Genomic DNA, 57,671 nt, shown 5'->3' with positions numbered 1-57,671 from the left:
TGCCCGCCCCTGCCTTCCCGGCATGAGGGCAGCGATGGATATCCCGACATCGGCTAAGAGCCTGTCGAAATTCGGCGTGGCAATCGTCTCCTGCCCAGACAATGCGCTCCGTCACCGGACTATCCGAAAGAGGTAGGCGTTCCACCATTGGCGGATAGGTCCTCCCATTTTGGCACGCGCCTGACGCATTGACAGAAAAACCGCGGCCGTTGCTTCATGCCCGAAGGTTGGCGCCGGGACGGAGCCGTGCGACGACGCGAAATCTAGGCGACATTCCATTGACCGACGCGCCCTTCACCTACAGGCATTTTTTGCGTAGCCTGGGATCATCCCCCGTCCAACGCGTCCACACCCGTGACAGCGGTCGAGACCATGCAGGCTATCGGGCGGAGATCGATGGCGTTCGCGCTTTGGCCGTCCTCGCCGTGGTTTTCTACCACTTCTCGATTCCCGGATTCGAGGGCGGGTTCGTCGGCGTCGATATCTTCTTCGTCATATCGGGATATCTGATCGGCGGCATTCTGTGGCGGGAGATGACGCAGACCGGCACACTGGCGCTCGGTGCGTTCTACACACGCCGCATCCGGCGCCTCGCGCCGGCCTTCGTGGTCGTCATGGCGACGACGATGGCTGTCGGCTACGTCGTGCTGCTGCCGTTCGAATTCCGCGACCTCGGCAAGTCGCTCGTGTCGTCGGTCCTCTATCTCTCCAACGTGAATTTCTTCCGCGCGGCAGGCTATTTCGACGGCGCGGCGGACCAGAAGATCCTGCTTCACACCTGGTCGCTTTCGCTGGAAGAGCAGTTCTATCTGCTGATCCCCGTCTTGATGTTCCTCATGCGTCGTCATCTCCACGCGCTGAAATGGGCGCTGGTCGCGATCTTTGCCGCGTCGCTGATCGCCTGCATCCTCGTCACGCCGATCTCCAGCACGGCAGCCTTCTACCTGTTTCCGTTCCGTGCCTGGCAGATGCTTGCCGGGGTGCTGCTGGCCATTGCGCTCTGCCAACGCCAGGCTCGGGGATTGCACGCAAGAGGGCCGAACACTTGGGGGCCGAAGACGTGGGGGTGGGGCACGGCGCGCGCCCTGCCGGCCGTTTCCTGGCTCGGCCTTGCGATGCTTGTCGCCTCCATCGTGTTCCTGCGGCCGGGTCCGGCCTTTCCGGGTGCCCTGGCGCTGATTCCCACGATCGGAACGCTGCTCGTCCTGGCCAATGGCACGCGCGACAACGCGGTCAACCGCTGCCTCTCCGCGCCGGTCTGCGTTTTCCTCGGTGCCATTTCCTATCCGCTTTATCTCTGGCATTGGCCTGTCCTCACGCTGGCGCGCTACGCCAATGGTGGACGCGCCGAGACGCTCACGGAGACGATCGTCTATCTCGCCGCGTCCCTTCTGCTTGCCACCGCGACCTATCTCTGGATCGAGCGACCCTTCCGGCGCCGGGGCGCACCATCGGGCGGACGCATGCTGACCGGGGCCGCCTTTGCGTCCGTCATGCTGCTTGTCGCAGGCGGCACCGCCTATCGTCTCGACGGTATGCCCGGCCGCTTCGATGCCTCGGCGCGCATCCATATCGACGCCTCGGCCGATTTCATCCAGGACTGGAGCCGTTGCAACGTTCCGGCGGATGGCCCCTTGCAGGGCGTCTCCGTCTGCCCGATCGGCCCGGATGGGCCGCCGACATTCCTGGTCTGGGGGGATTCCCATGCCCGTGCGCTCAGCCAAGGCCTGTCTCTTCTGGCGGACGAGAGAGGCAAGTCGGGCCTGTTGATCTGGCGCGCAGGCTGCCCGCCTCTGTTCGGCATCGAGAAGGTGGAAAGCGCGACCACGCGGCAGCAGGACCGCGACTGCACCGACGCCAACATCCGCATCCGCCAAGCGATGAGCCAGATGAAGGGGATGACCAGCCTGCTGTTGATCGGTCGGTGGTCCTACTACACCGAGGGCGGCGGCACGGGCATCGACGCGCAGAACACGATCACGTTGAAGCCGGGTGAAACGGCGGCCGCGACCGGATCTCCCGACCAGCGGCAGCTCTTTTCGAATGCGCTCGATGCCACGATCGACGAGAGCCGAAAATGGTTCCGGCAGGTCCTGGTTCTTCGCCAGATCCCTGAGATCGCGCGGTACGATTCCCGCGACGTGGCGCGCCGGATGGTTCTTGGCGGTGCGGATGCCGCGGCGCAGGCCGAGGCCCGCATGACGATATCGAGAACCGAGGTCGCAGAGCGTGTCAGCGTATCCGAGAGACCGTTCGAGGCGCTCGCCCGCGAGGGCAAGATCGTGTGGCTCGATCCCGTCGATCGCTTCTGCTCGGTCGCCATCTGCTCGGCGCTTCACGACGGCCGATCGTTCTATTTCGATAACAATCACATCACGAACGAGGCGGCCCGCAGCATCCGCCATCTGTTCGATCCGCTTCTGGAGGAAACCGTGGCGTCTGTCGCGAGGGGGAAGGGGCAATGACGTCTGATGTCGCCGGCAAGATCTGGGATGTGATCGTCATCGGGACGGGAATTGGCGGCGGGACGATCGGCCGCCGGCTTGCGGAAAAGGGATTGTCCGTCCTGTTTCTGGAAAAAGGGCCGATGGGCCCGAGGGCGGAGCAGCAATCGCTGCGCAGCGACGTCGAGGATGCCGCGGCCCGCAATATTCGCGGTTACTGGCCGACGCAGATCAGCGCGCGGATCGATGACCGGGAATCGCTGTTCTTCGGACCGGTCGGCTCCGGTGCCGGCGGCTCCTCCGCCTTCTATGCCGCGACCCTGGAGCGGCCGGAACGGCACGACCTGGAGACGACCGACGGCCGGGCACATCCGACGGGCGGCTGGCCGGTCGGTTTCGACAGTTTCGTGCCGTACTTCTCCGACGCCGAACGCCTCTATCATGTCTGCGGAACGGACGATCCGCTGTCGCGCGAGGCGGCCTCCGATCTGCGCCAGCCCCCGGCTCTGACCGCGGGCGACCGGACGATGATGGAGAACTTCGAACGGTCGGGCTTGCATCCCTACCAGATCCACATGGCGGTGCGGTTTCTGCCCGGCTGCCAGATGTGCTTCGGTCGCAAATGCCCGCGGCCCTGCAAGATGGACGGCCGCTCGGCCGGCGTCGAACCGGCGCTCGAAACAGGAAATGCCGCGATCCTCGACAATTGCGAGGTCAACGCTCTTCGCGGCAGCGCGTCCGAAATCCAGTATGTCGATGCGGTACGCAACGGTGAGGCGCTTCGTCTGCGGGCCCGACGATACGTTCTCGCGGCGGGCGGCCTCGGCTCTCCGCGCGTCCTGTTGAACTCGAAATCGGCCGACTGGCCGGAGGGATGTGCGAACAGTTCGGGCCTCGTCGGCCGCAACCTGATGTTCCACCTCACGGAGATGATCGCGATCTGGCCCGGCCGGCACGTGTCCTTCGCGGGGCCGAGCCGCGCGCTTGCCATGCGGGATTTCTATTTCGACAAAGGCCGGCGGTTCGGGTCTCTGCAGGCCATGGGCGTGGATGCCGCCTATGGCGAAATCGTCCATTACCTCAAGAATATCTTCGATCGCTCTCCCTTGCGCAATATCAGGCCGCTGCGCGGGATGCTGCGCATTCCGGCATTTCTGGCGGCGCGAGTGTTCGGCAAGGCCAAGGTTTTCGCGGGGATCGTGGAAGACCTGCCCTACACATTCAACCGGGTCCTTCTCGATCCCGTCGATCCCGCGCGCATCCGGTTCACCTACACCGTTACTCCGGAGCTTCAGGAGCGCCGCCGCGCCTTTCGCAAGCTGATCAAACGGAAGCTTCGCGGCAACAGATCGGTTTTCCTCACCTTCCGCCCGGAGCTGAACTTCGCCCATTCCTGCGGAACCCTGCGTTTCGGCGACGACCCGTCGACCAGCATTCTCGACCGCAATTGCCGTGCCCACGACGTGGGGAACCTCTATGTCGTCGATGCCTCGTTCATGCCGACCTCGCTCGGCATCAATCCCAGCCTCACCATCGCCGCCAATGCGTTGCGGGTCGCGGACCGCCTGGCGGAAGACATCGCCGCCACAGAAGCTCTCGTTACGGCATGAGCCTGCGGGAAGGGGAGGGTGGAGTGGATATGAAGCAGAATGAAGGGTGCCGGATGAGGCCGTCTTGTGTCGAGGCAGGAGGCCGGGGCGACCCGAGAGACAGGTCTCGTCGATGCTGAACCTCTATTCCGAACAGACGATCCGGGCTGAAGAGAGGCTCCCGACCGAGATCGCCGTCGTGACCGGCGCAGGGTCGGGCCTCGGCCGCGCCTTGAGCATCGAGCTTGCACGGCGTGGGGTGCTCGTGATCGGCATGGGACGGCGCGACCAGGCCCTGGAGGAAACCGGGCGATTCGTGGTTGCGGGACGGTTCGTGCCCGAGATCGTCGATATCCGCGACGATGCGGCCGTCACGCGGGCGTTCGCCGATATCGCCCGCCGGTTCGGCGACGTGACGATCCTGATCAACAATGCCGCCGTCCATGTGCGCCGGGATGTCCTTCAGGAGACCTATGAGAGCTTCATGGATTCCGTTCTGGTCAATCTGGGCGGCGTCGTCTCCTGCACCAATGCGGCGCTCGCCTCGATGATCCGGACGGGCACCGGGCGGATCGTGAATGTCGGAAGCTTTGCCGATCTCAGTCCGCAGCCAGCAAGTGCGGCCTACAGCGTGTCGAAGGGGGCTGCCCGGATCTTTTCGCAGGCGCTGGTGGCCGATCTCTCGGATCGCTTTCCCGATATCGTCATCTCGACATGGATGCCCGGCATTCTCGCAACCGACATGGGCCTGAAAGATGGCCTCGATCCGGCAGCGGCAGCGGCGTGGGGGGCGGAACTGGCCTTGTGGCGCGATCGCTCGCTGAATGGCGCGATCTTCGAGCAGGATCGCGAAGTGCTCGTCTGGCCATCGCTGAAGCGCCGCCTCCTCAACAAACTGCTGATGCGGCCGGCACCGCGCCCTCGCGTGCTCTCCCGTACTGCCTGACGCCACCCTCCCTTGAGAGTGGACAAAGGGGCGATGGCGTCATTCAAACGCGTTGAAGCCTGCTTCACTCGGCCGTCTACACGGCCTGTTCGGTGTACCCCCGGACATGCTCCCGGGTCCATTGCTGCCGGCGCGCAAGCCAGATGGGCTGCGTGTTCGCCCGCGCGAACGCAACCGCATTCGATGTCATCTCCGCCAGTCGCTCGCGGTCCTCCGCAAGCGCCGCGATTTCGCCGGCAAGGCTCTGCGCATCCGGCCACGTCGCCAGCGCGACCGCGCCGCTCTGTTCGGCGAGACCCGTAAAATAGGCGATGTCGAAAGCGACGATGGGCAGGCCGCGCGCCATGGAATCGAAGGCCGAGCGCGGCGTGTCTTCCCGCAAGGGCGTCGCGAGCGATGCGTGGCAATCGGCCAGCGCAGCAAACAGCGGTTCGCCATAGGCAACCGATGGCAGCATCGTCACGACCGTCTGCAGGCCGGCGTCCTCGATCTGCCGGCAGAGCGCTTCGCGGCACGGGCCGTCTCCGATGATCGAAAGGCGTATGTCGAGGCCCCGCGCGCGCAGGATGCCGACCGCTTCGATGGCCTTGTCGACACCTTTATAGGGCACAAGCCTGCCGAAATAGGCAAGCTTCAGCGGCGTTCCGGGCTGACGCAGGCTTTTCAGGCGGCTTTGCAACGCGGTATCGGACAGGATGTGCTCGCTGGCGTGAACCGTATCCAGAAAGTTCTTCACATGCGCGCGGCCCTTGCCGAAATCCCTGACCAGTTCGGGGCTTTTCAGAAGAACCAGATCGCACAGCCGGGGTGCCAGCCACAATTGGGTCCAGCGCATCGGATCGTGAAAGAGGCGATTGGTCAGGTAATTTTTCCGGCTCCACACGCCGAGCCGCCGCAGGCGCCAGGTGTTCATGCGAAAATCGATATCGACGATGAAGAGAACGGGCTTTCCCATGCTCCACGCCGTGACGTTGACCATGGCCATGAACGGCCGCCAGATGTCGGAGGACATACCCGAATGGACGATGCCGGCATGCCGCAGCGTGGACTTGATTTCCCGCAGCAATCGTGCTGCGTGCCGCGTCCAGAACACGCGCGGCGAGACATTTTCCGGATATGCGGTAATGAAGGAAACCCCTGATGTTCTCTTCATTTCAGAAAGAGACAGTCTATTCCGGGCATAGGCCTCGTCGCTCATGGCCGGACAGATAACAACGATCTCCGAAAAGCTCTTGTCTATACTCGATATGAGTTCGATCAGATGATGGGAATAGGCGCTTTCGACTGCCCATGTATCTGTATCGATCCGGTAGACCGAACCCTGAAGCGCGATGACATAGGATTTCATCTTGGAATGTACCTGTTCAGGGTGACCGGGCATGGATGTGTCAAGGGCATGTGCCGTCTGCTCGTTCATGGTCTGCCCTTGCTCTTCCGTGCGTTCCGTCTACGCCATTATGCGTTATTTTCAGATGTCGCAGAAGTTCCTACCATGATCCCGGTCCTACACCCTTGGGTGAGGTTTCCAAGGTTCTGATCCGGAGCGCGGCATGCGTTGGCTTTCGACATTCATCGGTCTTCTCTCCCTCTTCGTCGCGACGTCGGTCGTCGCGCAGGAGCCCTATCGCCTTCAGCCCGGCGACACTGTCGAGATCTGGGTGGCCGAAGAGGAAGATCTGCGGCGTACCGCGGTGATCGGCCCTGACGGATCGTTCTCATTCCCGCTTGCCGGGCACGTGAAGGCCCAGGGCATGACCGTCGAGGAGCTGGAAACCGCCCTGCGCCAAAGGCTGGCCGGCTACTACAAGGATGCCCTCAGCCTCACGGCGATGCTGCAGGCCAACACGGCGGCGCAGCCCACGGTGTTCATCGCGGGAGAGGTCTCCACCCCGGGCGAATATCGTTTCCGCGACGGCATGACGGTTCTTCATGCGGTCAGCCTGGCCGGCGGCCTCTATCGTCAGGCCATCCCGCCTGCGGATCAGGACCGGGCCATTCTGGTCGAACGGGACATCAAGCTTGCCGAAAACCGTCTCGACGAGCTCGGCGTTCTCACGGCGCGCCTGCAGGCCGAGCTCGACGGGAAGACCGTGGTCGTGACCGATCAGGTATCCCTCGACAGCCCGCTGCTGGCGCAGGAGCAGAAAGTTCTCGACGATCGCCATTCCCTGCAGTCCGACCAGGAGGCACGGCAGCAGGAGGCCGTCGCCATGCAGGGACGCATCGCCGCCTCGGCGCGCAGCGAACTCGAAACGGTCCAGCAGCGTGTCGTGCTTGCCCAGAAGCGGCTCGACAGCACGACCGAGCTCGTGGCCAAGGGTGCCGCGCAGGCGGTGCGCCAGTTCGAGCAGGAGAGCGAAGTCGCGACGCTGCGTGGCCTCGTCAGCGAGCTGACCACGGGTCTGTTGACGGCGGAGCAACTGGCGACGACCGAGGTCGCGACATTCGAACGGGAGCAGAAGGAACGCCGCACGCAGCTGCATGCGGAGATCGTCGCCGCCCAGCGGGAACAGTCGGCAACGCGGGCGCGGCTCGCCGACAGCCGCTCGATCCTGTCGATCTATGCCGAGCGGCAGGTCCGCGACGGGCCGGTCGTGCCGCAGCTGGCGCTTTACAGCATCGTCAGGGCAACGGGCGGCGAGATGCGCGAAATCGCCGCGACCGAGATGACGCCGATCCTGGCCAACGACCTTGTCCGCGTCGTCTACAGGCCGGCCTTGAGCGGTCCGCCGGCAGATCCGTCCGTCGCGGAGGCTGACAGGGTGGGGCTTCTCACGCTCGGCGGCAACGAGATCTCGCAATAAGCCGGCATTTCTTCAGACGACAAAAACACTTCATTCATAGGACGGTTCGGGGGCGATAGACGGGTGATGTCGAAACTCATAGTGCGCAATATCCAGTATTATCTCGATCTTCTGCTGTTGAAGCCGATTTACGCGATCGTCCCCGCCGTGATCGCGGCGTTCCTCGGCATCGTCATCGTCTTCACGATGGATCGGGCCTATTACGCCGAGGGCCTGATCGTCATGGAGGTCCAGCAGACGCCCACGGCCCTGTTGTCGCCCACGGTCTCCAACGAGCGGCTGCAATTCATCGAACAACGGGTGCTCGCGCGCGAAAATCTCCTTTCGCTGGCCAAACGCTTCGATCTCTTTCCCCAGGTCCGAGACACCATTACCGATACCGAACTTGCCGACCTGATCCGCAAGCAGATCACCTTCGCCAGCACCATGTCGGATCCTTCGACGCAATTCGCCAGCAATACGTCGGCGAGGATCGGCTTCAAGTACAGCGATCCGGACGTCGCGGCGGCCGTTGCCGAGGCACTCGTGCGCATGGTCATCGACGACGGCAAGCGCATCCGCGTCGGGCGTGCGTCCGATACGGTCCGCTTCCTCGTCCGGGAAGTCGGCGGCCTGACGGAGCAGTTTCAGGCGCGTGAACGGGCCTGGGCCCAGTTCGTGTCCGACAATAGCGACGCAATGCCCGGCAGGATGCCGACACTGCTCGGTGAGATCCAGGACAAGAAGCGCGAACTGACCGAGCTGGACACGACGATCTCGCGGTCGCGCGACGATCTCAGCCTTCTGGAGGCCCAATTCCGCCTCGGCGTCCGGCAGGCCGATGTGACGACGCGTCAGCGCACACAGATCGCGGCGCTCCGGACGGAGCTGACCGAGCGCCTGCTGACCTATTCGGACAGCCACCCTGTGGTGCGGGGCCTGCGCCAGCGTCTCGACGCGCTGGAGCGGCAGGCCTTGCAGCCGGTGGCACCGGATGGCGACATCCGGTCGATCGACCGGTCGGGCCTGACGCCCGAACTGGCTTTGACCGCAGATCAGATCGATCTTGCCCGGCCGCGACTGGACGCTCTGCAGGCGCAGCGCCGCACGCTGTCGGATCGTCTTGCCGCATTGGAGGCGACGGCCGCACGCGGTTCCGATGTCGAAACGCGCCTCGGTGCCATACAGGTGGAGCGCGAGGGCCTGCAGCGCAACCTCGACGAGATGAACGCCAAGGTGGATGCCGCGCGGCGCGGCGAACGTATCGAACAGGACGATTCCGCCGTCAACATCCAGATCATCGAGACACCCGAGGTTCCCCGATACCCGACGGAACCGCGGCGGCTGAAGATGCTTCTGGGCGTTGCCTTTGCGGCGCTCCTCGCCGGCGCAGCCGGTGTCTATGTCGCCGACCTTTTCAGCCCGACCATCCGCGGTGCCTTCGACCTGACCACTGTGCTGGAGGGGCAGACCCTACTGATGATACCTCGCTGGCCCGACCAGTCCGGACGCCCGGCGGCGGGCGAGGGATACGCCTGACGACCACGCAGAATGGCCCGGAAAGAACAGCGCCGGGCTCGCATGAAAATTTAACAGACAACGCGAGGCGGGACTCATGGACACCATCACCAAGGCGCTGGCACGGACGAAGAGAGCGTCCGATGCGATCGATCTCAACCTGTTCAAGTCGCCGACGTCCGTCGACGGACGACTGCCCGAGATGCGCGCGCCGATGCCGGACGCGGAGTCCGACTTGCTCTCCCTCCATCGTCTCCGGTCGCAGCATCTCGTCGCCTTCGACAGTGGCGATCCCGTCACGCGTCTCTACGACATGCTGCGCAATCAGCTCGTGAGCCTGGGGATCGGACCGAAAAAACCGGTGGTGGCCGTGGCCGCGCCGACCAGGGGTTGCGGCACCACGATCACGGCCGTCAACCTTGCTCTGAGCTTCGCCCGGATGCCGGGCGCCAATGTGCTTCTGATCGATGCGAACGTCGGATCGAACGCGATCGGCCGGCTTATGGGCCTGCGGGCCATTCACGCTCCGGACGGCACCATGGGAGCGCCGGCGGCCGGACTGCGCAGGGTCGGCGTCGGCAGCAGCCATCTCCATATTCTCTCGATACCGGCAGCAGAGCGTCCGAGCGGCGGCGTTGCAACCGAGGAGACGTTTCGCGTCGAGGAAATGATCGACCAGGCGCGGGAGAGACTGCGCCCGAGCGTCGTCATCGTCGATCTGCCGGCGATGCTGACGAACGACGGCAGCGCGGCGCTCGTGCAGCACGCGGATGCCGTCACGCTCGTCCTTGCCACCCGGGAAACGAAACTCTCCGATATCGAGGTCTGCAAGACCTATATCGGTGCCGGCAAGGCGACCATGTTCGTTCTGAACAAATGCGGGAAACACGGCTTCTGACCAGCCGCCCCTAACGGCGCATCGGCGCCGGAGACACGATCTTCGAAACGCCTCATGCTGCGGAGCGGTTGAATGTATGAAAGCTACTATGGGCTGAACGAGAAGCCGTTTTCGATCATTCCCGATCCGAAATTTCTCTATTTCAGTCCTTCGCATCTTATGGCTTTTTCGATGCTGGAATACGGGATCATCAATCAGGCCGGGTTCACCGTCATCACCGGTGCCATCGGATCGGGCAAGACGACGCTCGTCAATCATCTCCTGGCAAGCATGCAGGGGGAAGCCCGGATCGGGTTGATATCCCATACGCCCGCCAATTTCGGCAATCTGCTGGAATGGATCCTCATGGCATTCGGACAGCCGTTCGAAGGGGCATCCTATCCGGCACTCTACAAGCGCTTCTGCGACTTCGTGGCGTCGGGCGACAGGCCCGGCAGCCGCGTCGTCCTCGTGATAGACGAGGCGCAGAACCTTCAGATCGACCGGCTGGAGGAACTGCGGATGCTGTCCAACATCAACCGTGACAGGATGATGATGCAGCTCGTCCTCGTCGGACAGCCCGAGTTGCGCGACATGCTGCAGTCCTCGGGCATGGTGCAGTTTGCCCAACGTGTCTCCTCGGACTTCCATTTGCCGGAACTGGAGGCGAGGGAGGCCAGCAAATACATCAATCACCGGATACGGGTTGCCGGCGGCCGTCCCGAGCTCTTCTCCAATCCGGCCAAGATGATGCTGCATGAGGAAGCGCGCGGTGTTCCCCGCATCATCAATGTTCTGGCCGATCGCTGCTTGGTCTATGCCTATGCCAAATCGGCGAAGGTGGTCAGCTCCAGCATCGTCCGCAAGGTTCTGATCGACCGGCAACGGCACGGGATTGCCGCGCGTATTCCGCGCCTTCCCCTCGCTCCCGCCGCTTACAACCCGATGGAAACGTGAGGAGGCACCGCCGATGCAGGTCGAGCCCACATTGGCGGTCGTGATCGTGAACTTCCGGACGGCCGATCTTGCGATCGACTGCCTCGCCTCCCTGGCCGTGCCGGGAACCGTTCCCGAAAAGACCCGGATCGTGATCGTCGACGCCGTTTCGGGCGACGGTTCGGCGGAGAAAATCGCCGCTGCGATCGCGGAGCGGGGCTGGGCCGGAAACGTCGATTTCCGCGCGCTCGACGTCAATGGCGGTTTCTCCTACGGCAACAATCGCGCCATCGACCATGCGCTCGAGGCGGGGCGGCCGGACTATGTGCTGCTCCTCAATCCAGATACCGTGGCCCGGCCCGGGTCCATCCGCAGCCTTGTCAGCTTCATGGAACGGCATCCGGCTGCAGGCATCGCCGGAAGCCGGCTGGAGGATCCCGACGGGACGCCCCAGGCCTGCGCCTTCCGGTTTCCGTCTTTGGCAGCGGACTTCGAAAGCGAAGTCCGGTTCGGTCCGGTCACCCGTCTCCTGCGCCGCTGGCAGGTCGCCCCGCCGATGCCCGATACGCCCGCGCGGATCGACTGGGTTTCCGGCGCCTCGATGCTCGTGCGCTACGATGTTTTCGAAGAGATCGGCGGGCTCGACGAGGATTACTTCCTCTACTACGAAGAGGTCGATTTCTGCCGGCGCGCGGCAAAGGCCGGTTGGGAATGCTGGCATGTCCCCGCAAGCCGTGTCGTTCACCTGGTCGGGCAGGCAACCGGGGTCACACTGCGCGATCGTCGTCCGGCCCGTCGCCCGTCTTACTGGTTCAACTCCCGCAGACGCTACTATCTGAAGCATCACGGTGCGGCCTATCGGTTGATGGCCGACACGGCCTGGGTCGTCGGCCATGTTCTGTGCCGGATGCGGATGTTTCTGGAGGGGAAACGCTCGGGCGGACCACCGAAACTGCTGGGCGACTTCATCCGTCACGCCAGCCCGGTGACGACGATCGATGGTGGCAAGCCCCGGCGTTGATGATGTGCCGGGCGGTGCGGATCTGTCAGACCGCCTGCGCGGTCGCGCCGGCGGGAAGGGGGCGTTTCGCGGGCGATCGTGTCTTCTGTGATACCGCAAACAGGCCCTCGAGCCGTTCGGCCGACACGGCGATGTCGTGGCGTTCCAGCACTCTGAGGCGACCGGCCATGCCCATGCGGGCCAGCTCCTGCTCGCTCGCCGTCAGGGCTGTGCGCATGGCATCCGCGAGGCTCTCGACGTCCCCGGCCGGCACGAGCCACCCGGTCTCCGGAGTCACAAGCTCGGGAATGCCCGCGACATAGGTCGAGATCGCAGGCCGCATCAGCGCCATGGTCTCCATCAGCACGACGGGGAGGCCTTCGGCAAAACTCGGCAGCACCATCGCCCTCGCCCGCGTGATTTCGCGGCGGACCTCGTCCTGGGAAAGCCAGCCGGCGAGGATCACGGTCTTTTCGAGCGACAGACGGGTGATCGTGCGTTCCAGCTCATCCTTCAACGGCCCGCCGCCAACGAGGACGAGCTGGAAGGCAACGCCCGCATCGCGCAGGCGCGCGGCCGCCTCGACCAGCAGCATCTGCCCCTTCTGTTCGCAGAGCCGGCCGATATTGACGAGTCGAAGCTCGGTGGACGGTTCGCTTGCCGGTTCGCGGCGATAATCTTCGTCGATGCCGCAGGGAACGATGTGGATCTTCTGCCAGTCCTTTGCCGGAATCCAGCGCATGAGCTGGCTGCGGCCGAACGAGCTGATGGCCACGACGAAGGCGGCCTTTTCAGCCTTTCGCGACAGGCCGAGTTCCTCCGGCCTGTCGAATTCCTCCGGCCCGTGGACCGTGAAACTGAAGGGCGTACCGCTGATCTCGTGGGCGATGGCCGCAACCGCGGCCGGGTTCGTGCCGAAATGGACGTGAAGATGGGCGATCCCGTCGTCCCGGCACCAGCGCGCGAGAAGGATGGCCTCGCCCAGACAGATCAGGTGCTTCACATAGCCGTTTCGCGCGCTTCGGGCGAGGCGAAGCGCCGATGCGAACGCTGCGACCAGACCTCTGGGATGATAGAACAGTGCCTGAAGGCTGGCGGTCAGGAACGCGACGATGCCCGCCCGGAGAAGATGGCGCGTCAGCCGCGCCTCCGAAAGATCGTCCGCGTCCTTCAACGCAACGGCCGACGGGCGGATCGCATACCGGTCGACCTCATGTCCGCGCGCCTCAAGGGCTGCGATCTCCCGGCGGATGAAGGTATGGCTCGGTGCGGGATACTGGTTGGTGAAATATCCGATGCGCATGGAGACCACGATCCTTGAGACCCGGGACGGGGAGAGCCGGAGAGGGAAGAGACACGTTAAGCGCCCAGTATAGGATCAGCGGCGGTTATCCGACGAACTAGACAAAAGGGGAGGTTGACGGCCGCAGGCTCCATCGAAAGGCGCCGTTTACAAGGCGCGCGGTGCTGCCATAGGAGAATAATGGACCCCGTCCCTGCAAGAGGGCTGCGGAGACGCGATCCTGCAAGCGAACGTTCCCGGAGCTGATAGATGCATCGCCGAACCGCCCTGAAAATCCTGTCCGGCCTTGCCTTGCTGCCATCCGTGCGCGGTGTCGAGGCCTTTGCCAAAAGCGCGCCGTCGGCTGGCCGGCAGATCGGGATCAATCTGGCGGGGCTCTCCTACTGGGGCAACGAGCAGCCGTTCTCGAACCTGTCCATGGCGGCTTCCCCCTGGCGGATGCAACCGGAGACGGCGCCCTTCAGCTGGACCTATCCGCTGCCGCCGATGACGGCGGAAAAATATCCCCTCTCGGTGCCGCGCGGCAGCTATCTGGAAACGTTTCTCATCCACACGCCGCATCGCGATCACCTGCCTGTCGATCTCGTCGTGCAGTATGACGGAGACGGTCGCCTCGACTATACCGGTGCGGCCGTGACGAAGCGGCGCCGGGGCGAGGACGTGATCCGGGACCTGCGTCAGGGCGGCGCGATCTGCGCCCGCCTGGTTGCCACCGATGCGCGCGACCCGTTGCGCAATCTGCGGCTCTATCCGGAAAATGCGGTGCCGCAGGCATCCGAGACGTTTCGACAGCCGTTTCTCGACCGCTGGAAGCCAATGTCGGCCCTGCGCTTCATGGACTGGATGGACACCAACAATTCCAAGATCGTCAGCTGGTCGGACAGGCCCGCTTTTGCCCGCTTCGGCCAGTCGGAAGGCGGCGTCGCGCTGGAATACATGGTGGAGCTTGCCAACACGCTGCGGATTGCGCCCTGGTTCACCCTGCCGCACAGGGCGGATGACGATCACGTCCGCCGATTTGCCGAGCAGGTGCGACGCGATCTCGACCCGGCGCTGCCGGTCTATGTCGAATATTCCAACGAGGTCTGGAACGGAATGTTCGAACAAGCCGCCTATGCGCGGCAGGAGGGGCTGCGCCGAAACCTGTCGGTCCACGACTTCGAAGCCCAATTGCGCTTCTATGCGCAACGGTCGAGCGAGGTCATCGACATCTGGGAAAAGGCGTTCGGCAGCGACAAGGACAGGGTGCTCGGCGTCTACGCCTCCCAGGCGGGGATCGGATGGGCAAGCGAGACGATCCTGTCCTGGGGCAACGCCCGGAAACATGCCGACGTGCTGGCGGTTGCCCCCTATTTCGGCGGCTCCATCGGCTCGCCCGAGCAGGCTGCCACCGTCTCGCGCTGGACGCTGGACGAACTCTTCGAGGCGCTGGATGCCGATATCGACGGCGCGAACAAGGTGATGATCGAGACGCAGGCAAGCATTGCCAAAACCTTCGGCGTCGGCCTCGTCGCCTATGAGGGCGGGCAGCATCTGGCGGGTCATTCGGGCGTCGAAAACAACGAGAAGATCGACCAGCTGTTTCGCAGCGCCAACCGGGATCGACGGATGGCCGGACTCTACCGGAAGCATCTGAACAACTGGTGGGCGGCCGGGGGGCAAACCTATGTCCTCTACAATTCCATGGGCAGCTACAGCAAATGGGGTAGCTGGGGTCTGCTCGAAACCGAATCCTCCGCCGCGGACTCTCCCAAATGGGAAACGGTCAGGACCTTTCTCGAGGGGTAGGAGATCGACGCCATGACCACAGCCGGCTTTGTCGCCGATTGGCCTAGCGAGCAAACGGGTTTGCAGGACGGACCCGGACCGGATGCCGCAACCGCCCCGACCGATGTCGCCGTGGTCGTGATCGGGCGAAACGAGGGCGCGCGCCTTATCGCTTGCCTTCGCTCGCTCGGGGCCTGCATCACGCGGACGGTCTATGTCGATTCCGGCTCGTCCGACGGGAGCGTGGCTGCGGCGCGCGATCTCGGCGCCACCGTCGTGCAGCTCGACATCACCACACCCTTCACGGCCGCGCGCGCGCGCAATGCGGGCTTTCAAGCCGCGATGGCGCGCTGGCCGGACACCGCCGTCGTCCAGTTCATCGATGGCGATTGCACGCTCGACGCGGGCTGGATCGGGACAGCGCGAAACTTTCTGCGCGATCGCCCGTCGGTCGCGCTCGTCTTCGGACGCCGCCGGGAGCGTTTTCCAGAAGCATCCGTCTTCAACGCCCTCTGCGACCGCGAGTGGAGCGGTCCGCCGGGCAAGGCCCTGGAATGCGGCGGCGACATCCTCATCCGGGCCGATCTCTTCCGCCAGATGGGCGGCTATCGCTCCGACCTGATTGCCGGGGAGGAGCCGGAGCTTTGCGTGCGCCTGCGTGCCGCGGGCTGGAGCGTCTGGCGGCTCGACTGCGAGATGACGCAGCATGACGCCGATATCCACCGGTTCGGCCAGTGGTGGCGCCGGGCCGTGCGCAGCGGCCATGCCTTTGCCGAAGTCGCCGGCCTTCACCGGCATGCCGAAAGCCGTATCTGGGGCCGCAGTCTCGGCCGCGCGATCCTGTGGGGCGGCGTCCTCCCGGGTTCGGCGCTGATCGGCGCGTTCGTCTTTCCGCCGGCGATCCTGCTGCTCGCGCTCTACCCGGCCCAGATCGCGCGCATGGCCTTGCGTCAGGGAGCGGTGAGGCGCGCTTCGGGGGGAACGCCAAGGGGCCCCTGGGCACGGGTGTCCTGGCGCAATGCCCTGTTCGATATGCTCGGCAAGTTTCCCGAGTTCCAGGGCGCGATGACCTTCTACATCAACACGGCGCGCCGTCGCCGGCAGGCGATCATCGAATATAAATAGCGCCCGGCCACGTGGGCCGGTTCAGCGCCCCGCCTCGCGCATGGCGTCGCCGCTATCGGGCGATACCCGTCCGAGGCATGGCCGAGACGACCTCCCACACGATCTCCTGCATCCGCCGCGCGGCCTCGGGCGGCAGCGCTTCCGCAGGCGTGCCGTCATGCCGGTTCAGCTGGTATGCCAACCCGGTCGGGTCGCGCTGGTAGAGCACGGCATAGTGTGTGAGCGCGACGAGGTAGGCTCCGGCATCGTTGACGTGGATATCGTCGGAAAACAGTTGCTTGCGGCTCGTCAGGCCGGAAATGCGCCCCGCCTCGATCTCGCGCACGACCTTCGCCATGACCTGGCCGGCCGGGATGATGTAGATGGCGGCGTCGGTGTCCGCTGCAACAAGCGCACGCCGCAGGATCTCGCCCTCCCACTGGCGGTGGAGATCCGTATCGAGGCGCATCAGCCAGCCGTCCGGATCGCTCAGCGCGTGCCATGTCTCGTAGAGGTAGACGCGGATCCGCTCGTTCCCGGCACGCGCCGCCATCGCCCAGCGGCGCGCATAGTCCGGGCTATCGAAGTAGCGGATGGCATCGCGGATCTCGACCATCTCGGTCATGACGAAGGCATCGTATTCGCCGCTCGCGAGAGCCTCGTGCGGTGCGCGGTGGCGATTCGGGTCGTTCTCCTGGAAGCCGGCGATCGTGCCCTGCGGGTCCCAATGCGCCTTCAGGGTGGTTCCCCAGCCGATCTGGCTCTCGTAGCGATGTCCTTCCGGCGCGAGCTGCGCCAGCATGGCGGGCATATCGCGGCCGACGAGACTGTGACCGAGGTGGAAGACGCGCAGCGGCGTCTGCGGTGGTGCGAGCGGCTCGGCGTAGAGCGCCTCGAACTCCCCGAGGCTCAGGCGCGACGCCGCGTCGCTGCGCCCGAGAAGGCCCGTTGCCATGAACACGACGAGAGCGATCCGCCGCGGAAAGTCGCTTAATCTCATGGAACCCTCTTGGACATGTGTGGGGAAACGCCGCGACGGGACTGTGCTGCGGCCGAGGGTCGATCGAGATCGCTCTCAATAGGCTTTCGTCAGGTCGGGAACGACGATCACCGTCTTGAGGATGACCCACAGATCCAGCCAAATCGACCAGTTGTTGATGTACCAGAGATCGTGCAGGACACGCTCCCGCATCTTTTCGACCGTCGGTGTCTCGCCCCGGCAGCCGCTGACCTGCGCCCAGCCGGTGACGCCTGGCTTCACATGCTGCCGCATCGCATATTCGCTGATCAGGGCGTCGTAGAGATCGTCATGCGCGATGGCATGCGGACGGGGCCCGACGATCGACATCTCGCCCCGGAGCACGTTCCAGAACTGGGGAAGTTCGTCGAGGCTCGCCGCCCGGAGAAAGGCGCCGATCCGGGTGATGCGGGGATCGTTGCGGGTCGCCTGGCGGATGCCGGCGCCGTCTTCCATGACCCGCATGCTGCGGAACTTGAGAATCCGGAAGGCGTCGCCGCCGTAGCCTTTTCTCGACTGCACGAACAGCACGGGGCCCTTGCTTTCCATCTTGATGGCGATCGCGATGAGGATCAGCACGGGCAGAAGCAGGATCAGCGCGCTGAAAGAGAAGACGACGTCGAAGCACCGCTTCAGCCCGCGCTCCCATGCCGCAAGCGGTGGGCGCTGCGTCTGGAAGGCATGCACGCCGCCGATCTTCTGCGATTCCCCGGAAACGATGCCGCCGACGAAACTGTCGAAGATGACGTTGACCGCAAGCGGAAAGCGCCGCAACGCCGAGAGGTTGGATTCCATGTCGGCAACGGTGGCGCGTTTCCAGACCACCAGCACCTCGTCGACATTGCCGATACCATTGCGCCGGAGAACGTCGCCGGTCAGGCCGCCGATCGAGTCTTCCTCGCAGACGGGCAGAACATGGGTGATCTCCATGCCCGACAGGCCGGCATGCCCGCGAAGCTGATCGACCTGGTAGGACTTCGGGCAGATCAGCAGAACGCGTCTGCGGCGGAACATCCCATGGGCGATCGAGCGAGCGGCATGCGCATACCAGAGATAGCGCGTGCCGAGCAGGCCAACCGTGGAAATGAAGGCGATGGTGATGATGGCGCCGCGCGAAATGGTGTCGCCGAGTTTCAGGAAGAAGATCACGGTCAGAAGGAAGCAGAGCACCGTCGTGATCAAAAGCACGACCAGCATGACCTGTCGTCGCAACTGCAGGATCTGCTGCGCGCTGTAGGCATGCACGCCGCTCATCGCGAGCACAAACATGGTGGAGGCCACCAATCCGATCCCGACATAGGGAGAGGGATCGTTGTAGGCACCGAACACGACATGCTCGTACAGCATGAACCCGAGCGTGCTCGAGATGAGCACGATGGCGAAATCGACGGCCGCGGCCATATATTCGATGGCCCCGAAGCCGAGGCTCCGCCGTCTCCGCGATGTCGAATGATACGGGATCATATGCTCGTGCGGTAAGGTCATGACGGACTCCATTCCCATTTTGTTTTTCGCAGCAGGATCGGGACGAAGGACCAGACGTCGCGCTGATGCCCGGGTTCTGCTGCGTCTTGGTGTCGGGCGATGTGATCGACACGGATGCGAAGGCGTTCTTTTTCGAGCGGCGTAACCCTGCGTGAGACCGCGCCGCCCGATATGTCTCAGGACTTGCGGTCCGTTCGCACCCAGTCCGTGGGGCGTCTTCCCAGAAGCGCGCCGGGATAGCTGGCCATCTTGCGGACGACATAGACGGGAAGCCTGCCGAGGGCGCGCGCCGGCAGGGCCCGTTGCCCGTGCGCCTGCCAGGCTGCCAGGGTCGCCGCGCACAGCAAGGCGACGTTCACTGTGGCCAGCGTCAACGGCAACAGGCCGCTTCCGGAAAGCGCCACGACGGCACACGCGGCCCACACCATCGCCAGCACCAGCACCAGGAGTGTCAGCGGCGGAACCAACACGTCGAGCACCATGGCGACATAGGCCCGCTGCAAGACAAGGCGGACGTTCCGGAACGAACCGACGGCCGTCCCGATGATGGCGAGATGCCCGCCCTCCCAGCGCCGTCGCTGGCTGTCGAGGCCGCGTCGCGTCTGGGGAAACTGGCTGAGAATGACGGCATCGCGGCAGAAGCGCGGCGCAGAGCCCTGCCTTGCCAGATCCAGACCCAGCTTCATGTCTTCGACCAGATGCCCGTTCGCAAGGTCGGCTTTCGCGAGCACCGCCCAGGGAAATGCCATGCCGCTTCCCGTCAGCTGGCAGGGCAGGCCCAGTCTCGCCAGGCCGAGAGGCCTGACGTGGTTCTTGACGGTGAAGGCGAATTCGGAGACGGCCAGATCGAGTTTGCCGAGGACGGGTGCCTGCATGAGGTAGCGGCCCTGTATCGGTCCTCCGGACGTCGCGGCCGCCTCTGCAAGCCGATCGAGAGCATGCGGGGCAAGCGTGCAATCCGCATCGACGATGATGACGACCGGCGGCGGTGCGGCAGAGAGGTGGGCGATGCCCGCACTGAGCGCATAGCCCTTTCCACGCCGCGCCGGATCGTCTCGCTCGACCACCTCGGCGCCGGCCTGCTGCGCAATGGCTGCGGTCCTGTCGGTGCAATTGTCCGCGACGACCACGAGCCGGTCGCCGGCCTGAAGCTGCCGGCCGATGCTGGCAAGCGTAGCGGCAAGGCCGTCTTCCTCGTCATGCGCGGGAACGAGCACCGCGAGGGCGACCTCTCTCTCGCCGGCCTCCTGTTCATCCGGTGCGCGTTTGCGCGCCGGGCGAAGGCTGCCCGTGATGCATTCCACCGCGAAGATCACGGCCGGCACGCAGGCGAGCGCCGCCATGAACATGGCCGCCGACCAGAACGGATAGTGCAGCATGGACGGTCCTCCCCGTAGAATCACCCCGGCCCGTGGGTTAACCCCGGCCTCCGATGACGTCTGCAAGACTAGGGTCGGATCTCGAAAATGCTCAATGTCGCCGTCTACCGCCTTCGGATAGGCGCCCGTTAATCCTTTCGTAACCATAAGACCACCCGGAGGGCCGGCCGTACACCCTAGGGATGCCGAGCGATCAATTGCTATGCCTGTAATTTTCCGCGCACATTCAAAAGCTAACGATAACAGGGTTTTATCGGTGACATCCTCTAAAGGGAGCGTCGAGCCCTCGATCTCTGGGAGGAGTAAGGCATGGCAATCGTGGAGCATACGGAGCTAAGACCCTTGCGCGGCCCTCTGGGACGACGATGCCGGTTTCTTGGCGCGCCGTTCGACCTCGTGCCCCGCGACAGGATCCTGGAGCTCATCCGCAGCGCAGATCCCACCTCCAGATTTCGCTATGTGGTTACGCCCAATGTCGATCATGTCGTGCGATTGAACCGCGAAAGGGCACTCGGGTCGTTTTACGATCAGGCATGGTTGTCTCTGTGCGATAGCAGGCCGATCCAGGCCATGGCGCACGCAACCTTTCTGAAGCTGCCCCTGATGACCGGATCGGATCTGACGGTGCACCTGTTCAAGTCCGTCATCGAGCCAGGCGATCTCATCTCGGTCATTGCCGCCAATGAGGCCATCATGGTCGATCTCGCGGCGGCCTATCCGAACGTGCGTTTCCGTTCGCTCGTGCCGCCGCCGGACGTCTGGACGGATACGGCCGCGCTCGATGCCTGCGTCGATTTCGTCGCTGCCGGAGATGCGCGCTTCGTGTTCATCGCCATCGGCTCACCCCAGTCCGAGAAGATCGCGCATGCTTTGGCCAGCCGGAGCGAGGCAATGGGAATCGGGTTCTGTGTCGGCGCGGCACTGGAATTTCTCGTCGGGCGGAAAAGGCGCGCTCCCCTCTGGATGCAGCGGGCGGGCCTGGAATGGCTCCACCGCATGGCCTCCGATCCGAAGCGTCTGTGGCGCCGCTACGTCTATGCCGTCGTGCCGCTGGCCGGGCTGTTCTGGGGCGAAGTCTCAGGCCGACTGCCGACGCGGAACTGACGCGCCATCGGCACGCCGTTGACGCCATCGACGCAACTGCCCGATATCGGCCATCGCAGTTCCAGCTTCAGCGGAGCGTGATGGCCGTGGCGATGTGATCGCGCGCGATCAGGAAGCGTCCAGCCAGTCTGTAACCGTCTGGAAACGGCCCGACAGCGGCCGTCGTTTCCGCCACGAAGCTTCCGCTGTCACAATCCAGATCGATACGAAATGCCTCGAACCCGAGAAACGTCCGGGTGAGGGGATACTGGCATTTGTAGGCGCATTCCTTGGCGCTGAAGATCACCTTGAGCAACAGGCCCCGGCGCTCCCCCGGCATGCGCGCGAGCCAGTCGCGCTCGCTCGCGATGCAGATCTCCTCAGCATAGGATTCATCGAGCGGGGTCGCCTCCTCGATGTCGAGGCCGATCGAGCGAAAGCCGTCGGCCTTTGAGGCGAGCGCGACGCCGGCAAGGGTCTGCGAATGGCTGAGGCTTCCGACGATCCCGTCCGGCCAGACCGGTGCCCGGTCCGCGTCTGAGGGGATGGCGACCGGGCGAAGTCCGAGCTGCCCGAGAGCATGTCGCGCACAGGCTCGGCCTGCAAAGAACTCCGCCCGGCGTTTCGGCGCGGCGTTGCGCATGAGAGCGGCCTCCTCGGGAAAATCCCCGAAAGAGTATTCGCCGATCAGACCCTCGGACGTCGCGATCCGGGGGTCGAAGAGACTGCGGAAGAACGGTTCAGACAAGATCCCTCACGTGGCTCCGGCCCGCCGCGCCGCCGAAGGCCATCCGCCGGCGGGCCGCTCGGCTGGCGGCCTCCCCAAGGCGCTCGTTGGTCTTCTCGCCCCGGTCGCCGATATGTTCGGCAAGGGCCGCGACGGTCGGAAACCGGAAGAGATCGGTGATCGTCAGATCCGGCGCGACGCCGGCCTTGAGCTCGCGGTGAACCTTGATCGCCAGCAGCGAATGCCCTCCGAGCTTGAAGAAGCTGTCCGTGGTCCCGACCCGCTCGATATTGAGCGCCCGGCGGAAAATCTCCGCGATCGCCTGCTGCAACCCGTCAGCCGGGGCAACGAACCGGTCGGCGATGGCCGGGGTCTGCGCCATATCGGGCTTCGGCAGGCGCTTGCGGTCGATCTTGGCGTTGGGCGTCAGCGGAAAGGTGTCCAGGGTCACGAAATGCGCGGGGATCATGTAGTCCGGCTGCGTCCGGGCCAGATGCGCGCGTAGCGCGGCATCGGCAATCGGCACCGAGGTCCGCATGTAGGCGACGATGCGCACATCGTCGGCGGTATCCTCCCGCGTGACGACCACCGTTTCCAGAACGCCGGGGAAAAGCCCGATCTGGGCCTCGATCTCGCCAAGCTCGATGCGGTAGCCCCGAACCTTGACCTGATGATCGACGCGGCCGATGAAATGCAGCACGCCGTCCTCTGCGAAGCGGACGAGATCGCCCGTCCGGTAGATGCGTCCCTTCTCGAACGGGTTCGGCAGGAAGCGCTCGCTTGTGAGCGCCTCGCGGTTGAGATAGCCGCGTGTGACGCCATCGCCGCCGATATAGAGTTCGCCGGCGGTTCCTGCCGGCACGGGCTGGCGGGCGGCATCGAGAACGTAGAGCTGGGTGTTTGCGATCGGATGGCCGAGCGGAACGGTTTCCTGCGTCGCGGCGGCGGGGAAGGTGGAGGACCAGATCGTCGTTTCCGTCGGTCCGTACATATTGATCACCGGCGCGTCGGTCTCGGCCGCCAGGTCTCTGAGCAGCGATCCCTTCAGCGCCTCGCCGCCGATGAAGAGATGGCGGAGGCTGGCGAAGGCCGTGCGATCCTCCTCGCTCATCAGGAACATCCGCGCCATCGACGGGGTGCACTGCATGTGGGTTACCGCATGCGCCGCGATCTCCGCGGCAAATCCCTCGCCGATGTCGTCTTCCTGTGCCGCGCCGCGAACGATCGAGACCAGCGCCGCCAAGGGCTGCAGCCGGTCGAGCACGACCTGCTGCTCGACGCCGAAATCCACAAGGCATGCAATATCGTCCACGCCGATGGCAAGCAATTGATCGATGCGCAGCAGGGCATCGTCTACGGTGCCGAAGAGGCCGCTGTCCTCGAAATATCGGAGGAAGGCAAATTCGAGAATGGCGTCCAGTTCGTCCGGCGACACCGATTGCAGGTCGATATCGGCCGGTTGCGAAACGCCCTGCGGCTTCTTGAAGGCCGGGAACGCCCAAGCATATTGCTTGATCAGCGCCGCGGCACTTCGCAGATAGTCCTTCATCGGTTGGCGCGCCTGCGCCCGGACCTCTTCCCGGTCTTCGCCGAGAAGCGTGTGAAGCATGAGGGTGACCTTGTAATCGTCGGGATTGCGGCCGAATTTGACCAGCTCCTCGCGATAGATGACGATCTTGTCCGCCAGTTCTTCCACCGTCTGGCCGAGAAGATGGGTCAGGACATTCGCGCCGACACGCGCTGCCTCGCGGTAGCTTTCCGGATTGCCGGCAGTCGTCAGCCACACCGGCAGCTCCTTCTGCAACGGTCTCGGATGCGTCGTGACGGCGACCTTCGTGTCACCAAGGGGAAACTCGACGCTCTCTCCGCGCCAGAGCCGGCGGACCTCGTCGATGCTGCGCAGCAGCGCGGCCTTGTTGTGAGGCGGCGCGTTCTCGGGGCGCAGAACGAAATCCTCCGGCATCCATCCCGAAGCCGCGGCGAGTGCAACCCGTCCCCGGCTGAGATTGTCCACGACGGCCCAATCCTCGGCGATGCGGGCGGGGTGATGCAGCGGAAAGACGCAGCTTCCCGCCCGGATGGACAGGTTTTCCGTCACGGCGGCCACGGCCGCGCCCGTCACGGCCGGGTTCGGATAGGAGCCGCCGAAGGCATGAAAATGCCGCTCCGGCGTCCAGACCGACTGAAAGCCGTTTCGGTCGGCAAATTTGGAGCCCTCCAGGAGCAGCCGGTAGCGCTCTCCGTCCACGCCGGCATCGTGGCCCCAGTAGAACAGGCCGAAATCCAGCGGCCGGCCGGCGCGCGAACGCCGCGTCTTCGCGGCCGTGCCCTTTTGTCTACGGTTCGCATGCACGACCACCTTGAAGCCGGTCGCCAGCGTCCAGAAGAGTTCCAGCACGGAAATGTCGAAGGACAGGCTCGTGACGGCGAGCCAGACGTCGCGGTCGCGTCCCGACCGCGGGATGACATCGTCCATGCCGGCAAAGAAGTTGACGACGTTGCGATGCTCGACCATGACCCCCTTGGGCTTGCCTGTCGAACCGGAGGTGTAGATCACATAGGCGAGGTCGCCTGCCGTGACCCCGGACTCGAGCCGTGCGTCATCGCCTGTCTCCTGCCGTTCGGCCAGGCAATCCTCGATGAACAGCGTCTTGTGGCGCTCCGGGGTGAGGGCGTCCGAGAAGGTGCCGGCAAGGCTTCGCTCCGTCAGAATGACCTTCGCCTTGCTGTCTTCCACCATATCGGCCAGGCGCTCGGTCGGGAAATCCGGGTCGAGCGGGACGTAGGCGCCGCCGGCCTTGAGCACGGCGAGGGCCGCGACCACGAGATCGGGCGAGCGTGAAACATGGAGGCCGACCAGAACGTCCGGCCCGACGCCACAGGCGGCGAGCGCATGCGCGATGCGGTTTGCGCGTTGATCCATCTGGCGGAACGTGAGCGACCGGCCGCGAAATGCGATCGCTTCCGCGTCCGGCTGCGCATCGACCTGCCGTTCGATCAGGTGGTGAACGCAGACATCCCGGTCGTAATCGCGCTCTGTCCGGTTCCAGCGCGTCACGATCTCGTGCTGTTCCTCTTTCGACATCAGCGGCAAGGCGCTTACGGGGCCGGTGCCGCTCTCAAAGGCTTCGGCGAAGATCGCAAACCGCGTGGCGAGCTGCGCCGCGGTGGCATCGTTCACGCGGTTGCGGTCGTACAGCAGCCGCAGCGTGCCTCCGGAGACGACGAAGGTGACCGCGCAGGGCTCGATGGGTGTCACGGCCGCTGCCGGCTCGATCTCCGCAAGGCCGAAGGACAGGATCGGGTGCCGGAGACCGGGAACCCGCTGCACGAGATCGGTCGCAAAAGCGCCGGCCGTCGCCAGTCGATCCCTCGAACTGCTGATCTGGCGCGCGAGATCCGTTACCGGAACGTTCTCGGGCGCGGAGATGCGCAAGGGAACGGCTGCCGTGAAATATCCGGGATGGCTGTCCTGGAGCGTCTGCAGCGCCGGACCGCGATAGGCGATATCGAACGCCGTCTGTCCGGACAGCCGCGCCAAAAAGGCACCGATGACGGAGGCCGCATCGCCCGACATCACGGCTGCGGGCAGATCGAGCGTCAGCACCTGAATGTCGGCAGACCGGCCGTGTTCGGCCATGCCGATACCGTCGGTTTCGATATCGATGATGTCTCGCAACTGCCGGCGCCAACCCGGCTCATGACGGGCAATGGCCTCGACCGCCTCCGACAGGGATTGCGCCTCCTCCTCGCTCATCAGCGGCAAAACCATGCCGGGCCGCAGGACATCCGAAAGCTTGTCATCCCGGCTGGCCGCAAGAGTCGCGCCTTCAACTAGGACCGGGCGATCGCCAGTGCCGATCGTCACCCCCTGAGGGCCGACGGTCATCACCATGCCTGCCGGCTCTGAGGGAAGATGCGACAGGATCTCGAAGCGGGTGACGGCAAACAGGCCGCTGCCTGTGCGGATCTTGGGAAGCGCAAGCGGATTGACGTAGCCGGCGCCGAAATCGAGAGCGCGCACGATGCGCGACAGCGCGTCGGCACTCTGGTCGAACCGGAGGGTCGCGGCCGCGTTGGGACGGCGGTTCCGGCCGTAATAGCGTCTCTGCGAAATGTCCTGCGGCTGCGGGCGCAGCATATCCTGTTCGATCTGCTGCAGGACCGTCGCGAAGCTCTTTATGCCGGCCTCGAAACATTTGCTGTTCAAGGTCAGGGCCGTCTCGTCGGCGCTGATCTCAAACGTTTCTGCGGCATAGACGTCACCTTCGTCGATGCCGCTCGTGATCGCATGCCATGTCACGCCGTGGCGGGGTTCGTCCTCGAGAATGGCCCAGGACGGCGTGTTCAGCCCTGCGCGCGCGGGGAGTGGCGCGTCGTGGAAGTTGATCGCGCCAGACCGGGCCTTCCGCCAGACCGCCTCGGGGATCACCCGGAGATTGGCGATGCTGAACAGCCAGCCGTAATCGAGGCCGGCAAGCGCTTCCGCGAAACCATCGGTCGGGTCGATCGTCCGGATCGCATGCCGCTCGGCCCAGTCGCGCACGCGCGGGTTCGCGGTGGTGATGACGGCAATGGCATGACCGCGTCCGAGCAGAATTTCGGCGCACTGCACCAGCAGCAATTCGTCGCCGATCAATGCACAATCAACACGCGTCATGAGGTCACCTCGCAGTTAAGAACAGGATTATTCCAACCGTTGCGCGCCCAATTATCAAGTTCTGGCAAAGCACCCGTTCGGGTGTGTTTCCCCCTTCGATCACCCAACGGACATCCCCTTGCAGATGACGCCACATCCCTTTGGATGAGGGTGTCTTCAGAAGGTGTACTTGAGATCGCAGACGGTAAGGGGAAAATCACGAGGTGAACGCGGGTCGTGTCCGCGCGCTGCACGTGCCGTCATGGCCGCGCTCGGTCATTCTTCCCCTCGGTGTTGATAGTAGGGTCCAGATGCTGGAAAATTCGTCTCAAATCGGTCCTTGTGACATCGCGATCGTCGGCATGGCGCTGAGGGTGCCCGGCGCCCGGACGACAGGGGAATTCTGGCAGAACCTGCGCAACGGCGTGGAAAGCGTGCGCACGCTTTCGGCGGACGATCTGGCCGAGGCGGGCGAGGACCCGGAGCGGATCCACCATCCGAACTATGTCAAGCGGACGGCGGATCTCGCCGACATGGAGATGTTCGACGCCGAGTTCTTCGGCATGAGCCCCAAGGACGCTGCCATCATGGACCCGCAGCATCGCCAGTTTCTGGAATGCGCGTGGGAGGCGATGGAGGATGCGGGCAGGACGCCGGACCGCGAAACCGGGCCGGTCGGCGTCTTCGCCGGATGCGGCATGGGCAGCTATTTCTACTTCAACATCTGCAGCAACCGCCAGCTGGTCGATCAGGTCGGCATGTTCCTCCTGCGCCATACCGGCAACGACAAGGACTTCCTCGCGACGCGCGCATCCTATCTCTTCGATCTGCACGGGCCGAGCATCAACATCCAGACGGCATGCTCGACGTCGCTCGTCGCCGTTCACTACGCCTGCCAGAGCCTGATCAACGGCGAAAGCGACATGGCGCTCGCGGGCGGCGTGACGATCGAGATGCCGCATCGCCGCGGCTACATGTTTAACGAAGGCGAAATCCTGTCGCCCGACGGACATTGCCGGCCGTTCGACCATCGCGCCGCCGGAACCGTGTTCGGCAGCGGCGCCGGCGTCGTCGTACTCCGCCGGCTCTCGGACGCGATCCGCGACGGCGACATCATTCATGCGGTCATCAAGAGCACGGCGGTCAACAATGACGGCGCCGGCAAGTCGGGCTATCTCGCCCCCAGCGTCGAAGGGCAGGCCGAAGCCATCATCGAGGCGCAGGGCCTCGCCGGCATCGACGCGGCGTCCATCCAGTATGTCGAATGCCATGGCACCGGGACCTACCTCGGAGATCCCATCGAGATCGCGGCCCTGACGCAGGCGTTCCGGCAGAGCACCGACCGCTCCGGCTTCTGCCGCGTGGGATCGGTCAAATCCAATATCGGACATCTCGACACCGCGGCCGGCGTGGTAGGTCTCATCAAGGTTGCGCTGTCTCTGAAACATGGCGAGATGCCGCCGACCCTTGGCTTCGAGAAGCCCAATCCGTCGATCGATTTCGCGGGAAGCCCCTTCCTCGTCAACGACAAACTGTCGAAATGGCCGCAGGTCCAGGGTCCGAGACGCGGCGCCGTCAACTCGCTGGGTGTCGGCGGCACGAATGCGCACGCCATCCTGGAGCAGGCCCCCATTCCCGTCGCAGCACCCGGCACGCAGGCAGGCGACCATCCGCTGGTCCTGATGCTGTCGTCGCGCCATCGCAAGGGCTTGGACCGCGCGCGGGCGCAACTGGCGGCCCATCTCTCCGGCCAGCCGGCGCAGGCTCTCGCGGATGTCGCCTACACGCTGTTCCACGGACGCCGTCATTTCGAGCACCGGCTGGTCGTGGCCGTCGAGGGCCGGGACGATGCAATCGCGACGCTGTCCGATCCGGCGCCGAGCCGAACCTTCGTTCATACGCCGGTCGAGGCTGTGTCCGGCGCGGTGTTCCTTTTTCCGGGCGGCGGCGCGCAGCATCCGGGCATGGCGCGGGCGCTCTACCGCGCGAATGCCGATTTCCGCGCCCATGTCGATGAAGGTCTGTCCTATCTGACCGCGGCGGCGGCGTCAGAAGTGCACCACGCTTGGCTGGCGGAGGAGGCCGATCCCGTCTCGTTCCTGCGTCCCTCCGTGCAATTGCCGGCGATTCTGATCGTCGAAGTCGCCATTTCCCGCCTCTGGATGTCGTGGGGCGTGATGCCAAAGGCCCTGATCGGCCACTCCATGGGCGAGAACGCCGCGGCTTGCTTAGCTGGCGTTCTGTCCTATCGCGATGCCGTCAATCTCGTGCGGTTGCGCGGCGAACTGTTCGACACGGTGGAAGCCGGCGGCATGCTGAGCGTTTCGCTCGATGCGGAGGACCTCGTCAAGCTGCTCCCGCCGACGCTCGACATGGCGTCGGTCAACGCGCCGGGTCTCTGCGTCGTGTCAGGACGAGATGCCGATCTGGAGGCTTTCGGTGCGGTCCTTGCGCAACGCGGCGTGGATACATCGCGCATTCCCATCAACATCGCGGCGCATTCCCGCATGCTCGCCCCGATCCTCGGGCGGTTCGAAGCGTTCCTCAGAACGCTCGTCTTGCGTCCGCCGGCCATTCCGGTGATGTCCAACAGAAGCGGGACCTGGCTAACCGCGCGCGAAGCGACGGATCCCCTCTATTGGGTCGGACATCTCCGTTCGACCGTCGAGTTCGCGACGGGCATGGCGGCACTGGCGCAGGATCCGGGCCGGATCTACATCGAGGTTGGCCCGGGACGCACCCTCTCGTCGCTTGCCAAGGCGCAGGGCGGGATCGATGCCAACCGGGTCATCAACACGCTGCCGCATGCGAGCGACCTCACCGACGACCGGCTGCATTTTCACGCAGCTCTCGGTCGCGCCTGGGCGACCGGGCTGCCGGTGACGATCGATGCCCTGTGGCAGGACAGCGCGCCGCGACGCGTATCGCTGCCCACCTATGCGTTCGAACACAAACGTTACTTCATCGAGCCGGCAACGCAGAGCGCCGGCCGCAAGGATGTGGCGCTCGTCAAGAATGCCGATATCGCAGACTGGGGCTATCGTCCTGCCTGGAAGAAGTCGGTGTCCAACTTCATCGACGGGGCGCCAACCCCGTCGGGCCCGTGGCTCGTCTTTCTCGATGAGGCCGGTCTCGGCCGCAGCCTCGTGGATAGGTTGCGGACGGGCGGCGCACGCGTCGTCACCGTCACGCTGGCGGACACCTTCGCCCGCCGGAGCGCCGACGATTATGTTCTCTGCGCCGAAATGGGGCGTCCGGGCTACGACGCTCTCATTGCAGGCCTTGCCGGCGACGGCTGCCTTCCCTCGAACATCGTGCATCTGTGGCTCGTGACCCGTGAGGACCGCTTCCGGCCCGGCTCGAACGTCTTCCATCGCAATCAGGAATGTGGGTTCGACAGTCTCCTGTTCCTGGCGCAGGCCCTCAGCGAGGGCGGCAGCACGTCCGACACCCACATGACGGTCGTCACCAACGGCATGCAGCGTGTGGGCCCCGAACCCGTGCCCTATCCGGAAAAGGCGACCGTCCTCGGACCGGGCCTTGTCATTCCCAAGGAGCTGGACGGCGTCACGGTCAAGCTCGTGGATGTTCAACTGCCCTTCGCGGAAACATCCGCGCCCAAGACGTTCTTCGGGAAGCCGCGCAAACCCGAGGCTGACGACGCGCCGCCCGCCTTTCTTGTCGAGCAGCTGTGGGAAGACATTCTGGCGGCGCCGGCCTGCGAGACTGTCGCGTACCGGCAGCATCATCGCTGGTCGCGCGTCTACGAGAAGATGTCGCTTGCGGCCGGCGAAGGGCTCGGCTCGGACTTCCGTCGCCGGGGCGTCTATTTCTTTACCGGAGGTCTCGGGGATATCGCCCTCGTTCTGGCCGGCGATCTCGCCGACCGCTATCAGGCCCGTATCGTTCTGACCGGACGGCTGGAGCTTCCGCCCCGGGAGGCCTGGACCGCGTACGACCGTCTTCACGGGCACGACGCCATCCGGCGCGCGACCTCGGCGATCCGAAAGCTCGAGCAACGCGGTGCCGAGGTTCTCTATATCAAGGCCGACGTCACCAATCCGGAGGAGATGAAGCAGGCAGTAAGCCTCGCGCTCGCCCGGTTCGGCGAGATCAACGGTGTCTTCCACGCGGCCGGCCTCGTGGACGATGCCCCGCTCCAGGTGAAATCCGAGGACAGCATCAAGCGCGTCCTGGCACCGAAACTGCTGGGAACCACCGTTCTCGACGACGTTTTCCGGGACGTGTCGCTCGATCTCGTCATTCTCTTCTCCTCGACCAGTACGGACACCGCTCCGGCCGGCCAGGTGGATTACGTCGCGGCGAACGCCTATCTCAACGCCTATGCCGAGAGCATGTCGGACATTTCGGGTCGCAAGACCCGCGCGATCCACTGGGGCATCTGGAACGATGTCGGGCTCGCCGCGCGCGCGGTGGGATCCGAGATGCGCGATCTCGATCTTATTCCGGTCGCCGGCCCGGCTGAGGGCCCGTGCTTCGAGGGGTGGACCGAGGACGAGCAGGGCCGGCCGTGGCTGACGCTCGTTCTCAGCCCGCAAAGCCACTGGATGCTGGACGAGCACCGCCTGACGAACGGCCAGGCCGTTCTTCCGGGAACGGGCTATATCGAGCTCATCCTTCAGGCGGCGCGCGAATACGGGCTTGCGCTGCAGCTTGACATTCGCGACCTCATGTTCCTGAAAGCGCTTCTGGTGGACGATCGCGCGCCGACTGAGCTTCGCGTGCGGCTCGCGCCGCGCACGGGCGGATACCGGGCGGTGGTGACGGCGAGGTCCTCCGCGGATCAGCCGTTCGAAACCTACGCAGAGGCTGTTCTGTTGACGCGATCGGGCGCTGTATCGCCCGTGCTGGACATTCCCGACCCGGCGATGGACGGCATGGTGCGCCAGGTGGCGCAACCCGGCGCCACGCTCGTCTCCGCACAGGCTGAAAACATTCGCTTCGGCCGGCGCTGGGACGTGCTGAAATCGCTGATGCTCGGAAGCCGGGAGGCCATCGCGGAACTCGAACTGGACCTCGCCTATCGGTTGAGCGACGCGCAGACGTTGATGCATCCCGCCCTGCTCGACATCGCCACCGGCTATGGGATGGCGCTGGTCGGAACGCAGGATCGCGCCGCCCGCCTCTGGGTGCCGATGACCTACGGCTCCATCACCGTTCATAAACCTTTGCCGGCATCCATCGTCAGCCGGGTGCGCCTGTCCGACGTGAGCGAATTCGGCGCGGGATATGCCGTCTTCGACGTCCTGGTCACCGAGCCTGACGGAGACCCTGTGCTGGAGATACGCCGCTTCGTCATGAAGCAGCTCGAGGATCGGACCATGCCGGCACCGGTGCGTCACGAGAGCGCGGTCGAAAACCCGGCCGCATCGCAAGGCCATCTGTCGCCCGCCTTGCTGCGGCTCAAGGTGCAGACGAGCCTCGGGATCATGAAGACGGAGGGTTTCGACGCTCTTTTGCGGGCGCTCGCGACGAATGAGATCCAGCCGGTCATCAGCTCGATCGACCTTCAACGCCTGCGCGAGAATGCGGCTGTTGCCGCGCGGAAGGACGCTCCCGCCGAGAGCGGCTTCCAGAGGCCCGATGTCGACACCGGTTATGTCGCACCGCGCGATCCCGTGGAGGAAACCATTGCAGGATACTGGCGCGAGCTTCTGGGGGTCGCCCAGATCGGCGTCGACGACAACTTCTTCGAACTCGGCGGGCATTCGCTCATCGCGGTTCGCCTGTTCCGGATGATCAAGAAGGGCTTCAGCGTCGATCTCCCCATTTCCGTTTTGTTCGAGGCGCCGACGATCGCCCGCTGCGCGGACATCGTGCGCGCGCAGATGACGCCTGGAGAGACCGACGCTCCGGCATCCGAAAGCGTCGATGCGCTTCCGGCCGCAAGGCCGCAATATGTGGTGGGGATGCATTCGGGTCCCGGCCGGAATGCGGGCCCGGGTCAGGCCGCACATCCCCTTTTCATCTGTGCGGGCATGTTCGGCAACGTGCTCAATCTTCGTCACCTCGCCGCCATCCTCGGTGCAACGCGGCCGGTCTACGGGCTGCAGGCGAAGGGGCTATTTGGCGATCAGGCGCCGCATGAATGCTTCAAGGAGGCGGCGCGCGATGCGATCGCCGAGATCCGCGCCGTCCAGCCGGCCGGTCCCTATCTTCTCGCCGGTTATTCCGGCGGCGGACTGGCAGCGCTGGAAATTGCCCGGCAGTTGCAGGCGGCCGGTGAAACGGTGTCGCATGTGGTGATGCTGGACACGCCGCTGCCGACGCAACCCGGTCTTTCGGTTCGCGACAAGCTGCATATGAAGCTGCAGGATATCCGGCGACACAAGGGAAGGTTCCTCACGACATGGCTCGGCGACCACGCCGCCTGGAAGCTGGAACAGCAGCGCAAGAAAGATGCGGAAGGGCAGGGGCTGTCGGCCGAGGCGTTCAACAACGAGCGGATCGAAAGCGCCTTCCGTCGCGCCTTGCTGCGCTATGAGCTGAACCGATATGACGGCTCGGTGACGCTGCTGCGCCCGAAGCCTGCCGTCCACTATGTGCTTCCCGGCCGCCGGCGTCTGAACGCGACGCGCGACACCATTCTCGACGACAATGGCTGGACACCCCATATTGACCGCCTGAGCGTCATAGAGGTGCCTGGGGATCACGACAGCATGGTGCTCGAGCCCTATGTTCGCGTCCTTGCCGGACGGATGCGCGCCGCGATTTCAGAAGCCGAAGCGGGGACTGTCGGTGCGCAGGCAGGCGTCGCCGTTGCAGCTGAGCCTGTCGGCCCGGATGTGCGGCAGGCCGAACCCTTTGTCTCGCAGCTCGCATGAGGTTCAGGAACGCGTCTTGCGCAAGGGTCCGTTACAGCAGCTTGATTGAGGACAGCATGGAGGCTTCCGCGTCTTGACCGTTCCTCAAGCCATGGATGGAGCGGGCCCTTTCAGGCCGGCGAAACCACCCGCAGATCCAGCGACGACATCGCACCGCACCGGCTTCCGGGCCGTGGTCCTGCGCGCGAGCGGGTGGTCTATGGGCGGATACGTGCTCGGGCAGATCCTGCGGATTCTCTCGAACCTGGTCTTGACCCGGTTGCTCGTGCCCGAAGTCTTCGGCGTCATGGCCGTTGCGACGATGGTTCTCGTCGTCATCACGCTCCTGTCGGATGTCGGCCTTCGGCAGGCGGTGATCCAGAGCCCCAACGGCAATGTCCAGCCCTTCCTCGACACCGCCTGGACGCTTCAGATGGTCCGTGGCGTCCTGATCTGGCTGATCTGTATCGGTGTCGGAATCGCCATTGATCAGGCCAATGTCTACGGGCTGACGACGGGCGGGGTGTACCAGTATCCGGATCTCTCCCTCATCATCGGCGCTGTCGGCTTTGCCGCCGTCATCATGGGCTTCCAATCCACCAAGGCGATCACGCGCGCCCGCAACCTGGATCTGTCCCGACTGACGATCATCGAGTTCATCGCGCTTGTCATCAGCCTCGTCGTCGCCATCCTGCTCTGCTGGGCGACGGGATCGATCTGGTCCTTCGTCATTTCCAGCTGGGTGAATGCCCTGGTGCTCACCGTCCTCAGCCACACCAGCCTGCCGGGCACCAACAATCGCGTCCATATAGACCGGAAGGCGCTGGGCGAGATGATGAGCTTCGGTCGGTGGATCATGCTGGCATCGACCTTCAGCGTGCTGGCGGCCAATGGCGACCGCCTTCTGCTGGCAGGCTGGGTGACGCCCACGGTGCTGGGCTTCTATGTCCTGGCGTTCAACCTCGTCGCGATGATCGAGGGCGCAGGCGGGCGGCTGTTCTCAGCCGTCGCAACACCGGCCCTCAGCCGGGTGGCGCGGGAAACCCCGGAGCAGATCCGCAAGGTCTACTATAACTTCCGCCTGCCCTTCGATCTCTTCTTCGTCGGCAGCGCCGGCGCCCTTTACGGCGGGGGCAGGGCGATCATCGATCTGCTCTACGATCATCGCTATGCCGAGGCGGGGCTGATTATCGAAATCCTGTCCTTCAGCCTGCTCGTCACCCGGTTCGGCGTCGCGTCATCGGTCTATCTGGCAGCCGGCCGGCCACAGAACCTAACGATCCTGAGCTTCGTCAAGACGACGGCGCTCTTTACCCTCGTGCCGCTTGCCAATTGGTTGTTCGGCTTCGAAGGTGCATTGTGGGCGATTGCCCTGCACGGCGTTCTCACCCTGCCGATCCTTCTGTATTTCAACATTCGCTACCGGCTGAACAGCGTGAAGTTCGAGTGCGTGATCCTTCTGGCATGGCCGGTTGGCTATCTTGTCGGACACGCGTTCGAAATGATGGTCAGGCACGTCTCCTTCGTGCTGTGAGCCCGGAACGCGCCCCTCGATCGTTCAGGCTTACGCCTTATGGCGGAGGGGTAACCCCGAGTCATCTACCTGAACGGTTAAGTTGTAGTATGCCGGCATACCCAATAACCTCTTAACGGACGAGGGCGGGGGCTTAAAGCTGCCCACTCCGGGACAATGGCCGCGCATGTCGGCCGACATGGGGCCAATATGCCGGAATATATCAAGGCGCTGATCTTTGTCGTCGTCGTCGCGATACCCGCCTTCATGGTCGGGCGGCGCGCGGTCAACGGGATGATCCCCGAGGCTGAATTTTCTCTCTGGCGCAATGTCTGGATGGCGACCGTGGTCGTCGTCTTCACGTCGGGAAACTTCGTTCTCTTCTCGCTGTTCCTCGCCCTGCTCGCCATCGTCCTCCATCGCGATCCGACGAAGCCTGTCTACTTCTACGTGATGCTGCTGTTTGCGGCGCCGGCCATCGACATCACCGTCAGCCTGCCCGGCTTGATGAACAAGATTCTCGATTTCAACCCGGCCCGGATACTGGCGTTGGTCTTCCTGCTGCCGACGGCCATCGCGCTGATGCGCAAGGATCGTCCGGGCCCGATCAGCACGACGGACAAGCTGGTCATCCTCTTTGTCGGCCTCATCTGCGTGCTGGCGTTTCGCAGCGGCGACGTCACCGTCGGTATCCGCACCTGCGTGATCCATGTCCTCGATATCGTGCTGCCCTATTACGTTTTCAGCCGGGCGCTGACGAGCTTGGACGATGTCCGCAAAGCCATGCTGGCGCTGGTGGTGGCGTCACTGCCTCTGGCCTTGGCCGCGGTGGTCGAGATGGGCAAGACCTGGCGCCTCTATAACAGCGTCATCGACCAGTGGGGCGTCCACCTGATCGCGCCCTACCTGTTCCGTGACGGCCAACTGCGCGCCGCCGTCACCGCAATCGAGCCCATCGGTCTCGGTGTCGTCTTCGTTGCCGCGGGCGGATGCCTCCTCGCAACGATGCGCCATAGATTGTCCAGCGTCGTCGTGCTCGCGGCCCTCTGCATCATTCTCGCAGGCCTCTATGCCAGCGTATCCCGTGGACCATGGCTCGGCTTTGCCATGGTGGTGCTGATTTCGATCACCATATCGAGACGTGGGCTCGTCAATCTGTCGGTGGCCTCCGTCGCGGGGCTGGTCGTGATTTCCGCACTGATGCTGACGCCGGCCGGGGAGCGGGTCTACCGGCTCTTGCCTTTCGTCGGTTCCGTCGACGTGGAGACCTCCGATTATCGCGTCATGCTGATGGAAAACTCCCTGATCGTCATCGAGCGATACCCGCTTTTCGGTTCGGACGACTATCTCGCGGAACCGGAGATGCAGAAGATGATCCAGGGGCAAGGCATCATCGACATCGTCAACTCCTATATCGCACTGGCCCTGGGCTATGGCCTTGTCGGCCTGTTCCTGTTTGCCATGATCTTCGGCACGATCGTCTTTAATCTTCTGCGCGCGTGTTTTTCCGAAGAAACGCCTACCCTCAATATCAACGCATTACTCGGCACGATGGTGGCGTTGCTGATCACCATCGGAACGACCAGCGGCGTATCCGTCATTCCCTATATATATTGGACGCTCGCAGGCATCAGCGTGGCCGTGTTCAGAATCCTTCGGTCGGAGAAGCGCGAGGACTGGACGGCAGCGGCCCCCTCTCGCATGCATATTCTCGGACAGTCGGTTTAGCGTGCGGGGACATGCTGCGGAATGACTCTTCGCTGCATGAAGGTTAGATGACTTCCAATCAAAATTCCGTGAAATCAAAAAAAGATTCTGCAAATGACAATACGATTCTGGCAAATTAAGAGGAAAAGCTGATGCCGCGTTGATTAAAATTGCTTTTATTCTGTAGGTTATGTGTTAAAGTCGGGATACTTGATTAAGAGGGGCAATAGACTCTCGGGTTTCCGGATCTATACGTAAAAGCTCAGACTGCATACATATATTAATTCAGTAAAATCTAATTTATAGGTCGATGAGGCCATAATTGCTCGACGGTAATCACATTGCCGCGAAGAGCAGGTAGCCAAGACTTATCCTCAGGGGGTTGCGTTAAGATGAGTGATTTTGCGTCGGAGTACGTGAACAAAAGCGATGCCTCTGCCCGTTCCAGCATGCGGGCCGACGGCCTGAGAAAGTCGCAGTCGAAAGATTCCTGCCTGTTGATTATCGACAGCCGGGCGCTCGATCGCGAATGCCTGGCGAGAGCATTGATCAGCAATGGTCTCGGTTCCGATTTCTGCGCGGTCGCGACGGTGGACCAGTGGCGCAAGGTGAAGGATCTTCATCCCCCGGTCAGCGCCATCCTGCTGAATGTCGGCGGTCGCAAGATGAGCGACGTGGCGACGATGAACGAGATTTCGCGGCTGACCGGCGAGTTCAAGTCGGTTCCCGTCGTCGTCCTCGCCGATTCCGATGACCTGACGCAGATCCTCAAGGCGCTCGAATACGGCGCAAGCGGCTATATTCCGACCTCGGTCGGGATCGACGTGTGCATTGTCGCGATCGAACTCGCGATTGCCGGAGGTATCTTCGTGCCGGCGAGCAGCGTGATCTCCATCCGCCACCTCATCGACTCCGACGCGCAGGAGGCGCCGCGGGTCTCCGAAATGTTTACGCTTCGTCAGGCCGAGGTCGTGCAAGCCCTTCGTAAGGGCAAGGCGAACAAGATCATCGCCTATGAGCTCAATCTGCGGGAAAGCACCGTGAAGGTTCACATCCGCAACATCATGAAGAAGCTCAAGGCGACCAATCGCACGGAAGTCGCCTACAAGCTCAACGATCTCTTCCCCCGCGACGCCCCGCGCACGGTGATGTGAGACGACAGCACGGACGACCGATAGCTTGGGCCGACCTGATTGCGTCATCATTGGCGCCATAAGGTCGGCCTCAATCCATCTGCCGGCACGTGCCCGGCACGTTTGACCGAGATAGGATCGAGACCGGTTGTCGGGAAACAGGACGGAAGCTGCGTGGTGGAGCATTCACCGAAAGTCCGCTTTTCCTTCATCGACGGTCTTCGCGGGCTTGCCTCGCTCGCGGTCGTTTTCTTCCACGCCGGTGCCGGCGGGCATATCGACAGGCTTCCCGACATCGTCCTCAAGATCCTGACGTTCGGGGAACTGGGCGTTCCCGTGTTCTTCGTCATCAGCGGTTTCGTCATCACCCATTCTCTCCGGAACATCGACATGTCCGCGGCCGGGCTTGGACAGTTCATGCTGAAGAGATCGATCCGGCTCGATCCGCCTTACTGGGCCGTTCTGATCGGCACAGCGGCTCTGTCCTGGTTCGCGGCGGCCTTTTTCCCGAGCTTGACGGCCGATCTCCACACGATCGACCAGCTCCTCGCGCACATGGTCTATGCGCAGGATATCCTCGGCTACCCCCTTGTAAACGCTGCCTTCTGGACGCTGGCCTATGAAATCCAGTTCTATATCGTCTTTGCCCTGCTCCTGGCGACACGGTCTCCGGACGTTCTTATTGCGGCCTTTGTGCTCAGCCTTTTGTGGCCTGTCGGCATTGGCCCGGACATTCCGGGCCTGTTCGTCAATCTCTTCTATGCGTTTCTGCTGGGTGTCGGAGCCTATCTCTCCTGGCAGCGGCAGGGCTGCCGCCTTTGGTTTGCCGGCTATGCCGGCGTGATCCTGGTGGCCTCCGTCATCAACGGCAATCTCTTCGGTCTCGCCTGCGTGATCACAGCTCTCGGTCTCGTCGCCATAGCCATGGCCGGCAAGCTCGGCAGCTTCTCAAGCGTCTGGCCACTACAGTTCCTGGGGCTGATTTCCTATTCGCTGTACCTGACCCACAATCCGGTCTCGGGCATCGGCTTTCGTTTGTGGTATGCGCTCGTCGGCCGCTCGCCACACACCGAGGCTCTGGGCCTCCTTGTGGTCGTATCCCTCTGCATCGCCGTCGCGACGGCGTTCTACTACCTCGTCGAGCGCCCCTTCATTGCCCTCTCCAATAGTCGTCCAAAGCCCCGCATCGGGACCGCCTGAACCGCTCCGAAAAGATTGGGAAGACGGGGCGGACACTGGTTGCGATGGCGCGATCATCCGCAGACCCGCAGGAACTCTGGCCGACCGGCAAGAAGGGCGGGACGCTACGGCAAGCCCTTTCCGACGGATCGCTTTGGACCGGCTTCGAACGAAAGAACGCGCCCACAAGCCGTTTCCGGAACCGAGGACGACTGCCTATTTCCGACCGTCGGGATGGCCATGTATAGGATCGACCCAGTAGACCTCCTGGGGATCCTCGACAGGATCGACATCCGTGATATTGACGACGACGGCCTCGTTGTCGGAGCGGACGAGGACGCATTCGAGGATATTGTTGGGATCCGCGTTGATTTCCTGGTGCGGCACATAGGGCGGCACGAAGATGAAATCGCCCGGACCGGCTTCCGCGACGAATTCCAGCCGCTCGCCCCAGCGCATGCGCGCCTTGCCGCGGATGACGAAGATCACGCTTTCGAGTGCGCCGTGATGATGCACGCCGGTCTTGGCGTTGGGCTCGATCGCCACGGTTCCGGCCCAGATTTTCTGCGCGCCGACGCGGGCATGATTGATCGCCGCCTGCCGAAACATGCCAGGCGTCTGGGCCGTGTTGGAATCGAGCTGGTCGCCCTTGATGACGCGGATGCCATCGTGCTTCCAGCGCTCCTCGTGCGGTTGCGAATGGTCGTGCGCGTGATCGTCATGGTGATGATGGTCGGTCAAGGCAAGAATTCCGGTTCTGGTCTGGACGGTCAGGCACGGCGCGGATTCGATATCGCGCGCGGGATCAATGATAGCGCCCGGCTCGATCCGCACAAGCCGGTCCGACTGACATCGGCAAACGTCACGATATCCTTCCGAACGATCAACACAACTATCGGCGTGGGCAATCCCCATGTTCCCGTGCCGGTCACGTCGCGGCAGTCTGGAGGCGCTGACGACGTTGTCGCCGGCGCGCGAGATTGAGGACCGCATAGGCCCGACGCGGCCTGACCGGAACCGAGCGCCAGGGCCGCAGCGCCGCCTTCGATCTCGGCAAGGCGCTGTTCGAAGGCATCCTGCGTCGGGTTGGACACGCGCGTGTAGCGATGGCCGGGCGCTTCGAGCGCGAACAGCTTGTCAGCGCGTTCCGTGCCCGGCAGTTGGAAGGACGTGGTCTCCACGCCGTCGATGACATCCTGCAGGAAAAGCGTGACGAAGCCGCTATCCTTGTGTGCGCCGACGCCTTGATCGCTTCCTGTCTTGTCGCGGCCGCTATCGCCTGTTTCGCATGGAAAGCCACCGCTCTCGAGGTGTTCCTGAGAGGACGAATTTTCTCCAACGGTCTGCCGCAACAGGGATTTCTTCCTTTTGTATAGGAAATTAGTCGATAATAATTGCCGTCGGGATCCGGGGCTTTCGACCGCCGGGCTCGTCCAGACGAGGAGAGGGCGAACCTCACGTTCAGCAGGCGGAAGGCGTTCGCGATGTCGAACGACGGACCCGGTCCGACAGAGAAGCGCATCTGCCCTCTGCTGGCAGGAAGATTGATCAACGAAGGAGTGTCCCATGACGTTGGATCTAATCGGCAGTTTGAAATCGGGGATCAGCTGGGTTCTTCAGCGGCAGCCCACCGCGACGACGCAGCCCTCTGAACGTCCCCAGTCTCGTGATGACGACCGGGATCTCACCGAGCGCGACGTCGAGTTCTCCTATTGGGCGGTCCGCGGCCCCTGGCATTGATCTGGAAGGGATCGTGCCGACGCCGGTCTTTGACAGAAGACGGATGCACGATCTTCCATGAGCCTCGATATGGTCCTGCGTGTCGATCGCTCGTCCTAGGTCCACAGATCGACAATGCTTTCATCGCGGGAGCGTCGCGCTGCCGCAGCGCTCAGTAAGGCAAGCCGACATAATTCTCGGCAAGCGCTTTCGAAGCTGCTTGCGAATGCGTGAGGTAGTCGAGTTCGGCTTCCTGAATCTTCTGGTCGAACGGCCCGGAGTCGGGAAAACGGTGCATCATCGTCGTCATCCACCACGAAAAGCGCACGGCCTTCCAGACGCGGGCGAGCGCGCGCTGCGAATAGGCGTCGATGCCGGCGTTCGAGCTTTCGGCATAGTGCTCCAGCAGACCGGCAAACAGATAGTTCACGTCGCTCGCGGCAAGGTTCAAGCCTTTGGCGCCGGTCGGCGGAACGATATGGGCGGCATCGCCGACAAGAAAGAGGCGACCGAAGCGCATGGGTTCGGCTACGAAGGAGCGAAGGGGGGCGATCGATTTTTCGAACGAAGGCGCCGTCTCCAAGGCCTCGGCGTGATGGGCGGGGAGGCGCCGGCGTAGTTCGTCCCAAAAGCGGTCGTCGGTCCAGCTCTCCACGGTCTCGTCGAGCGCGCACTGGATGTAGTAGCGGCTGCGCGTTTCCGAGCGCATGGAGCAGAGCGCGAATCCGCGCGGATGATTGGCATAGATGAGTTCATGGCTGACCGGCGCGACGTCCGAGAGAATGCCCAGCCAGCCGAAGGGGTAGACCCGCTCGTAGCCGGTGATCGCCCTGTCCGGCACCGCCTTGCGGCTTGCGCCGTGAAACCCGTCGCAGCCGGCGATGAAGTCGCAATCCAGGCGATGCGCCGTGCCGTCCTTCTGAAAGGTGATGTAGGGTTTTGCCGTTTCGAAATCGTGCGGCTGGACGTCGGTCGCGTCGTAGATCGTGGTTGCGCCGCCGGCTTCGCGACGATCCATCAGATCGCGCGTCAATTCGGTCTGCCCATAGACCGTGACGCGTTTGCCGCCGGTCAGGCCAAACAGGTCGATGCGGTGATCGCGACCGTCGAAGGCCAGCGAGAACCCGTCATGCGGAAGGCCTTCGGCATGAAGCCGACCGCTGGCCTTCGCCTGGTCCATCAGCGCGACGGTGCCTTCCTCCAGCACCCCGGCGCGAACGCGTCCGAGGATGTACTCCCGGTCCACGCGGTCGATGATGACATTGTCGATTCCCGCTTCCGTCAGAAGCTGGCCCAGCAGAAGCCCCGAAGGACCGGAGCCGATGATGGCGATCTGGGTGCGCATGTTTCCTCCCACGCTTCCTCTCCCGGTGTCACGTTCGGCCCCGATTGTGGGCGAGAGAAAGCAGGGCGACAATGGACAATCCCGGCCAGAAATTGCACATATCGAACATGGAAGAAACGATCACGCCGCGCGACGTGCCCACCTATGAGCTCTATGGCGAACAGGCAGGTCAGGTGCCGGGCCTATGGCTTCACTGCGAAGGCATTCCCTCGCGCAGCCGTCTGCATCACTGGGAAATTCGCGCGCACCAGCACGAGCGCTTTTTCCAGATCCTGTACTTTCAGACGGGCTCGGGCGATGCCGTCTTTGGCGACGAGCGGCTTAGGATCGAGCCGGATACCGTCATCACCGTGCCTCCCGGCGTCAGTCACGGCTTCCGCTTTTCCAGGGATACGGACGGGCTCGTCATCACCATCCTCGCATCCCGTCTGAAGACGGTACCCGGCGGGAGAAGTCCCCTGGGTGGCTGGCTCGGCGAACCGCGGGTGACGCGGCTCGACAGAGCCGACCCGGACGCCGCCTATGTCGGGGAAACCCTTCTAAGGCTTGGCCGGGAATATGCCGGGAACCGCAACGGCCGAAACGATCTTCTCGATGCCTATGTCACCCAGACCTTGCAATTGACGGCCCGCCTGTCGCAGGGCGGGGACGGTGGGACGACCGATGACGGAAGCCGGCGGATGGAGCAGCTCGACGCCCTGATCAACCGTCATCTGCGGGCGCACAGGCCGGTGTCGTTCTACGCCGCCGAACTCGGAATTTCTCCCACGCATCTCAATCGCGTGGTGAAGGCCATGAGCGGACAGGGAGCCCATCAACGACTGACCGCCCGGCTGCTCGACGAGGCCAGACGCGAGCTGGTCTTCACCTTCGGCACCGTTCAGGAGATCAGCGACCGCCTCGGTTTTGCCGATCCTGCCTATTTCTCACGCTTCATCCTGAAGCATACCGGCTCAACCCCGCGCGTGTGGCGTGAGGCCGAGCGCGCGAAACTCTAGCCATCGCTCATCGAAATGCCGGACCGCATCCATCGACTGCGATGGCCTGGCGTCTTCAAGCATCGCCGCGCTGTCGGTATTCCAGCCTGTGACCGACCGGAAACCAGGGCCAGTCCCGCAGCTTGCCGAACAGGCCCCAGAGGCCGCCCGGCGAGAAGAGGGCGATGAGCAGGGTCAACAGGCCGAGCACGATCATGTAGCTTGCGCCGTAATGGCCGAAGAGGCGGGTTGCGGTGAAGTAGAGAAGGGCGCCCACGATCGGCCCTTCCAGGCGCCCGATGCCGCCGACCATGACGATGAAGATGCAGATCGACGACCAGTAGGGGTCGAAGCCCGAACTGGGAGAGATCCGCAGCTGCGCCATGTAATAGATGGCGCCGGCAAGGCCCGTTCCCATGGCGGCGACGACATAGATGCCGAAGCGCATGCGGCCGACATTCACGCCCTGGCTCGCGGCCGAGACGGGATCGTCGCGCATGGCCGTCATGGCGAGGCCCAGTCGCGAGCGCAGCATCAGGAAGGTGCCGCCGACCGTGATGAGCAGCAGCAGGGCGCAGAGGATGGTGAGGCCGATCTCCCGCTGGTGGGCGGTGAACTGACCCATCGCCCGCAAGGTCATGCCGGACCCGGCATTGACCACCTGGAGATTGCCCGTCACCAGCCGGAAGACCTCCGCCAGCACCCAGGTTCCGATGGCGAAATACGGGCCGTCGAGCTTGCGCAGCAGCAGGTAGGAGGGGGCTGCGAGCAGAGCGGGCAGGATCATGGCCAGCGGCACCGACCAGAAGGGATTGAGACCCGCATAGACGGAGAGGACGAACAGCGAATAGCCGCCGGCTCCGATGAAGGCCTGCTGGCCGACGGAGACCATGCCGCCATAGCCGGCCAGCAGGTTCCACATCTGCGCGATCGCGATCAGGCAGGAGAGTTCGATGATCAACCGGATCTGGCCGCTGGATGCCCAGAACGGCATGGTGGGAATCGCCGCCAGAAGAAGGAGCGCGACGGTGATGGCGATCCGGCTGGAAAGCGTGTGCCGGTGGACGAGAATGGTGAACGCGGTCAAGTCTGCCTCCTATCGACGGGACATGATGCCCTGGGGGCGCCAGGCGAGAACCAGGAGAAAGACGAGGTGGCCGGCCAGAATGCCCCAGCCGGGATCGATGCGGGAGCCGACGACCTGGGCCACGCCGAGGATCAGGCCGCCGGCAAAGGCGCCCCAGATGGAACCCATCCCGCCGATGATCACCGCCTCGAAGGCGTAGATCAGTTGCGCCCCGCCGTCGGCCGGAGAGACCGTCGTGCGGGCGGCCTGGAAGACGGCCGCGATGCCGAGGATGGCCACCGCAATGGCCGTCGCCTTGGCGTAGACGATCCTGGTGTCGATGCCGCTCAGGGTCGCCGCGTCCTTGTCCGCCGCCGATGCCCGCAAGGCGCGGCCGAAGCGGGTGGTCTTCAGGACGACATGCAGGCCCCAGGTCAGCAGGGCCGCGACCGCGACGATGCCGAGGGGCAGGACGCCGACATGGATCCCTCCGAGGTCGATCGACTGGATGGCGAGCGCGCCGGCATCGAGCGAGCGCGTGTCGGCTTGCCAGATCGTCAGCATCAGGTTCTGCAGCGCCAGCGACAGCCCGAAGGTCGCGATGAGCGAGGGCAGGGGATCGTTGCCGACGAGGTGGTTGAGGATACCGCGTTGCAGGCCCCAACCGATCAGCGCACCGAGAGGGATCATCAGCAGCATGATGAAGCCGGGGCCGAGGCCGAAGGCTGCCGAGACGGAGATGCCGATCAGCGCCAGGAGGATCACGAGATCGCCGTGTGCGATATTGACGATGCGCATCACGCCGAACATCAGCGACAGGCCGATCGCATATTGTGCATAGAGGCCGCCGAGCAGCAGCCCCTGGATAACGGCGTCAACCCAGGTCATGTTTCACTCCGAAATAGGCTTGGGTGATCTCGTCTCGCGTCACCTCGGACGATCGGCCGGACAGCGTGATGCGTCCCTCCAGCATGCAGTAAACCCGGTCGGAACTTCGGCTGGCGAGGGAGACGTCCTGCTCGACCAGGACGATCGCGGTGCCGGCTTGCCGGATGGCCGGCAGCATGTCGTAGATTTCCGCGATCACCTTCGGCGAGAGGCCGAGACTGATTTCGTCGCAGAGAAGCAGCTTCGGCTGCGTCATCAGGGCGCGGCCGATCGCGACCATCTGCTGCTGCCCGCCCGAGAGGTCCTCGACGGCTTGTGCCCGGCGCTCGGCCAGAATCGGAAAGAGGTCGTAGAGCCGCTCCAGCGTCCACGGGCGCGTGCCCGCCGCCGGCTGGCCGGCGTGATCCGCCGCGACCCGCAGATTGTCCTCGGCCGTCATGCCCCGAAACAGCCGGCGGCCTTCCGGAACCAGCGCCAGCCCGCGCGAGACCAGCGCATGCGCCGGGGTTTTCGACACGTCCAGGCCGCAGAATGTCAGCGACCCGTCCCGGATCGGCACGAGGCCGACGAAGGTTTTCAGCAGCGTGGACTTGCCCGCACCATTGGCACCGATGAGGGCCACCACCTCGCCGGGGTGAATATCGAAATCGATGGAAAACAGGGCCTGGAAATCGCCATAGCCGGCGCAAAGCGCGCGCGCCGTCAGAAGAGGAGACGCGCTCATGCTTCGATCCCCATATAGATGCGGCGTACATCGGGATTGTCGATCACCTCCTGCGGTTTGCCGTCGGCGATCTTCTCGCCGAAGCTCAAGACGAGAAGACGCTCGGCCACGGCCATCACGGCGTGCAGGACATGCTCGATCCAGATGATCGTGATGCCCCGATCGCGCACCTGCCGGATCAGCGACACCAATTGCCCGGCTTCGGCTTCCGTGAGCCCGCCGGCGATCTCGTCGAGAAGAAGAAGCTTGGGTTCGCCCGCAAGGGCCCGGGCCAGTTCCAGCCGCTTTCGATCGAGCAGGGTCAGGCCGCCGGCGGGGAGATTGGCCTTGCCGGCAAGCCCGCAATCCTCCAGCAGCGCGGCACAGGAGAGATAGGCCTCGCGCTCGCTGCGACCGGCTGCAAAGCGGGCGGCGACGAGCAGGTTCTCGAAGGTTGTCATCTTGGCGTAAGGGCGGGGGATCTGATAGGTCCGCCCGATCCCCCTCATGGCCCGCCGGTAGGAGGGTTCGCGACCGAGCGGCGTGCCATTGAGCGTGATCGCGCCCGTGTCGAAGCCGATGTCGCCCGAGATCAGGTTGAACAGACTGGTCTTGCCGGCCCCGTTCGGCCCGAGAACGCCCAGGACTTCCCCGCGGGCCAGCTCGAAACTGACGTCCTGCACCACTTTCAGAGCCCCAAAACTCTTGGAAAGGTTGCGAACGGAAAGAAGAACCTCCTTTCCGTCCGCTTGCGTCTGCTGTCCGGATGGCGTCACCAAGACTTCATCTCCAGGCTGCTTTCCGGCTTCATGATGGGATAGAGCCCGGTCTCGACGATCTTCAGGTCGTAGGGCCATTTTTCACCCTTGCGCCATTGCCCGCCCAGAACCGGCGTCTTCGAGACATTCGGGTGAGGACCCTTGCTCCAGTTGACGTTGCCGACCACCGTGTCGAGGTTTGTTGCCTTCAGCGCGTCGCGGATGGCGGCGCGGTCCATCGGGTCACCGGAACGCTTCAGCGTGTCCACGATGATCTCCCACATGGCATGGCTGTAGCCGAGCGGCTGGGTCCACTGCTTGCCGGTCGCTTTTTCCCAGTTTGCCGCGAGATCCGCGGAGCTCTCGCCGGTCAGGGTGGATTTGTAGGGGAAGGCCGGCGTCCACCAGACCTCGGTCGACATGCCGGTGCCGAGCGTTCCCATGGCCTCGACGGCGGAGGGAAACAGAAGACCGGCCGCGACGGTCATGATCTTGGGCTTGAAACCCTGCTGCGCCATCTGGATGGTCGCCGTCCTCAGGTCGGCCGGGAAGACCAGGCCGCCGAGAATTTCGCAGCCAGCTTCCTTGAAGGCACTGATCTGAGACGAGAAATCATTGGTCCGGATCTCGAATTTCGACGGTGCGATGACCTCGAAGCCGGCGGCGCGCATGGCCGGGGGCAGGCCGATCTTGTCGTCGCCCCAGACCTCGCCGTCCGCGTTGCGTGGCAGCAGAAGGCCGACCTTCTTGTTGCTCTCGAGGCCGTTCCACATGTTGACGAATGTCTGGACGATGTCTTCCAGGCCCCAGAAGAAGTGGTAGGTCCAGTTGAAGCTCTGATCGGCGCCGCCGCGCGGCATGATGACGGCCTGCCACGGCGCGCTGGACGAGAGGGTGGGCACCTCGAACAATTCGCCCTGTTCGGACACGGGAAGCGTCACATCCGTCGTCGAGGCCGGTATCAGCATGTGGACGCCGTCGTTCTGGCACAATTCCCCGGCCAGCTCCGCTGCACGGTTGGGGTTGGACTGTGCGTCTCGTTCGATGATCTCGAGCGCGTAGGTCTTGCCGCCGATCTCGAGACCCTTGGCCAGATGCTTGCGGATGAATTCGACCGCAAAGGCGTCCGTTTCTCCGAAGGGCGCCATCTGTCCCGTCTGCGGGGTGATGAAGCCGATCTTGATGGTCTGTGCCGATTGGGCGCGCAGATAGGATGGCGCCGCAAGGACCGCGGCGCCCGCGGCGAGTGCCTTGAGGGTCGTGCGCCGCGTCACGCCACCGTCCTGCGGACCACTCTCATGTCTGCCAGTCAGATACCGGAATGTCATATCGAAACCTCCCTTGGCCGATCGCGCGTCATCCCCTGATGCGTCGAGCCGATCGACAGCTCTCCCAGATGCCGCGCCCTCCAAGCGCGGACCGCGAGCCTCTCGGGCACTGCGGTGGACAGGAGCTTAGACGCGGCAATTTATCCTGTCCCACCCACCTCCCACCCCTTTGGACGTTTGGGCGCGGAGAGACAAAACAAGTGTCCCTGCCCGTCAAGCCTCCTCCGTCGTAATCACTATTCTTGTTGTCGGGGCGACTGAGCCCTGGATCTACTGGGAGGTAACCGACATGCCCGAAGCTGCGACGAACGAATTCTGGCGCGACATCAAGCCGATCGAGAACGTGTTCAAGCCGGACGCGAAACCCGAAGTCTATCTTCCCAACGCCGCGACCGATGACGAACGCTATTACGTTCCCCTGACCGAAACGGTCTCGACCCGCCCGTTGTGGATCTCGCCGGACCGCAACATGTGGTGCGATATCCTGATGGCGAAGAAGGCGGGCCTGGTAAACCGCCACTATCATCCGCACGAAGTCTTCGCCTATACGATCTCGGGCAAGTGGGGCTATCTGGAGCACGACTGGACCGCCTCAGCCGGCGACTTCGTCTACGAGACGCCCGGCGAGGGACACACGCTCGTCGCCTACGAAAGCGACGAACCCATGCGCGTCCATTTCAAGGTGACGGGACCGCTCATCTGGCTGGACGAGGACGGCAACTCGGCCGGCACCTTCGATGTGCATGACTACATCGCGCTGGCACGGGCCCATTACGAAAAGGTCGGCCTCGGCGCCGCCTATATCGACGGTCTTTTCCGCTGATGGACGGGGCACTGACGGATCGGGCAAACGACAAGGGCATCCTGTCCGCTGTCTGGCACGCGGCCAAAGACATCCGGATCGAGCGGCGGGTTCGTCCCGCCCTCGAGCCGGGCGAGGTGCGCCTGCGTGTCACGCGCTGCGGGATCTGCGGTTCCGACATGCATGAATTCCTGAACGGCCCGCACGCCATCCCGGTGAAAGAGCCACATCCGATTTCGGGTGTGGTTGCGCCGCTGGTTCTCGGCCACGAGTTCACCGGCGAAGTGGTCGAGATCAACGGCCCCTGCGGAGCCGTGAAGGTCGGGCAGAGAGTGGCGGTGGAGCCCGAATACCGTTGCGGCGCATGCGCTGCCTGCCTGCAGGGAGACTACAATCTCTGCGAAAAGATGGGGTTCGCAGGGCTGATGGGACATGGCGGCATGGCGGAGGAGGCCGTCGTTCCCCACTACATGCTGCACATCCTGCCGGATGCGGTGACCGACCGTCAGGCCGCCGTGCTGGAGCCGGCCGCGGTTGCCCTGCATGCGCTGCGACGCTCTGGCCTGACGGCGGGACAGAGTGTCGCCGTTGTCGGTGCCGGACCGATCGGGCTTCTGCTCGTGCAGCTGTCGGCCGTTGCCGGGGCGAAACGGATCGTCGTCAGCGACGTGTCGGATGCAAGGCTTGCGCGCGCGCGGGCGCTGGGGGCGACCGAAACCGTCAACAGCCTGTCGGGCCATCTGCCGACGCAGGCCCGCGGCGTGGACGTGGCTTTCGAGGCCGTCGGCGTGCAGCCGGCGCTCGACGATGCCATCCAGTCTGTCCGCAAGGGTGGCAAGGTCGTGCTGGTCGGGCTGTTCGGCGCACCCGCCCGCGTCGATGCCTTCGACCTCGTCAACCGCGAGGTGGAGATCATACCCTCGTGCGGCTACCGGCATGTCTATGCTGACCTGATCGGCATGATCGCCGGCGGACTTTTCGATCCCTCGCTGATCGTCACCCGGGAAGTGCCGCTCGCCGAAGTGGTGGCCAACGCTTTCGAGAGACTGGCGGCGCCGAACGACGACGTGAAGGTGCTGGTCGTTCCGTAGCGACCGGCACGACGTGCATCTACCCATGGCTTGGTTGGAGGAACCCCATGACGTTTGAACCAAAACTGTTCGCAGACAAGACCGTCGTCGTCATCGGCGGAACGTCCGGTATCGGTGCCGCGACGGCTGAAGCCTTCAGCGCGCTCGGTGCGCGGACGCATGTCGCCGGGCTGATGACGGGCGCGAAGGCGGGTTTGGCCGGCATCACAGCGTCCGAGGTGGATGTCCGATCGACCGCGGATCTCGAAAGCTACATTTCCGCCTTCGAGAGAATCGATGTGCTGGTCAACTGCGCCGGGGTCAGCCGCGACCGGGACGAGTGGACGTCCCAGTCCTTTGCCGAGGTGATGTCGATCAACCTGTACTCCATCCTGACAGCCTGTCGCACCGCGCGTCCGCGCATGCCGGCCGGCGGCGCGATCGTCAACATCGCGTCGATGTATTCCACCTTCGGCTCGGGGGATCGGCCGGCCTATGCGTCCTCCAAGGGCGCCGTCGTGCAGCTGACGAAATCGCTGGCGCAGGAATATGCGCCGGCGATCCGGGTCAACGCCGTCGCACCGGGTTGGATCGTGACGCCGCTGTCGAAGACCCTTCTCTCGGACACGGAGGCCTCCGGACCGATCCTCGCCCGCATCCCCTTCGGCCGCTGGGGTGAGCCGAAAGAGATCGCGGATCCGATCGTCTATCTGGCGAGCCCTGCGGCCGGCTACATCACCGGAGCGATCCTCCCGATCGATGGCGGCTACCTCACCGTCTGATGCATGCCGGTCCATTAGAAAATGTGCAGTCGACGGACAATCCGCCGCGCAAGAGGTTTGACGGAAGACTTGCGTTTTGTCACACTCCCCTGGCCCTCCGCGGACCCCTTGGGAGCCGTGGCCGGGGCAGGGAGGATACATTGAATATAAGGCCGGGCGTTGTCGCCCTCCCGAGCGCCGTCTCGGGAGGGGTGACCTTTGACACGCGCGTCGTCGCGCCACATGAGCGGATCGATCTCTGGGAGGAGCATTGCGCCGAGCAGGTCGTCGGGCTGCGATGTTCGTGCCTGTCCGAACAGGGGCTGAACGCGCGCTACCATTACTTCGACCTCGGGCGCATGAAGATGATCGACATCGCCGGCGACGAGCACTTCATCGAGCGGACGCCCAGCCTGCTGCGTCGGCGGGAAAAGGACAGCGCCTTCCTGACGGTGATCCTCGACGGCAAGGTCTTCGTGAACCGGGCAGGACGATGTCTGGTGGCAGAAGCGGGCGACGTCGTCCTCTACGACACCAATCAGGCCTATATGCACGGTTTCCCGGCTTTCGCCCGCCAGGCTATCTTCGAAATTCCCGGGGAGGATTTTCGGGATCGTTTCGGCGACTGGAGTTTGCGGGACGTCGTCCACTTCGGCGGTTCGACCAATCCCGCACGGATGATTCCGCTGGCGCTGCACGACGTGATGCGCGAGGTGCAATCCTCCAGTATCACGGGCGAAAGGGTCGGTGCCGCGCTCGAGAAGAAGGTCTGGGACGTCATGGAGACGGCCTATTCCCTCGTCAATGGCGGCGAGCGCTCCACCTATCACGCCCAGTTGCTGCTGCGGGCTCGCAAGTACATCGCCGATCGCCTCGGAGATCCGGATCTCAATCCCACGGCGATCGCCGATTTCATGGGCATCAGTCTGCGACAGCTGAACCGTCTTTTTCAGGGGGAGCGGCTGTCGCTGGTCGCCCATATCCAGGAGAAGAGGCTCGAAGGCGCCCGTCGCGATCTCCTGCAGAGCGGCGCCTGCAAGATGAGCGTCTCCGATGTCTGTTACAAATGGGGCTTCAAAAGCCTTGCGCATTTCTCGCACAAATTCAGCGAGCGATACGGCGTCAGCCCATCGCGCTGTCGGTGAGGTTCCCGCGCCTGAACTGCGGGAGAAGGCTTGGCGGCGGAGGTCGATGTCGGTGCTGTCGGTCGCTCCGGCGAGCGATGTTGCCGCCGTCGTCGCCGCGGTCTCTCTTCAGAGATCTTCCGGCCGCCTCTGCACGATCAATTCGCGCGCCGCTTCAAGGTTCCATCCAAGCGGGCGGTCGTCGGCGTAAGGGGGGATGTTGGAGCGGAGATAGCGGTAAAGGCGATCGGTGCCCTCGGCGCGGGGGGCGATCGCATGGCGGAATTCGTGTGCCTGCGCGGCGCTTGCATATTCGATCGCGAGGATCTGCTCGGCGTTGTCGATGATGGCCAGCAGCTTGTTGGCGGCGGCAGTGGGGTGGGCGAGGAAATCCTCCTGATTGCCGGAGGTCACGCCGCCGTCGAGGCTGGCGGGCAGGGCGAGGCGGCGGTTGTCCGCGGCGAGGGCGGCGGCCGTATAATGGGCGATCATGTAGCCGGAGCCGGCGCCGGGATCCGCGGCGAGGAAGGCGGGCAGGCCGCTGACCAGCGGGTTGACCAGCCGGTCGGTCCGGCGTTCGCTGATGGCTGCAACCTGCGCCATCGCGATCGCGAGACCGTCCAGAGCCTGTGCCAGAGCCGGTGAGACGGCATGTGCTTCGGAGAAGACCAGGGGCTGCTCGATCGTGCCGCCGATCGCCGGATTGTCGGTGACGGATGCCAGTTCGCGGTTCACGACGATCGCCGTCGCCTCGAACACATCACGGGCGGCGCCGTGGACATGGGGAACCGAGCGCAGGCTGAGCGCATCCTGCGTCCGCGCGCCGGCTGCGGCCGCAATCAGACCGCTGCCAGCGAGCAGGTGCCGCAGCGTTTTGCCAACCTGCAGAAGTCCGGGTGACGGCCGGAGCGCCAGCACCTCGGCGTCGAACGCCGTCATCTGCGCGCCGAGCGCCTCCAGCGTCAGCGCGGCGATCGCGTCCGCCCAATCGAGCAAAGCCTCGGCCCGCGCCAGGGCCAAGGCGCCGAGGCCGGTCGAGCAGGCGGTGCCGTTGACGAGGCTGAGGCCTTCCTTCGCCTCGAGCACCAGCGGCTCCAGCCCGAGCGCCATCAGGGCGTCCGCGCCCGTCATCGCCGCACCCTTCAGGCGTGCCCGACCTTCGCCGATCAGCACCAGGGCGATATGGGCATTGTGGGTCAGATAGCCGGCCGAGCCCCGGGAGGGGACATCCGGCACGCAGTCTTCGCGCAGGAAGGTGCAGAGCCTTGCGACCACGTCGGGACGAACGCCGGAATGGCCGTGCGACAGATTGGCGATCTGTGCCGCGATGATGGCACGCACCGAGGATGCCTCCAGGAGAGGGCCGATGCCGCAGGCGTGGCTGAGGACGATGTTGCGCGACAGACGGCTCTGCGACGCGCGATCGACCACCGTATCGGCCAGCGCGCCGACGCCGGTGGTGATGCCATAGGCCCGGACGCCGCTCTCGACGATCGCGGCGACGATCCGGTTTGCCATCTCCACCCGCTCGCGGGCCGCCTGCGACAGCACGATCGTTGCGCCGTCTGCAATTGCCGCGATCTCGCGCCAGCCGAGACGCTTGTCCAGCGCAATTTCCTGCATCATCAGCTCCCGAAATGGCCGATGAACTGGCGAAACTCCGGGGAGGCACCGGCACCGAAGACATGTTCGGGCGGTCCGTCGCAGTTGATTTCCCCGGATTTCATGAAGATGACCCGGTTGGAGACCGTTCGGGCGAAGCTCATTTCGTGGGTGACGACCAGCATGGTCATGCCTTCTTCTGCGAGGGCGCGCATGACGCGCAGCACCTCGCCGACGAGTTCCGGGTCCAGCGCCGAGGTCGGCTCGTCGAACAGCATGACCTTGGGCTTCATGGCGAGCGAACGGGCAATCGCGGCGCGCTGTTGCTGGCCGCCGGAGAGGTGGGCCGGATAGGCATGCCGCTTGTCGGCGATCCCGACCTTTTCCAGCAGCGCTTCCGCCTCGGCGATGCAGTCGGCACGCGGTCGCTTCAGCACATGCATCGGGCCTTCGATGACGTTCTGCAGGATCGTCATATGGGACCAGAGATTGAACGATTGGAAGACCATGCCGAGTTCCGAGCGCATGCGGTCCACCTGCCGCCGGTTGGCCGGCACCGTTTTGCCGCGCCGCTGCTCCATCTGGATCGTTTCGCCATCGACGACGATCTCGCCGGCATCGGCGATCTCCAGCATGTTGATGCAGCGCAGAAAGGTCGATTTGCCCGAACCGCTGGCGCCGAGCAGCGAGATGACGTCGCCGTCATGGGCATCGAGCGAAATGCCGCGCAAGACTTCATGCGGCCCGAAGCTCTTGCGGATATTGCGAACGGAAAGGCGGGTTGCGCTGGCCATGGCTGTTCCAATCGTGGGGGCATTCGCGGCGGTCATCGCTGTGCCACCGGAAAGAGCGGCGCCGTGCGACGATGCGGCGTCAGTCGATATTCGAGCAACGCCATCACCTGGAGAATGAGGAAGTTGAGGATGAGGTAGATCGCAGCGGCGCAGAGAAAGACTTCCATGGTCCGGTAGGTCTGCGCGATCAGCCGTTGTGCGACGCCCGTGACCTCCCAGACCGTCACGAGGCTGGCGAGCGCGGTGGACTTCACCATCATCATCACTTCGGTCGAATAGGCGGGCAGGGCGTTGCGAAAGGCGATGGGGGCAAGGATGCGGCGGGTCAGGAGGAAGCCGGACATGCCGACCGCGCGCGCCGCCTCGATCTCCTTTGCCGGAATGGAGCGCAGGCCGAAGCGAAAGATCTCGGCGGTATAGCCGGCCGTGCAGAGCGCCAGCGACAGGACCGCGCAGACGAAGGGCTCCCGCAGCGCCGGCCAGAGGACGCTGTAGCGGATGAAGCCGAACTGGCCGAGGCCGTAGAAGATCAGGAACATCTGGATCAGCAGCGGCGAGCCGCGAAACACGAAGATGTATCCCTTGGCAAAGCCGCGGGCGACCGGGTTGCCGCCGACCCGCATCCAGACCACCAGCAGTGCCAGAAGCCCGCCAAAGACGACGGACAGCGAAAACAAGGCGAGCGTCATCGGCAGGGCCGCAATCAGCGTCACCATTGTGGAGGCCATGAAGTCGAGATCCATAGAAATGCCTCCTCAGGCCTGGCCGATGCCGCTCGGCATGCTGCGATTGGCGCGGTGTTCCGCATGGTTGAAGACCCTGTCGGACAGGCTGGTCAGCAGCAGGTAAAGGCAGCCGCCAACGATGAAGAACAGGAAATGCTGGCGCGTCGAGCCGGCGGCGATCTGGCTGGTGCGCATCAGGTCGGCCAGTCCGGTGACCGAGACCAGCGCGGAATCCTTGAGGCTGAGCTGCCAGACATTGCCGATGCCGGGGATCGCGAAACGGAACACCTGCGGTGCGACGATACGCCGAAAGCGCAGCAGGCGTGGCATGCCGATCGCCTGCGCCGCCTCCAGTTCGCCCTTGGGAATGGCGAGAAAGGCGCCACGGTAGACCTCTGCCTGGTACGCGCCGGAAATGATGCCGACGGCCAAGGCGCCGGCGGCAAAGGAGGGCAGGCCGAGAAAGCCTTCGAACCCCATGGCCGCCCCGATCGCCGTCACGAGGCTCGATCCGCCAAAATAGACGAGGTAAATGATCAGCAATTCCGGCACGCCGCGGAAGATGGTGGTGTAGGCACTGCCGAGGCTGCGGGCCAGACGACTGCCCGAAAGCTTGGCCCACGCGATCAGCGTGCCGAAGACCATGCCGATCAACAGCGCGGTCGCCGTGACGCAGAGCGTCATCAACGCGGCGATCAGAAGCAGCCCGCCCCAGCCGGTCGGGCCGAAGCCGATGGTTTGCAGAATTGTCATGCGCGAGCCGCCCTTCTTGTCCGTTGCGCGCGCCGCTTTGGGCACCGGGACGGATCATGGATCGATGCACTGCACACCCAAGGCCACCGCCACCGATCCTCAAGATCGGGGCGGCGACTGTCGTGCTTCAGGGGGTGACGTCCGTCTTGAACCACTTCATGGACAGCGTCTTGATCGTGCCGTCGTCGAGGGCCGACTGGATCGCTTTGTTGAACATGTCGCGCAGATCGGTATCGGCCTGGCGCAGGCCGAGGCCTTCGCCGCTGCCGAAGATGGTGCCGCCGATTTCCGGGCCGGTGAAAGCCAGCGTGCCGTTCGATTTCTCGAAGGCCGAGATCAGATAGACGGCGTCGTCGAAGACGAGATCGATCCGGCCGCTCTCGAGATCGAGATCCCGCTCGGCGCCCGTCTTGTATTCCCGCACCGTCGCGATGGAGCCGAAATTGTCGTAGATGAACTTGGAATAGACGGTTGCGGCCTGAATGCCGATCGTTTTCCCGGCAAACGCCTCCTTGAGGCTGTCGATCTCCTTGACGCCGGTTGCGCCGGGATCGAGCTTGATGACCGTGCCGGTTCCCGTGGCGTTGGCCAGCGGGCTGTCTTTCGCCGTCGCGAAGGCGGCGTGCGTATGGGCATAGGGGATGGTGAAGTCGATGATCTTCTTGCGCTCTTCGGTGATCGACAGCGCGTCCATGATCACGTCGTATTTGCCGGCCGTCAGTGCCGGGATCATGCCGTCCCAGTCGGACGCGACCAGCTTGCACTCCACTTTCATGTGATCGCAGAGATATTTGGCAAGCTCCGGTTCGAAGCCGCCAAGCGTGCCGTCGGGATTGGTGAGGTTCCAGGGCGCATAGGCGCCCTCAAGGGTAATCGTAACGGTCTTCCAGTCTTTCGCCGTCGCGACGGATGCGGTCAGCGCGGCGGCAGACAGGGACGCAAGCGCAAGCGCGCCCGCCGTCAGAATGCGTGTGAACTTCATGATCCGGTTCCTCTCGGAGTTTGATGGCATTCCCTTGGCCGATCTGCGCCGGCTTGCTTGAGAACAGCGTTGCGCACGTTCTTGTGAAGCGATGTTGTATATGGGACCATATGTATTTTCTTGTGGTAAGCAAGAGGCAAGGCTTTATTGAGAAGCACATTTTTTTCTGCTCAAGGATTAGCCAGATGAGTCGCAGATCCGATAAGTCGCCGGCGCTGAGCTGGGACGGCACCGAAGGGGATGGTGCGCCGCTTTATGCCGGTGTCAAGCAGATGATCCTCGGCCGGATCCAGAGCGGCGAATGGCCGCCGCGCCACCGCGTGCCCTCCGAGAACGAACTGGTGGCGGAACTCGGCGTCAGCAAGATGACGGCCAACCGGGCGCTGCGCGAACTGGCGAGCGAAGGCGAGCTCGTGCGCATCCAGGGCGTCGGCTCGTTCGTGGCGGAACGGAAGGGCTATTCCGAGCTGTTCGAGGTTCGCAATATCGCCGACGAAATCAAGGCGCGGGGCCATGTACACCGGGCGCGCGTCGTGGTTCTCGCCGGCGAGAACGCGTCGCCCGAGATTGCCGATGCGCTCAGCCTTCCCATCGGGGCCGACGTCTTTCATTCGTTGATCGTGCACAGTGAAAACGGCGTGCCGGTGCAGATCGAGGATCGGTTCGTCAATCCGCAGATGGCGCCCGATTATCTGGCGCAGGATTTCGCGGTCGAGACCCCGAACGCCTATCTCATGATCGCCGCGCCACTCAGCGGGTCGGAACACGTGGTCGAGGCGGCGATGCCGCAGCCATGGGAGTGCAAGCTGCTGGTAATTTTGCCGTCCGAACCCTGCCTGACCATTCGGCGGCGGACATGGTCCTTGCAGAACAACGTCTCCGTCGCCCGCCTCGTCTACCCGGCCAGCCGCTACCGCCTAGAATCTAAAAGTGGGAAAATCGAGCCAGAATAGGCGAGACGTATAGGGAACCAAGATTGTCGAGCTTTCCAACCCTCGATGTCTTCAACCCAGGAGGTCAAAGGGCGTCGGGATTTCACGGACGAGATCGATCGACAGCCGTCCGTCTTCGAGATGGTCATCCGTCAAAAGCGCCGCTTCCGGCAAGGCAAACCCTGTTCTCAGCGGTTGGTGGAGAACGATTTGGCTTTCGCCGTTTTTGGATTGAAGAGATCGCGGCAGAAAGATTTGCATGTTCCGAAGTGCGGGATTTTGAGGGAACGAAGGCTTTGCATTCCGTCACCGGCTTTGCCACAAAAGGTGTCGCCATGCCCAGGAGGGTCGGACCCTGATGCCACTTGAGAACCCGCGCGCATTCCTC

44 protein-coding genes are annotated in these 57,671 nt (G+C 63.9%); 23 read left to right on the top strand and 21 right to left on the bottom strand.

Features of this window, described 5'->3' with window-relative positions:
* The first annotated feature begins 188 nt into the window (after nt 1–188).
* The 3 genes from C8J36_RS21570 to C8J36_RS21560 all read left to right on the top strand — a co-directional run bounded on the left by C8J36_RS21570 (nt 189) and on the right by C8J36_RS21560 (nt 4,979).
* Nucleotides 189–2,465 (top strand): acyltransferase family protein, encoded by a 2,277-nt coding sequence (locus C8J36_RS21570; protein ID WP_348631373.1) that lies wholly within the window; start codon nt 189–191, stop codon nt 2,463–2,465.
* The gene (locus C8J36_RS21565) at nt 2,462–4,054 is read left to right on the top strand and encodes a GMC family oxidoreductase (RefSeq protein ID WP_132537402.1); all 1,593 of its coding nucleotides are present in this window, start codon (nt 2,462–2,464) and stop codon (nt 4,052–4,054) included. Before C8J36_RS21570 ends, C8J36_RS21565 begins: the two co-directional genes overlap by 4 nt.
* Nucleotides 4,055–4,166: 112 nt before the next feature.
* Nucleotides 4,167–4,979, top strand: coding sequence for an SDR family oxidoreductase (locus tag C8J36_RS21560; protein ID WP_132537401.1), 813 nt, complete (start codon nt 4,167–4,169; stop codon nt 4,977–4,979).
* Nucleotides 4,980–5,055: 76 nt separating this feature from the next.
* Here C8J36_RS21560 and C8J36_RS21555 read toward each other — a convergent pair whose 3' ends face one another.
* The gene (locus tag C8J36_RS21555; RefSeq protein WP_165915138.1) at nt 5,056–6,327 is read right to left on the bottom strand and encodes a glycosyltransferase; all 1,272 of its coding nucleotides are present in this window, start codon (nt 6,325–6,327) and stop codon (nt 5,056–5,058) included.
* 202 nt (nt 6,328–6,529) lie between these two features.
* Here C8J36_RS21555 and C8J36_RS21550 point away from each other — a divergent pair, with 202 nt between their 5' ends.
* The 5 genes from C8J36_RS21550 to C8J36_RS21530 all read left to right on the top strand — a co-directional run bounded on the left by C8J36_RS21550 (nt 6,530) and on the right by C8J36_RS21530 (nt 12,114).
* Nucleotides 6,530–7,783, top strand: coding sequence for a polysaccharide biosynthesis/export family protein (locus C8J36_RS21550; RefSeq protein WP_132537399.1), 1,254 nt, complete (start codon nt 6,530–6,532; stop codon nt 7,781–7,783).
* Nucleotides 7,784–7,849: 66 nt separating this feature from the next.
* Entirely contained in the window at nt 7,850–9,301 is a 1,452-nt protein-coding gene (locus C8J36_RS21545; protein WP_132537398.1) for a hypothetical protein, read from the top strand.
* Between the two features lie 76 nt (nt 9,302–9,377).
* Nucleotides 9,378–10,178, top strand: coding sequence for a hypothetical protein (locus C8J36_RS21540; RefSeq protein ID WP_132537397.1), 801 nt, complete (start codon nt 9,378–9,380; stop codon nt 10,176–10,178).
* 72 nt (nt 10,179–10,250) lie between these two features.
* Nucleotides 10,251–11,114: an AAA family ATPase gene (locus C8J36_RS21535; RefSeq protein WP_132537396.1), complete on the top strand. Its 864-nt coding sequence runs from the start codon at nt 10,251–10,253 to the stop codon at nt 11,112–11,114.
* Nucleotides 11,115–11,127: 13 nt separating this feature from the next.
* On the top strand, nt 11,128–12,114 hold the full coding sequence (locus tag C8J36_RS21530) for a glycosyltransferase family 2 protein (RefSeq protein ID WP_132537395.1): 987 nt from the start codon (nt 11,128–11,130) through the stop codon (nt 12,112–12,114).
* Between the two features lie 25 nt (nt 12,115–12,139).
* On the opposite strand, the gene C8J36_RS21525 is transcribed toward C8J36_RS21530, so the two are convergent.
* Complete coding sequence (locus tag C8J36_RS21525) at nt 12,140–13,396, bottom strand: glycosyltransferase (RefSeq protein ID WP_132537394.1); 1,257 nt, start codon at nt 13,394–13,396, stop codon at nt 12,140–12,142.
* A gap of 249 nt (nt 13,397–13,645) precedes the next feature.
* Between C8J36_RS21525 and C8J36_RS21520 the strand changes: the two genes are divergently transcribed.
* Together C8J36_RS21520 and C8J36_RS21515 are read left to right on the top strand one after the other, a co-directional pair.
* Complete coding sequence (locus C8J36_RS21520) at nt 13,646–15,184, top strand: hypothetical protein (RefSeq protein WP_245506692.1); 1,539 nt, start codon at nt 13,646–13,648, stop codon at nt 15,182–15,184.
* Nucleotides 15,185–15,196: 12 nt separating this feature from the next.
* On the top strand, nt 15,197–16,288 hold the full coding sequence (locus tag C8J36_RS21515; RefSeq protein ID WP_132537393.1) for a glycosyltransferase: 1,092 nt from the start codon (nt 15,197–15,199) through the stop codon (nt 16,286–16,288).
* Nucleotides 16,289–16,340: 52 nt separating this feature from the next.
* Here C8J36_RS21515 and C8J36_RS21510 read toward each other — a convergent pair whose 3' ends face one another.
* From C8J36_RS21510 to C8J36_RS21500, 3 genes are all read right to left on the bottom strand, one after another.
* Nucleotides 16,341–17,267: a hypothetical protein gene (locus C8J36_RS21510; protein ID WP_132537392.1), complete on the bottom strand. Its 927-nt coding sequence runs from the start codon at nt 17,265–17,267 to the stop codon at nt 16,341–16,343.
* 75 nt (nt 17,268–17,342) lie between these two features.
* A complete protein-coding gene (locus C8J36_RS21505; RefSeq protein WP_132537391.1) occupies nt 17,343–18,770 on the bottom strand; it encodes an undecaprenyl-phosphate glucose phosphotransferase in 1,428 nt (475 codons plus the stop codon).
* Between the two features lie 176 nt (nt 18,771–18,946).
* Nucleotides 18,947–20,149, bottom strand: a complete 1,203-nt coding sequence (locus C8J36_RS21500) for a glycosyltransferase family 2 protein (protein WP_132537390.1) — start codon at nt 20,147–20,149, stop codon at nt 18,947–18,949.
* A gap of 309 nt (nt 20,150–20,458) precedes the next feature.
* On the opposite strand from C8J36_RS21500, the gene C8J36_RS21495 reads away from it, so the two are divergent.
* The gene (locus tag C8J36_RS21495; protein WP_132537389.1) at nt 20,459–21,253 is read left to right on the top strand and encodes a WecB/TagA/CpsF family glycosyltransferase; all 795 of its coding nucleotides are present in this window, start codon (nt 20,459–20,461) and stop codon (nt 21,251–21,253) included.
* A 67-nt stretch (nt 21,254–21,320) separates the two neighbouring features.
* Here C8J36_RS21495 and C8J36_RS21490 read toward each other — a convergent pair whose 3' ends face one another.
* Together C8J36_RS21490 and C8J36_RS21485 are read right to left on the bottom strand one after the other, a co-directional pair.
* A complete protein-coding gene (locus C8J36_RS21490) occupies nt 21,321–21,980 on the bottom strand; it encodes a 4'-phosphopantetheinyl transferase superfamily protein (RefSeq protein WP_132537388.1) in 660 nt (219 codons plus the stop codon).
* Complete coding sequence (locus C8J36_RS21485) at nt 21,973–26,619, bottom strand: MupA/Atu3671 family FMN-dependent luciferase-like monooxygenase (RefSeq protein ID WP_132537387.1); 4,647 nt, start codon at nt 26,617–26,619, stop codon at nt 21,973–21,975. The genes C8J36_RS21490 and C8J36_RS21485 overlap by 8 nt, the downstream gene beginning before the upstream one ends.
* Nucleotides 26,620–26,909: 290 nt before the next feature.
* Here C8J36_RS21485 and C8J36_RS21480 point away from each other — a divergent pair, with 290 nt between their 5' ends.
* From C8J36_RS21480 to C8J36_RS21460, 5 genes are all read left to right on the top strand, one after another.
* Nucleotides 26,910–33,443 carry a type I polyketide synthase gene (locus C8J36_RS21480; RefSeq protein WP_132537386.1) on the top strand — a complete coding sequence of 2,178 codons (6,534 nt, stop codon included), beginning with the start codon at nt 26,910–26,912 and terminating at the stop codon, nt 33,441–33,443.
* 172 nt (nt 33,444–33,615) lie between these two features.
* Nucleotides 33,616–34,956 carry an oligosaccharide flippase family protein gene (locus C8J36_RS21475; RefSeq protein ID WP_132537465.1) on the top strand — a complete coding sequence of 447 codons (1,341 nt, stop codon included), beginning with the start codon at nt 33,616–33,618 and terminating at the stop codon, nt 34,954–34,956.
* 189 nt (nt 34,957–35,145) lie between these two features.
* Nucleotides 35,146–36,663, top strand: a complete 1,518-nt coding sequence (locus C8J36_RS21470) for an O-antigen ligase family protein (protein ID WP_165915137.1) — start codon at nt 35,146–35,148, stop codon at nt 36,661–36,663.
* A 428-nt stretch (nt 36,664–37,091) separates the two neighbouring features.
* On the top strand, nt 37,092–37,796 hold the full coding sequence (locus C8J36_RS21465; RefSeq protein ID WP_244481296.1) for a response regulator transcription factor: 705 nt from the start codon (nt 37,092–37,094) through the stop codon (nt 37,794–37,796).
* A 153-nt stretch (nt 37,797–37,949) separates the two neighbouring features.
* On the top strand, nt 37,950–38,975 hold the full coding sequence (locus C8J36_RS21460) for an acyltransferase (RefSeq protein ID WP_165915136.1): 1,026 nt from the start codon (nt 37,950–37,952) through the stop codon (nt 38,973–38,975).
* Between the two features lie 195 nt (nt 38,976–39,170).
* Here the strand turns inward: C8J36_RS21460 and C8J36_RS21455 are convergent, their stop codons facing one another.
* A complete protein-coding gene (locus tag C8J36_RS21455; RefSeq protein ID WP_132537384.1) occupies nt 39,171–39,695 on the bottom strand; it encodes a cupin domain-containing protein in 525 nt (174 codons plus the stop codon).
* Nucleotides 39,696–39,724: 29 nt separating this feature from the next.
* A complete protein-coding gene (locus C8J36_RS25195) occupies nt 39,725–40,306 on the bottom strand; it encodes a PLP-dependent transferase (RefSeq protein WP_245506689.1) in 582 nt (193 codons plus the stop codon).
* Nucleotides 40,307–40,520: 214 nt separating this feature from the next.
* On the opposite strand from C8J36_RS25195, the gene C8J36_RS25060 reads away from it, so the two are divergent.
* Nucleotides 40,521–40,694: a hypothetical protein gene (locus C8J36_RS25060; protein WP_165915135.1), complete on the top strand. Its 174-nt coding sequence runs from the start codon at nt 40,521–40,523 to the stop codon at nt 40,692–40,694.
* Between the two features lie 151 nt (nt 40,695–40,845).
* Here the strand turns inward: C8J36_RS25060 and pobA are convergent, their stop codons facing one another.
* Complete coding sequence (gene pobA, locus C8J36_RS21445; protein ID WP_132537382.1) at nt 40,846–42,018, bottom strand: 4-hydroxybenzoate 3-monooxygenase; 1,173 nt, start codon at nt 42,016–42,018, stop codon at nt 40,846–40,848.
* 107 nt (nt 42,019–42,125) lie between these two features.
* Between pobA and C8J36_RS21440 the strand changes: the two genes are divergently transcribed.
* A complete protein-coding gene (locus C8J36_RS21440; protein WP_132537381.1) occupies nt 42,126–43,016 on the top strand; it encodes a helix-turn-helix domain-containing protein in 891 nt (296 codons plus the stop codon).
* 55 nt (nt 43,017–43,071) lie between these two features.
* Here the strand turns inward: C8J36_RS21440 and C8J36_RS21435 are convergent, their stop codons facing one another.
* Genes C8J36_RS21435 through C8J36_RS21415 form a run of 5 tightly spaced genes read right to left on the bottom strand, consistent with a single transcriptional unit; the run spans nt 43,072 to nt 47,684 of the window.
* The gene (locus tag C8J36_RS21435; protein ID WP_245506688.1) at nt 43,072–44,082 is read right to left on the bottom strand and encodes a branched-chain amino acid ABC transporter permease; all 1,011 of its coding nucleotides are present in this window, start codon (nt 44,080–44,082) and stop codon (nt 43,072–43,074) included.
* Nucleotides 44,083–44,091: 9 nt separating this feature from the next.
* Nucleotides 44,092–44,949 carry a branched-chain amino acid ABC transporter permease gene (locus C8J36_RS21430; protein WP_132537380.1) on the bottom strand — a complete coding sequence of 286 codons (858 nt, stop codon included), beginning with the start codon at nt 44,947–44,949 and terminating at the stop codon, nt 44,092–44,094.
* Nucleotides 44,936–45,673, bottom strand: a complete 738-nt coding sequence (locus C8J36_RS21425) for an ABC transporter ATP-binding protein (RefSeq protein WP_132537379.1) — start codon at nt 45,671–45,673, stop codon at nt 44,936–44,938. Before C8J36_RS21425 ends, C8J36_RS21430 begins: the two co-directional genes overlap by 14 nt.
* A complete protein-coding gene (locus C8J36_RS21420) occupies nt 45,670–46,431 on the bottom strand; it encodes an ABC transporter ATP-binding protein (protein ID WP_245506687.1) in 762 nt (253 codons plus the stop codon). The genes C8J36_RS21425 and C8J36_RS21420 overlap by 4 nt, the downstream gene beginning before the upstream one ends.
* A complete protein-coding gene (locus C8J36_RS21415; protein WP_245506686.1) occupies nt 46,425–47,684 on the bottom strand; it encodes an ABC transporter substrate-binding protein in 1,260 nt (419 codons plus the stop codon). Before C8J36_RS21415 ends, C8J36_RS21420 begins: the two co-directional genes overlap by 7 nt.
* 343 nt (nt 47,685–48,027) lie before the next feature.
* On the opposite strand from C8J36_RS21415, the gene C8J36_RS21410 reads away from it, so the two are divergent.
* The 4 genes from C8J36_RS21410 to C8J36_RS21395 all read left to right on the top strand — a co-directional run bounded on the left by C8J36_RS21410 (nt 48,028) and on the right by C8J36_RS21395 (nt 51,516).
* A complete protein-coding gene (locus C8J36_RS21410) occupies nt 48,028–48,561 on the top strand; it encodes a 2,4'-dihydroxyacetophenone dioxygenase family protein (RefSeq protein WP_062596847.1) in 534 nt (177 codons plus the stop codon).
* The gene (locus C8J36_RS21405) at nt 48,561–49,631 is read left to right on the top strand and encodes a 2,3-butanediol dehydrogenase (RefSeq protein WP_207897588.1); all 1,071 of its coding nucleotides are present in this window, start codon (nt 48,561–48,563) and stop codon (nt 49,629–49,631) included. The genes C8J36_RS21410 and C8J36_RS21405 overlap by 1 nt, the downstream gene beginning before the upstream one ends.
* A gap of 47 nt (nt 49,632–49,678) precedes the next feature.
* Nucleotides 49,679–50,392: an SDR family oxidoreductase gene (locus tag C8J36_RS21400; protein WP_132537376.1), complete on the top strand. Its 714-nt coding sequence runs from the start codon at nt 49,679–49,681 to the stop codon at nt 50,390–50,392.
* A gap of 191 nt (nt 50,393–50,583) precedes the next feature.
* Nucleotides 50,584–51,516 carry a helix-turn-helix domain-containing protein gene (locus C8J36_RS21395; protein ID WP_062596849.1) on the top strand — a complete coding sequence of 311 codons (933 nt, stop codon included), beginning with the start codon at nt 50,584–50,586 and terminating at the stop codon, nt 51,514–51,516.
* Nucleotides 51,517–51,624: 108 nt separating this feature from the next.
* Here the strand turns inward: C8J36_RS21395 and hutH are convergent, their stop codons facing one another.
* The 5 genes from hutH to C8J36_RS21370 all read right to left on the bottom strand — a co-directional run bounded on the left by hutH (nt 51,625) and on the right by C8J36_RS21370 (nt 56,351).
* Nucleotides 51,625–53,118: a histidine ammonia-lyase gene (hutH, locus tag C8J36_RS21390; RefSeq protein WP_132537462.1), complete on the bottom strand. Its 1,494-nt coding sequence runs from the start codon at nt 53,116–53,118 to the stop codon at nt 51,625–51,627.
* A 2-nt stretch (nt 53,119–53,120) separates the two neighbouring features.
* Complete coding sequence (locus tag C8J36_RS21385) at nt 53,121–53,891, bottom strand: ATP-binding cassette domain-containing protein (RefSeq protein ID WP_062596851.1); 771 nt, start codon at nt 53,889–53,891, stop codon at nt 53,121–53,123.
* A 32-nt stretch (nt 53,892–53,923) separates the two neighbouring features.
* Nucleotides 53,924–54,634 (bottom strand): ABC transporter permease subunit, encoded by a 711-nt coding sequence (locus C8J36_RS21380; protein ID WP_132537375.1) that lies wholly within the window; start codon nt 54,632–54,634, stop codon nt 53,924–53,926.
* A gap of 12 nt (nt 54,635–54,646) precedes the next feature.
* Entirely contained in the window at nt 54,647–55,369 is a 723-nt protein-coding gene (locus C8J36_RS21375; RefSeq protein WP_132537374.1) for an ABC transporter permease subunit, read from the bottom strand.
* A gap of 127 nt (nt 55,370–55,496) precedes the next feature.
* The gene (locus C8J36_RS21370; protein WP_132537373.1) at nt 55,497–56,351 is read right to left on the bottom strand and encodes a transporter substrate-binding domain-containing protein; all 855 of its coding nucleotides are present in this window, start codon (nt 56,349–56,351) and stop codon (nt 55,497–55,499) included.
* A 185-nt stretch (nt 56,352–56,536) separates the two neighbouring features.
* Between C8J36_RS21370 and hutC the strand changes: the two genes are divergently transcribed.
* On the top strand, nt 56,537–57,304 hold the full coding sequence (hutC, locus tag C8J36_RS21365; protein ID WP_062596854.1) for a histidine utilization repressor: 768 nt from the start codon (nt 56,537–56,539) through the stop codon (nt 57,302–57,304).
* 167 nt (nt 57,305–57,471) lie between these two features.
* Here the strand turns inward: hutC and C8J36_RS25190 are convergent.
* Nucleotides 57,472–57,671, bottom strand: a 200-nt coding sequence (locus tag C8J36_RS25190; protein ID WP_207897586.1) for a hypothetical protein, incomplete at its 5' end; no start/stop codon positions are given.

Source organism: Rhizobium sp. PP-F2F-G48 (genome assembly GCF_004342335.1).
Lineage (GTDB): Bacteria > Pseudomonadota > Alphaproteobacteria > Rhizobiales > Rhizobiaceae > Ferranicluibacter.
The sequence above is the reverse complement of the archived record's forward strand: the minus strand, read 5'-3'. Positions and strand labels throughout refer to the sequence as shown.

Coding starts and splice junctions, on each gene's coding strand:
- C8J36_RS25060 (WP_165915135.1), top strand. CDS start 40,521: ATGACGTTGGATCTAATCGGCAGTTTGAAATCGGGGATCAGCTGGGTT.
- pobA (WP_132537382.1), bottom strand. CDS start 42,018: ATGCGCACCCAGATCGCCATCATCGGCTCCGGTCCTTCGGGGCTTCTG.
- C8J36_RS21535 (WP_132537396.1), top strand. CDS start 10,251: ATGTATGAAAGCTACTATGGGCTGAACGAGAAGCCGTTTTCGATCATT.
- C8J36_RS21375 (WP_132537374.1), bottom strand. CDS start 55,369: ATGACAATTCTGCAAACCATCGGCTTCGGCCCGACCGGCTGGGGCGGG.
- C8J36_RS21405 (WP_207897588.1), top strand. CDS start 48,561: ATGGACGGGGCACTGACGGATCGGGCAAACGACAAGGGCATCCTGTCC.
- C8J36_RS21370 (WP_132537373.1), bottom strand. CDS start 56,351: ATGAAGTTCACACGCATTCTGACGGCGGGCGCGCTTGCGCTTGCGTCC.
- C8J36_RS21425 (WP_132537379.1), bottom strand. CDS start 45,673: ATGAGCGCGTCTCCTCTTCTGACGGCGCGCGCGCTTTGCGCCGGCTAT.
- C8J36_RS21385 (WP_062596851.1), bottom strand. CDS start 53,891: ATGGCCAGCGCAACCCGCCTTTCCGTTCGCAATATCCGCAAGAGCTTC.
- C8J36_RS21495 (WP_132537389.1), top strand. CDS start 20,459: ATGGCAATCGTGGAGCATACGGAGCTAAGACCCTTGCGCGGCCCTCTG.
- C8J36_RS21500 (WP_132537390.1), bottom strand. CDS start 20,149: ATGCTGCACTATCCGTTCTGGTCGGCGGCCATGTTCATGGCGGCGCTC.
- C8J36_RS21505 (WP_132537391.1), bottom strand. CDS start 18,770: ATGACCTTACCGCACGAGCATATGATCCCGTATCATTCGACATCGCGG.
- C8J36_RS21485 (WP_132537387.1), bottom strand. CDS start 26,619: ATGACGCGTGTTGATTGTGCATTGATCGGCGACGAATTGCTGCTGGTG.
- hutH (WP_132537462.1), bottom strand. CDS start 53,118: ATGCAGGAAATTGCGCTGGACAAGCGTCTCGGCTGGCGCGAGATCGCG.
- C8J36_RS21565 (WP_132537402.1), top strand. CDS start 2,462: ATGACGTCTGATGTCGCCGGCAAGATCTGGGATGTGATCGTCATCGGG.
- C8J36_RS21380 (WP_132537375.1), bottom strand. CDS start 54,634: ATGGATCTCGACTTCATGGCCTCCACAATGGTGACGCTGATTGCGGCC.
- C8J36_RS21470 (WP_165915137.1), top strand. CDS start 35,146: ATGCCGGAATATATCAAGGCGCTGATCTTTGTCGTCGTCGTCGCGATA.
- C8J36_RS21480 (WP_132537386.1), top strand. CDS start 26,910: ATGCTGGAAAATTCGTCTCAAATCGGTCCTTGTGACATCGCGATCGTC.
- C8J36_RS21515 (WP_132537393.1), top strand. CDS start 15,197: ATGACCACAGCCGGCTTTGTCGCCGATTGGCCTAGCGAGCAAACGGGT.
- C8J36_RS21550 (WP_132537399.1), top strand. CDS start 6,530: ATGCGTTGGCTTTCGACATTCATCGGTCTTCTCTCCCTCTTCGTCGCG.
- C8J36_RS21430 (WP_132537380.1), bottom strand. CDS start 44,949: ATGACCTGGGTTGACGCCGTTATCCAGGGGCTGCTGCTCGGCGGCCTC.
- C8J36_RS21410 (WP_062596847.1), top strand. CDS start 48,028: ATGCCCGAAGCTGCGACGAACGAATTCTGGCGCGACATCAAGCCGATC.
- C8J36_RS21560 (WP_132537401.1), top strand. CDS start 4,167: ATGCTGAACCTCTATTCCGAACAGACGATCCGGGCTGAAGAGAGGCTC.
- C8J36_RS21530 (WP_132537395.1), top strand. CDS start 11,128: ATGCAGGTCGAGCCCACATTGGCGGTCGTGATCGTGAACTTCCGGACG.
- C8J36_RS21440 (WP_132537381.1), top strand. CDS start 42,126: ATGGAAGAAACGATCACGCCGCGCGACGTGCCCACCTATGAGCTCTAT.
- C8J36_RS21540 (WP_132537397.1), top strand. CDS start 9,378: ATGGACACCATCACCAAGGCGCTGGCACGGACGAAGAGAGCGTCCGAT.
- C8J36_RS21525 (WP_132537394.1), bottom strand. CDS start 13,396: ATGCGCATCGGATATTTCACCAACCAGTATCCCGCACCGAGCCATACC.
- C8J36_RS21465 (WP_244481296.1), top strand. CDS start 37,092: ATGCGGGCCGACGGCCTGAGAAAGTCGCAGTCGAAAGATTCCTGCCTG.
- hutC (WP_062596854.1), top strand. CDS start 56,537: ATGAGTCGCAGATCCGATAAGTCGCCGGCGCTGAGCTGGGACGGCACC.
- C8J36_RS21400 (WP_132537376.1), top strand. CDS start 49,679: ATGACGTTTGAACCAAAACTGTTCGCAGACAAGACCGTCGTCGTCATC.
- C8J36_RS21510 (WP_132537392.1), bottom strand. CDS start 17,267: ATGAGATTAAGCGACTTTCCGCGGCGGATCGCTCTCGTCGTGTTCATG.
- C8J36_RS21555 (WP_165915138.1), bottom strand. CDS start 6,327: ATGAAATCCTATGTCATCGCGCTTCAGGGTTCGGTCTACCGGATCGAT.
- C8J36_RS21545 (WP_132537398.1), top strand. CDS start 7,850: ATGTCGAAACTCATAGTGCGCAATATCCAGTATTATCTCGATCTTCTG.
- C8J36_RS21520 (WP_245506692.1), top strand. CDS start 13,646: ATGCATCGCCGAACCGCCCTGAAAATCCTGTCCGGCCTTGCCTTGCTG.